This is a genomic window from Nocardia lijiangensis NBRC 108240 (assembly GCF_001613045.1).
Taxonomy (GTDB): Bacteria; Actinomycetota; Actinomycetes; order Mycobacteriales; family Mycobacteriaceae; genus Nocardia; species Nocardia lijiangensis.
Window position 1 is genome coordinate 1 of record NZ_BDBP01000025.1, and the last position, 55422, is coordinate 55422.

The following is a 55422-nucleotide window of genomic DNA, read 5'->3' on the forward strand; positions in this document are numbered from 1 at the left end:
AACTGTGCGCAACATTGCCGGACCACCCCCGTCCCGCGCGGCCGCTCGCGAAATATCGCGGAAGGTCCCCACCAAGTTCGCCGCTTCCTTTCCGCCGTGCTCGGCTTGTGACTCGAGCCATAGCCCGGCCGGTGTCCGAATCTAGGGGGATGCCGCGAACCTTGTCACTGCACATCGGCGAGAAGATCGACTATGCCGATTAGTTTCGAGAGACTAAACGCGTGGCGCTCGGGCCGTTTCGCCCCAGCTCACCGGCCGGTGCGGAGGGCCGGTTCGGACCGCACTGCGCCGTGCTTTGTCGCGTGAGCCGATCTGCGCCTTCGGGGGAACTTGCAGCAACATGAGCGTGCGGTCAGAATGCCGCAATGCCCGCAGTGCTGCCTCAGCTCTCGATCGACGCCCCGATCATCACCCGGCTCCTGCCGCGCCTCACCGATCTTTTCACCGAACTGCTCGACGCCGGAATCGCGGCGATCCCCGGCGCAGAGGCGCTGCCCGCCGGGCATTTCAACGACGAGGTCGTCCCGGCGATCGTCGCCGGGACCGGGGCCTTCCTCGCGGCGCTCGACGCGGGGCGGGCCTGCACTCCCGAAGAGGTCGCCGAGTTCGTCGTACCGGTCGTGCAGCGCCACGCCGAGGATCGAATTCCGTTGCGGGCCTTGATCCTTGCCCTGTTCGGTTCTGTGCGTCACCTCTGGGCGGAGGCCGGGTCGCTCGCCGGACCCGACGACCTGCGGGACCTCTTGGCCTTCTCCGACCTGCTGCTGGAATTGCTGGCCAACATGACCGTGTCCATGTCCGAGACGCACAGCGACGTGGAGCAATCCATCTACGGCAGCGAACGAGAGGCGCGCAGGTTGCTGTGCGCCGCCCTGCTTCGCGGCGTCGAGACCGCCGAACTGGCCGCGCGCGCCGACATCGCACTGGCCGATCGCTACGACGTGCTCGCCATCCACGTCGTCCCGCTCGAGCAGGCGGATCCGAGGGTCGACACCGTGGTGGCCCGACGCCGAATCCGCTTGGTGCAGCAGGTACTCGACACACTCGCCGCGACCACGGCGCTCAACACCTTCGACGGCACGACCGGTATCGCGCTGCTGCCGACGGCCGCCGACCCGTCGATCGATTCCCCGTACACGGAACTGGGTGCGGCGCTCGCGGCGCGGCTCGGCAGCGCGGTCGTCGTCATCGACGCCGGATCGGTGCCGCGCGGCGAACTGGTGGCAGCGGCGAGCGAGGCGGCCGAACTCGGCGACCTCGCCAGGGCACTCGGTCTGCCGACCGGCACCTACGTGCTGGACGACCTGATGCTGGAGTACCAGCTGACCCGGCCGGGGCGGTCCCGGGAACGATTGGCGCAGCGCATCATTCCGCTCGAGCCGTACCCGCATCTGCTGGAGGCGCTGGACGCGCACATGCGGCACGGGGCCGATCGCAAGGCGGCGGCGGCCGAAGTGCACCTGCACCCCAACAGCTTCAGCTACCGCCTGCGCCGCGTCGCCGAACTGACCGGCTTCGACCCCTCCGATCCCACCGAATCCCGCCTGCTCGCGGCGGCATTGATGGTCTACCGCCTCTACCCGCCGACACCCCCCGCGGCAGCCGACCCGATCTGACCGTGATTCGTTCCGCGTGACTAACGCGGCAGGTCGTATTCTCGCATCGATGCAGTGACACCGACTCAGACGGTTGCCGATACTTGTGACGAGATCACAACGTGGTCATCGGCGTTGGCACGGGCTCGAAGTGCTCGTGCGGGCCGGGGACCCCGAGCACGAGAAGGGCTGCCACCATGAATTCGGTCGACGTGGACCGTTCCGCCTCACGCCCCCAACCGAATCCGCTGCGCACGGACTTCGCGGGCGGCAGTTTCCGATCCCGCGTTCTCGACGCGGCCATCAGGTACTCCGTGCGGCCGTTCATCACCCTCTGGTCGCGCTACCCGGACCTGCCGTGGCCGTACGGCGTGGTCGACCATCTCGGGCGGGTACTGCGCAACGCGCCCGGCCTGACCCGGCGGCGTATTGCGTTGCCGCACTGCGGAGCCGAGCTCACCACACCGCGCACCGTCGACGCATCCCGGTTCGTGCTCTACCTGCACGGCGGCGCGTTCCTCGTCGGGAACCGGACCCTGCACCACCAGATGGTCGGCCGCTTCGCCGACACGCTCGCGGCGCGGATCCTCGCGGTCGGTTACCGCAAGATGCCCAAAACCGGTATCGCCGAGGCGGTGTCGGATTGCGTCGACGGGTATCGGTACGCGCTGGAGAGGGGTGTCGCGCCGGAGCACATCACCCTGATGGGCGATTCCGCTGGCGGGTACCTCGTCTTCGCGACAGCGTTGGAGATCCGGCGGCAGGGTCTGCCGATGCCCGCCGCGATCGTCGCCATGTCGCCGCTCACCGACTGGGATTTCACCGCGAAGCTCGCCGCGCCGACCGGCGGTGTCTGCGCGGTCTTCCCGGTCCGCGCCGTGCCGATCTTCGGCCTTCTCGCCGAGCGCACCGGCGGAACAACGCCTTTGATGTCGCCTGCGCACGCCGACCTGACCGGCTTGCCGCCCACCCTGATTCAGGCCAGCTCTACCGAATTCGTCTACCCCGACGCCGAACTCATGGTGGAACGCCTGGCCGCCCACGGCGTGCCCTGTGAACTCCAGATCTGGCCAGGGCAGGTGCACGTCTTCCAGGCCGCGGCCTCGATCGTGCCGGAAGCCGCCGAGGCCGTCCGCGAGATCGGCGGCTTCCTCGACCGCACGCTCTGGCAGCAGGCCGAGCGCCGCACCGCCTGATCGCGAACACCTCGACCAGTCAACGTTTTACGACACCCAGGAGCCCCACCGGGATGACCGATTCGAAAACCGAGCTGCTCGCCGAACTGGCCGAGCCGCGCGAGATCCTCGACCAGCTCACCGACGAGGAGGCGACGACACTGTTGATCCTCCTGCGCCGCGCCGAACAACAGCAGCGGGGCAGCCTCGACGCGGCCATCGACGACGCGCTCGAGGTGCTGCCGAGACTCGTGCGCATCCCGGCCCGCAAGATCCTGTTCGGAAAGTAGGCGACACGATGACCGATCTGCTGACCCGCGGCCAGCTGGAGATGCTGGCCCAGACGCTGAACGCCGACCCCGCCGATCTCGCCGGACTGACCAGGCTCGGCGCACAGAACCTGCGGGAACTACGGGAACGCATCTCCGATCGTCTATTCGACGCGCACGCCGCCACCTTCGCCAGGGTGAGCAAACTCGCGCCGCTGGTGCCCAACGCGCTCGCCGCCAAGGTGGTGTTGGAGGCGGTGCCCGCCGAGGTCGGCGGTCGCGCCGGGGGAGCGATCGGGCTCGATCATCCCGACCGAGCGGCGGGGCTGCTCGCCAAGCTCACACCGGAGTACATGGCCGACGCTGCGCCCTTCCTCGACCCGAGGGCCATCCCGGTGCTCGCCCCGAGGGTGCCCGCGGAGGTGCTGGTGCCCGCCTCGAACGAGCTGCTGCGCCGGCGCGACTACGTCACCTCCGCGCGCTTCGTCGAGCACGCCACCGACGAGCTGGTCCGCGGTTTCGAGCGCGGCATCGCCGACGACGAAGGGCTGCTGCGCACCGCGGCGCTGACGCCGTCCGCCGACCGGCTGAACGACGTCGTCCGGGTGCTGCCACCTGAGCGCCGCGTCGCCATCATCCTGGCCGCATCGGCGAGCTCGGACGAGACGTTGATCGCCGGGATCTCGGTGCTGTCTCGGCTGGAGCCCGAGCTGCGCCGCGAACTCGGCGACCGGTTCCTCGACGATCTCGACGCGACGGGGCTCGATCGGCTGCTCGCCGTCGCCACCCGCGGTGAGGCGGTGGTGGAGCTGCTCACCGTGCTGTCCGCGGTGGACCAGCGCCACCTGCGCTCGATTGCCGACCGGTTGCGCCAAGGCGACGCCGGTGTGGTCGGCGCGCTGTCTGAACAGGCGACCACGCCGGAGGCTCGGCGCACACTGCACGCAGTCGGCGAGTCGCTCGAGCCTGGGGAACGGAGCGATCTCCTCGATCTCGTCGACCGGACGAAGTGACCTCGATCTCGTCGACCGGACGAGATGAGGAGGGAGACCGCGCGTCTTTCGGTGCTGCGGCGCGGTCTTTTCACCTCGACTTGCAGGCGAATACGGATTCGTCAGGGCGGCAGTGCGATTCGCCGCGGCCGATCCGGGCGGATTCGCTTATGGGTCGGCGCGGCGCCGCCGGATGCGGGCCGCGGGCCGGAGCCCTTCGCGTATCGATGCGGCCACGTCAGCCGTGGAGCCCCTCCGCGTGCCGGGGTGACCTGGCAAACTTGGTGGAGTGATTTCGGCACCCCAGCGCAGCACGGCGGCCTCGGCGCACGAATCCGGCCTCGCGCGCGGGGCCGGCGCCGGTGTGCTGCGCTGGACACGGCGAATCCTGATCGCCGCGGTGCTGATGGGCCTGGTGTTGGTCGGCGGCACCGCTTTTCGGGTCTGGCAGGTCGCGCGGATCGACGACTACACCAAGGCCGACGCGATCGTGGTGCTGGGCGCCGCACAGTATTCCGGGACGCCGTCCTCGGTATTCGAGGCTCGCCTCGACCAGGCCTACCAGCTGTTTCGGGCCGGCGTCGCGCCGCGAGTGATCACCGTCGGCGGTAAGCAGGAGGGCGATCTCTACACCGAGGCGGCCTCCGGGAAGAACTATCTCCAGCGGCGCGGCGTACCGGCCGACCGCATCCTCGCCGTCGAGACCGGCTCGGACACGCTGCGCAGCGTCGAGGCCGTCGCCCTCGCCATGAAGGCGCGCGACATGTCCTCCGCGGTGCTGGTCAGCGACCCGTGGCATTCCCTGCGCACCCGCACCATGGCCCGCGATGCCGGGCTGCACGCGTGGACCGCGCCCACCCGCACCGGCCCCGCCGTCTACACCCGCGAATCCCAGGCACACGGCATCGCCAGGGAAACGTTCGCGCTGCTGTGGTATCAGCTGACGCACTTCTCCGCCGACTTCCCCTACACCGCGGGGCAGTGACGCCGATGCACAGCTACACCGACCACGACCGGGAACGGATGGTCGCCGAGAGCGCCAAGACCGCGGGCCTCGCCCCGCCCCGCAGCGAGTTCGAGAACGGCCACCGCACCGAATTCGCTCGCGATCGTGCCCGCGTGCTGCACTCCGCGGCGCTGCGCAGGCTCGCGGACAAGACCCAGGTGATGGGTCCGCGCGACGGCGACACCCCGCGCACCCGGCTCACCCACTCGCTGGAGGTCGCCCAGATCGGCCGCAGCATCGCCGACGGTCTGCGCTGCGATCCCGACCTGGTCGATCTGGCCGGGCTCGCGCACGACATCGGCCACCCGCCCTACGGCCACAACGGTGAGACAGCGCTCGACCAGTTCGCCGACGCGCACGGCGGATTCGAGGGCAACGCGCAGAACCTCCGCATCCTCACCCGCCTCGAACCCAAGGTGCTCGCCCCCGACGGTGCGAGCGCCGGGCTCAACCTGACCCGCGCCGCCCTCGACGCGGCGATCAAATACCCGTGGGGCAGAACGGGATCCGGCACCAAGTTCGGCGCCTACGACATCGACGTCGATCGGCTGGCGTGGATACGCAAGGGCGCGCCGGACCGCAGGCGCAGCCTGGAATGCCAGGTCATGGACTGGTCCGACGACGTCGCCTACTCGGTGCACGACGTCGAGGACGGCATCATCGCGGGCCGCATCGACCTGCGCGCCCTCGCCGACCCGTCCGAACAGCAGGAACTCGCCAGGATGGGCCACGCCCAGCACCGCACCCTCTCCACCGACGAACTGATCGAGGCCGCCCAGCGGCTGTCGGAGCTTCCGGTGGTCGCCGCGGTCTTCCGCTACGACGGCACCCTCACCGCCTCGGTCGCCCTGAAACGCCTCACCAGCGAGCTCGTCGGCCGCTTCGCCACCGCCGCCATCATGGCCACCCGCACCATCGCGGGCCCCGAACCGCTGTCCCGCTACGCCGCCGACCTCGAGATCCCGCCGGTCGCCGCCGCCGAAGTGGCCATGCTCAAAACCGTCGCCCTCCGCTACGTCATGTCCGACCCCGACCACCGCCGCAGGCAGGCCGCCCAGCGCGAACGCATCCTCGCCGTAGCCGCCCGCCTGCACGCCGAAGCCCCCCGCCACCTCGACCCCCAACTCCTCCCGTGGTGGAACGCCGCCACCACCCCCACCGCCCAGATCCGCGTCGTCGTCGACCAGATCGCCTCCTACACCGAAAGCCGCCTCGAACGCCTAGCCGACTACTTCGGCTGTTGACGTAATCATTACGTCATTACGTCATCGCGTCGCTGGCCCACCGGGGCCTGGTTCGGCCGCGCCGAAGTTCCCGGTCGGCCTACGCAGCGCGCCGACGCGAGAACCGATGCCGCTGCCTCGGTACCGCCCGGACTGGCTAGACTCGTCGCGTGGCCGGACGACTCCCTGATCGCGATATCGCGGCAATACGCGAACGCGTCCGGATCGAAGACGTGGTGGGGGAGTACGTCGCGCTGAAGCGGGCCGGGGCGGACTCCATGAAGGGGCTATGCCCGTTCCACGACGAGAAGTCGCCGTCGTTCCATGTGCGGCCCAACCACGGCCTTTTCCACTGCTTCGGCTGCGGCGAGGGCGGGGACGTCTACAAGTTCCTGCAGAAGATCGAGCACATCGGCTTCGTCGAGGCCGTCGAGCAGATGGCCGACCGGATCGGCTACCAGATCAACTACGAGGGCGGCGGCACCTCGGTGCAGCGCGACCGCGGCACCCGCGCCCGACTGGTCGCGGCCAACGCGGCCGCGCACGAGTTCTACATGGCCCGGCTGCGCGAGCCGGAGGCCGAGGCGGCGCGCAAATACCTCACCGACCGCAACTTCGACGGCAACGCGGCCCTCCAGTTCGGCTGCGGCTACGCCCCGGACGGCTGGGACGTGCTCACCAAGTATCTGCTCCGCAAGGGCTTCGACTTCAAGGAGCTGGAGGCGGCGGGCCTGTCCAAACAGGGCAAGCGCGGCCCCATCGACCGCTTCCACCGCCGCCTGCTGTGGCCGATCCGCAACCTCGGCGGCGAGGTCATCGGCTTCGGCGCCCGCAAGATCTTCGACGACGACACCATGCCCGGCAAGTACGTCAACACGCCGGAAACCTTGCTGTACAAGAAATCTCAGGTGCTGTTCGGCCTCGACCATGCCAAGCGCGAGATTGCCAAGGGCCGCCAAGCCGTCGTCGTCGAGGGCTACACCGACGTCATGGCCATGCACCTCGCGGGCGTGAAGACCGCTGTCGCCTCCTGCGGCACCGCCTTCGGCGACGAGCACATGGCGATCCTGCGCCGCCTGCTGATGGACGACAACTTCTGGCGCGGCGAGATCATCTACACCTTCGACGGCGACGCGGCGGGGCAGGCGGCGGCGCTGAAGGCCTTCGCGGGCGACCAGAAGCTGGCGGGCCAGACCTACATCGCCGTCGCGCCCGACGGCCAGGATCCGTGCGATCTGCGCCAGCGCTCCGGCGACGGCGCGGTCCGCGACCTGATCGCGCGGCGAACCCCCCTGTACGAGTTCGTGATTCGCGGCCTGCTCGCCGAACACAACCTGGACACGGTCGAGGGTCAGGTGGAGTCGCTGCGCCGCGCCATCCCCGTGGTCGCGCAGATCAAGGACAACGCCACCCGCAAGGCCTACGCCACCCGCCTCGCGGGCTGGGTCGGCTGGGACGACATCCAGACCGTGGTGCGCCGCGTCGGCGAGGAAGCCAAACGCAACCGCCTCGGCGGTCCACGCCGCGCCGAGACGCCCGCGCCGACCACCAAGGTCACCGAGCACCCCGCCGCCCGGCCCAATCCGAACGACCCGGTGCTGCTGCCGCAACGCCAAGTCCTCTGCGCCGCTTTGCAATACCCGGCGATCGCGGGCACCGTGTTCGACGCGCTGGAGACCGAAGCGTTCACCCACCCCGCCTACGTCGCGGTCCGCACCATGATCGCCGAAGCGGGCGGCGCGTCCGCCGGAATGGGCGGCGCGGAATGGGTCAACGCCGTCACCGACGCCACCGACGACCTCACCCTGCGCGCTCTGGTCTCCGAACTCGCCAACGCGCCGCTGCCGGTGAAATCCGTCAACGACATCCCGCGTTTCATCACCGGTGTGCTCGCCCGGGCCCAGGAGGCATGGGTCGGCCGTCAGATCGCGACACTGAAATCCAAGCTGCAACGGCTGTCCGCCAGCGAACAGACCGAGGCCTACATGGCGCTGTTCGGCGACCTCGTCGCGCTGGAGCAGTATCGGAAGAGCCTGGAGGCTCAGGCAATGGGGAACTCCGACGATTTCGCCGCTGGGTGATCTCAGGGCAGCTGTCGCTCAGACGCTTCCGAGTCGGTTGCCGCACAGTCGGCCGGCTGATCGAGGCTCGAGGCACTGACTCGAAACGACAGCCGCCGACCCGATCGGAGTCGTGGTACGTCTGTTCGTTCGATGCGCGCGGCCCTCAGCGGCGCAACTGATCGTGCGGCACGAGCACGGTGGTGCGCTCGTCCAACGGCACCATCGGCTCCAGCTGCGGACGTGTGCTCAACTTGTCCGACAGCCTCTGCCGCCCCACCTGCACCAGCTTTCGGGTCACCGGACTCGAGGTGACCGCGCGCGTGGCCGCGCTGATCTGTTCGTAGCGAGCCCGCCCGGCCTTAGTGCCGAGCACATAACCGGCCGCGACGCCGATGATCAACCGCAGCATTCCTCGAGCTCCTCCCAATCGCCTGTGCGCGGCTACCATCCTGCCCGACGCCCGGTCCACCTGTCGATCCGGTATCTCATTACCCATGAGACACCCGACGCCTCACCCGCCCCACACGCACCCCGGCGTTACCCCAGGTAGAAGCGCGATTTGGGAACCCGCCCGGCTATACGCTAAAGTTTCACCTCGGCCCGCCCAGTATGGGAGAGCCACCCAGGATAGTCCCCTATAGCTCAATTGGCAGAGCAGCCGACTGTTAATCGGCAGGTTTCTGGTTCGAGTCCAGATGGGGGAGCAGTGACCAGGGCGAACTTACCAGTTCGACCCTGGTTTTTCTGGTTTTCGGGGTCGAGCGACACGCCCCCACTCGGCAAGGTGGCCTAAGTCCGCTGTGAAGTCGGGTAGTCAGACAACTTCGTCAGAACAAGCGGTCACCATCGCAAGAACCGGACCGTCGAACGGCCATCGAGTCGGCCGCCAGGATCTCTCGTCGCTAGAACAACATGAGTGGAGGGCCGGCTGGCTCGAGGTCGACCGCAAGTCGATGTGATGCCGCCTACGCTCGAATTCGCGGCAACGTATGGATCTTCCGGCGGCGGAGCGCATTACCGTAACCGCTAGGCTCGGGGCTGGACGGGCAAGATCCCGCGGCCCGATCCGACGAGCGCCACACTCGACGCGGGATGCGAAGGGGGACATCGCCATGAAAGCCATCATCGTGTGCACCTCGGTGTCGCATGGCAACACCAAGAGGGTCGCCGACGTCATCGGTGAGGTTCTGGAGGCCCGCGTCGTTGGCCCCGATGAGGTCGATGCGGCCGAGCTCGCCAACTATGACCTGGTGGGATTCGGTTCGGGGATCTTTCTGGGGTCGTTCCACGCACAGTTGCGCGAATTCGTTCGCGCGCTTCCAGGGGAGCGGCGCGGCAAGGCGTTCGTGTTCGCCACCAGCGGATTTCCCGAGGTGCGGTTCCAGCGTTTCTCTCGCCCCCTCGTGCGGCTGCTCGAGCAGAAGGGGTTCGAGGTGGTCGATACCTTCTCGTGTCGTGCGTTCGACACCTATCTTCCGTTCAAGCTCGTCGGCGGTATCAGGAAGGAGCGGCCGGACGCCACGGATCTGGAGGCGGCGCGCAGGTTCGCCGAAGGGCTGCGAGCTCGGGTCGACGCCACGTCCTGACGGCTGCGGACTCCGTACTCATCGCGCTGAAGCTGTCGGAAGGCTGGGGCGCGGGTCTGCCGAACCAGCCGGCTGGCAGGTCCGCGCGGCAACGCTGGAACCTGTGAGTGGTCGTCGCACATCCGCAACTGCTCAACTCGTACCCCGAAACCGGTGCGGGACCGAGGATCCGTCACAGGATCAGCGAGCCGTTCGACGGCATGACCCGTCGACCATACGGACCGGAGCGAGGTGAGGACTGGACCGCGGGTACGGCCCACACACCCTCAGGATCGGTTCAAGGTCAGATCCAACCGCGCGATGTGGAACCCGGTATCGGTGACGACGACAGCGGTGTCGGTGAAACGGTTCCCGCCCAGGACGTTTCGAACGAAGTCGCGTACCGCCTCTGATTGCGCGTCCAGACTGGCCAGCAGTTCCGGTGACAGTTCGATGGTCCCGTCGAAATGCCTTGGCTGGCTGGTGATGCCCGGCCGTTGCGGTGTCTGGCGCAATCCGTCGACGGTGTGCAGTATCAGGTCCACTCCACTGCCGTCGTTGAGCTCGATCCGGAGCGGAGTGGGGGTGGCAGCCACATCGAACTCGCGCACCTGCGCGCTCCAGCCCCGCGGCGAGACGCCCTGGTAGTCGTACGGTGAGGGGGCCGCCAGCGTGTCCAGTGAACGGTTCGTCGGCGGATTGTCCAGCGGGGTCCCCACGAGGGGCTGGTCGGTCGGGACGAACGTCCACGCCTCGTCGGTGAGTTGCTTTGTCCAGAAGCCGTTTCGGCCACCGTCGCGGCCCTCGACCCGCAGTTCTCGCGCCGACGAGCCGGGCCCGGTCTTGTGAATCGAGATGCGGTCGGTGATCTCGCCCGGCACTTTCGGCTGTTGCGCCCACTCCGGTGCGGGCAATTGGATGGCGGCGTAGCGGCTGTCCACCCGTTCGGCCAGCATGTCCGGTGCCTCGGGCAGTCCGCGCTGATCGTCGTAGGCGTAGCGGAAGAACACCTTGTCGGCGCCGGAGATGTCGAAATCGTAGAGGCGCGTGTAGAAGTCGCCGAAACGGTTGACGATGAGGGAGGTCGATGCGGCCGTGGACAGCGCGACCGCCTGGAAGCGGCCGCCGTACGGGGTGGACATCTCGTAGCTGTGATCCACCGGCAGCCACGGGTCGATGTACTGGATGCGCTGACCGCCATGGGTGAGCGCGAAGACATGCGATACCTTGGCCCCGCCGACCGGGTGGTCATTGCCCGCCGTGTCCCGCCAGACGTGGTCTTCGGTGGGGGAGAGCACTGACCAGGACCAGGCGAGTGTGCCTGGGGGAAGGTTGTTTCCGGGTCCGGTCCACAACGGGGTGCCGTAGCGGCTGCTCCAGTTCCAGTCGCGGGGTGCGCTCAGCGCATGGTCCATGGTGAAGAACCGGCCGTCGCGGTCGATGGCCATCACCTCGTCGTCGTCGGCGGAGACACCGACGACGCGGCCCGCCAAACAGCCCGGAAGTTCGACGGTGCGCCAACCGCCGTGGGCGGCCGACTCTTTCACGTAGACGTGGCCGTCGCGGGTGGCGAATGCCCAGCGCCGGTTGAACGACTCGGCGGTGGTGCGGAAGTAGACCTGTGTGGGCAGATCGGCGGCGGCCGGGGCCAACGTCTCCAGCCCGGCGGTGGATTCGTCGACCGTCACCTCCGGGGTGCCGACGGTGCCGACCGGTGCACAGCCCGGGTCGGCGACGGTCACGGAATGCGTTGTCATGCCGGTGAATACCAGCCCGGTCGCGACGATGACGGCAGTTCGACCGATGGTGTGCCGGAACATCACAGCCACTCCGCCGGTCCGAACATGACGGTGTCGAGACCGACGCCCAGCGTCTCAGCTCGCACGGTCGGCAGATCGAACCGATCCGCATCGCGAAGACTTCCGAGCGCCGCTCGGCCGTTCTCGGTCACCGACGCACCTCCCTGCTCATGCTCGCCGAACCGGGCGAGTATGTTACAAATCGACACTGAACGTCAACGTGTAAGCGAGGAGTTCCTGCTGAGTGGAACCGTCCGCAGAGATCGGGGACGAGTACGACGGCCGACCCCAACTTGCCAGGGTTCGTGGACAAGCCGAGTCGAGTTGCCGTGGGCGACTTGCACATACGTAGCTGGCATATCCGGGCCGTCGGCCAGGCGAAACTGATATCGGTACCTACCTGCCGGGCCGCCATCATGCCGTGCCACCGTGGCGCGCACGACCCTGACAAGCACCGCCGAGGCGCTCCTTGCAGCTCGGGGGATGGCATGCGGGCAAGAGCCGAGGAAACAGCGGCTCCGGCAGTTGTCGGACGGCGATGCCGGGGTCGGCGCTTTCCATGCCAGCGGACTCTCGAAGTCGATCAGCGTGACAGGGCGACCGACTGCATCATCGCCAGCAGGAGGGCGCCGCAGGCCTCGAGCTGTTGATCGGCGGCGCGGGGGTCGTCGCTTACTGTCTCGATGGTCATCTTCAGGCCGTCGAAGGCGCCGACGAGGACGGTGGCGAGCAGTTCCGGGTCGACTCCGTCTGATACCTCACCGATGTGCTGGGCGTCGCGAATGAGGTCGGCGACGCGGTCGATCCATCGGCGGGTCAGTTCCGTGGCGAGGATTCGGGTCGCGGGCACCTCGGCGAGGTTCTGGGCAAGACGCGAGATGACCCAGGCGTCGGGGTCGTCACGGTGGAGATCCAGCATGGCGGGCAGCAGCGCTTCCATCCGTTGGAGCCCGGGGGGTGCCGTGGCCAGTCGTGCTTGTACCCGATCGAGCCATTGCGCGTGCTTCTCGGTGAGCACGGCAACGGCGAGGGCTTCCTTGCTCTCGAAATGAAAGTAGACCGAGCCCTTGGTCATTCCGCTCGCTTCGACGACGTCGGCCATGCGTGCCCGGTCGTAACCGACCTGCGCGAACACAGCGGCGGCGGCATCGAGGATCCGCTCGCGGGATGCCGCTCCGTGTTCGGTGGGGCCGGACGGGCGGCCGACGCGTCGCCGGGCCGGCGTGCTGCGGTGGGGGCTTGCCATGGCCTCAGCATAGCGGTATTAATTAGACCGGCATGCAGGTTTAATTAAGGAGGTAGTGGTGGCCGGATATTTCGACCGACAGCGAGTATTGGTGACCGGGGCGTCATCGGGTATCGGGCGCGCGTTCGCCGCGCGTGTCGCCGCAGACGGTGGTGACCTCGTTCTGGTCGCCCGCAGGGAGGCGGTATTGCGAGCACAGGCCGACGAACTGCACGCGCGATTCGGTTCGAGCGTGGAGGTCATCCCCGCGGACCTCAGCGCCCCGAGCGCCGCGGCGGGCGTCGCCGAACTGCTCGCCGAGCGTGCGATCATCGTCGATGCGCTCGTCAACAATGCGGGACTCGGAATCCACGGCGACCTCGCCGATGCCGACCTCGGGGCGGTCTCGAGTCAGATCGCGGTGAACATCACCGCTTTGACCGAGCTCACCGCAATCCTGTTGCCCGGCATGATCGCTCGCGGACGCGGAGCCGTTGTCAATGTGGCCAGCACCGCCGCGTTTCAGCCGGTTCCGCACATGGCGGTGTACGCGGCGACCAAGGCGTACGTGCTGTCCTTCACCCGCGCGCTCTGGTCCGAGACCCGCGGCACCGGGGTCCAGGTACTTGCCGTGAGCCCGGGTGCCACCGACACCGCATTCTTCGAGATCGCCGGCGAGGACGCCTCGGTCGGCAGTCGGCGTGCTCCCGAACAGGTCGTCGAAGCGGCCTTGTGCGCGCTCGGGTCGAACCGCCCGGACATCGTCGACGGCACGGCGAACGCGGTGCTGGCGCGCATCGCCGGCCGAATTCCCGCCAAGTGGGCAATCGCGCTCGCCGAGCGTTCCGTCCGGCCGGAATCGCCTGTATCCCAAACCAATTGATCGAATCGGAAAGAGTTCGACATGTTCGTCCAGCAGTTCGCCAGAGCGGCCGCGGCCGCAGTGAACAAGCACAGCGTCGATGAGGTCGTTGGTCTGTGGCGAGAGCCCGCCGCCTACGACTCACCCCTGACCGGTCCGCAGCAAGGGCTTGCGGCGCTGGCTGCCCGAGAGTCCGCGCTGTTCGACGGTTTCAGCGACCTCACCGCCACTATCCAGCCTCTCGGGCAAGTAGATTCCACTGGTGTCGCGCTGGTTCGCTTCGACGGTACCCACGACGGGCACTACGCGGGAATAGCGCCGAGCGGAAACACGATTGCCATCGAGATGGTCGCCGTCGTCACCTTCGACGACGAGGGCTACGTCATCGGCGAGCGCGTCTTCCTCGACACCGCGGCAGTCCTGTCTCAACTCACCGGATGCGTCGGCACCGGCACGACATAACCTCGCCAACTTCATCCGCGCTACCCGACGGAGCAGGACTCGCCTCGATACGACGTGGAAGACCCTATGACTGTCCGTTCGCTCCGGTCTGGCCGGAGCGAACGGCGGATGCCGAATGGTCCGGGAAGATCACATCGGGTACACCGGGTGCTTGCGCGGGTTGAATTCCGGCTTGACCGGCGGCTTGTCGCGCAACAGGCGCAGCGCGCTCCGGATCTCCAGGCGGGTGCGCGCCGGTTCGATAACCGCGTCGATGTAGCCGCGTTCGGCGGCGATCCACGGGGTCGCGATCGTCTCGTTGTACTGGTTGACCATGAACTCGCGCGCCGCTGCCCGATGCTCCTCCGGAACCGCCGCCAACTGCCGCCTGCCGATGAGGTCGACCGCGCTGTCGGCGCCGATCACCGCGATCCGGGCCGTCGGCCAGGCGAAACTGATATCGGCACCCACCTGCCGGGCCGCCATCATGCCGTAGGCGCCGCCGTAGGACTTGCGCACGACCAGGTTGATGATCGGGACCGTCGCCTCGATGATTGCCCGCGGGACCCGGCCGCCGCGGATGATCACACCGTTGGCTTCCTGCTCGAGCCCCGGCAGCACGCCCGGGGTGTCGGCGACGAACACCAGCGGGATATTGAACGCGTCGCAGAGCCGGATGAAGTAGGTCGACTTGTCCGAGCAGGCGGCGTCGATGGAACCGCCCAGCACCAACGGCTGGTTGGCGATCACACCGACCGGATATCCGTCGACTCTGGCGAACCCGGTGATCAGATTCGGGGCGAACGCGGCGCGGATCTCGTGAAATTCACCGTCGTCGAAGATCCGCAGCAGGATCTCGTGCATGTCGTAACCGGAGCGATCGGAATCCGGGATGATCTTGTCGAGCTCCCGATCGGAAGCGGTGATCTCCGGCTCCAGGCCGGGGTTCACGATCGGCGGTTGCTCGAGGCAGCTCGTCGGCATGTAGCTCAGGTAGTTGCGGGCCCAGTCGTAGGCTTCCTGTTCGGTCTCGGCCACGTGATGCAGGGTGCCGCGTTCGGCCTGGACCTTGGCGCCACCGAGGTCCTCGGCGCTGATGTCCTCACCGTTGACGGCTTTGATCACCTCCGGCCCGGTGACGAACATGTAGGAATCCTTGGTACCGATGAGCACGTCGGTGTTGATCGGCCCGTACACCGAACCCGCGGCGCACTTGCCGAGAATGATCGACACCTGCGGCACATACCCGGACAGCTTCTCCAACACCCGGGAAATATCACCGAACGAAGCGATCGAGCCCACCGCGTCCTGGATACGCGCACCGCCGGAATCGTTGATCGTCACCACCGGGCACGCGTTGTCGAACGCGAGTTGCAGCGCCCGCATGAACTTGCGGGCGGAGGTGATACCGACCGACCCGCCGTACACGGTCTGATCGTGGGCGATCACGACCACCGGACGGCCCCCGATCAGCCCGCGACCGGTGACCAACCCGTCACCGTAGAGAGCATCCGATTGGCCGGGCTGACGAGCCAACGCACCGGTCTCGATGAACGTCCCGCGGTCGAGCAGCATGTCCACCCGCTGGCGAACGCTCGGAATGCCCTTCTTCTCCCGCTTGGCGACACCGGCCTCACCTGCCGGTTCTTCAGCGATCGTCAGGATCTTGGCCAGTTCATCGATCTTCGCCTGGGTACCTGCCACGCTCGCTGCCACCTTCCAAACCAACTGTTGTGCCGTCGCGACGTTAAGCGGTATCGACGCGGAATGCGTCATTGAACCGGATACTCGGGACAAATCACAGTCGGGGCCGGACGCACATCACGTTCCATCCAACAAGTTCCAACAGGTCAACCCGCCGTCAGCGACGCCGACGCCACCTGGCTTCTTCCGCGTGCCGGACCCGGAGGGTTTCGGGAAGTTGGTCGAGCAGGCGGGTGCCGCGCGGATTGCGGAGGCGAAAGGTGAAGCGGTACAGGTGCTTCCGGACTCGTTCGTCGAGAAGCACCTCGCCGCACAACGCGTGTCGAGCCCCGCGTCGACCATGCTGTCGGGAGGCGGCAAGCCGGTTGGACAGGAGCACCTTCTCGACCGCCAACCGGCTCATCGAAGCTTGCGCGCCGCTAGTTGATCGACGCCCCCGCGAGGTAGTCGTCGCCGCCGATGTAGACCGTGTGCCCGGATTCGTATGAGCCCGTGGTGGCGTCGGCGATGGCAGTGGCGAATTCTTCGATGGTGGGGAGGGGGCCGTGGTCGCGGCGGGTGGTGACGGCGTCGGGGTTCCGGCGTTCGAGGAGTCGGACGATGATGGTGCCGTCGATCATGTCGCCGGAGACGACGGTGAGGGTGATGCCGCGGGTGGCGAGTTCGGGGACGAGGGCGCGGAGGGCGTCCTCGCCCGCGCGTTTGCTGGCGGCGATGGGTTCGTAGTCGGCGGGGACGGGTTTGCGGCCGTGGAAGTGGGCCTGGTGACTGGTGACGAAGACGATTCGCGCCCCGGATGGCATGAGGGGCAACGCGAGTCGGGTCAGGCGTAGCTGTGCATCGCGGTTGATCGACATGGCGTAGTCGGGGGCGGCGTCGCGTTCGAGGCCGCCGGATGCGTTGAGTACCAAGACATCCAGGCGGCCGAAGCGGTCGGTGATGTCGGCGATCAGTGCGCTGGCTGCGGCTTCGTCGGAGACATCCGCGCCCGCGATCGATGCGCTGCCGCCCGCGGCCGTGATCTCGTCGGCGATTGTCTGGGCGCGGCGGTGCTTCTCGCGGTAGTTGACGATCACGTGGTCGCCGCGGGCCGCGAGGATGCGGGCCGTGTCGGCGCCGATACCGCGGGAGGCGCCGGTGATGAGGGCGATTCGCCGGTCGGTCGAGATGTCCTGTTCGTGCACCACGTTCCTTTCCCTCGGCGGACCGCCGCCCGCGCCACTGCTTCTAAAACAGAATCACTATCGTGGTTCGAAATGAGAAGCGCAAGCGGTGCGAAGCCGTCGCGGGGCGAGGCCGACTCCGCGAACGAACCGATGCTGGCCGCCATGGAACTGCTCGGCCAGCGGTGGATGCTGCGCATCGTGTGGGAGTTGGAGCCCGGCACGCTGGGCTTTCTCGAACTGCGGCGCCGGATGGGGCAGTGCTCGTCGAGCATGCTGTCGGTGCGATTGCAGCACCTTCAGGCGGCGGGGCTGATCGTCAAGAAGCCCGATAAGTCGTACGAATTGACCACGGCCGGAAGGGAACTCGGCGAGGCGCTGCGTCCGGTGTGGGAGTGGTCGCAGCGATGGGCGGCGGTGTTCCCGGAGGCGGACGACTGACCGGGCGGATCTTGCCCCTCGCGGCCGTTCTCCCAGGTGGGCGTGGGCGTCACGGTGTCGCTGCAGTAGGCTGACGGCTCCACTTCAGCACGGGAAAGAGACCATGTCGCAGTTCGAGAATGTCAGCGTCACGAAGAAGGCCAATGTCTACTTCGACGGGAAGTGCGTCAGCCACAGCATCGAGCTGGCCGACGGTACCGCCAAGTCGGTGGGCGTCATCCTGCCCGCGACCCTGACCTTCACCACGGGTGCGCCGGAGATCATGGAGCTCATCGAGGGGGAGTGCAAGGTCACTCTCGCGGGTGCGACCGAAGCCGTCACCTACAAGGGTGGCGAGTCGTTCAACGTGCCCGGCGACAGCTCGTTCCAGATCGAGGTTCTCGACACGGTGCACTACGTCTGCCACTTCGGCTGAGTTCCGGACCTCGCTCGGAGGACGGAGCGTCCGATCGGTTTCGCCGGGAGTTGTCGTCCCGGGCCGCAGTCGTCTAGTGGCCGCAGTCGACCTGTCACCGTCCCGTCGGTCAGGTCGGCGGCACAGTAGCCCGCCATTTCTCTCCCTCGCTTCTGGTGCCGCGGAGAGTTTCCGCAAGAGGTTTGCGTGTGCCCGCGGTGGGTACTGTCTCGATCGGGTGATCGCGAACCGAGGGGGAGCACATGGTCATGGCGAATACTTTGCGGAAGTTGTCGGCCGGGCAGTTTCGGCTGATGACGAACGCGTATCCGGTCTTTGTGATGGGTGGCGTTCGCATCGAGCACGTCGCCGACGATTGGTCCAGCATCACCGTGCGACACAAGGTGAGCGGCTGGAACAAGAACCACGCAGGGGTGGCGTTCGGCGGCATCCTGTCCATGATGACCGACCCGTTCTTCGGTCTGATGGCACTGTGGCAGCTGGGTGACGGACACCGAGTCTGGAACACCACGGCCACAACGGAATTCGTCCGCCCCGGTCGCGGACTGGTGCGGGTGACGATGGCAATGCCGCCCGAGGAGATGGCGGCCATCCGCCGAAATCTGGAGGCGGACGGCGTCTCCCGCACCAACCACTCCGCCGATCTCGTCGGCCCCGATGGCGAGCTGGTCGCCCGGACGAGCCAGGAACTCTACGTGCGCAAACGCTCTCGATGACGCCTGGGGCGCGCATGGCCGAGGCTTTCGGCGTGCGGCCGCCCACCGGGATACCACCACCGCAACCTGTCCGACCCGGCCGCTACAGTGACTGCTACAGAATCAACACCGGGGGTCAAATATGGGTTACGACATCAGCTTTCACCCTGTCGACATGCGCTTGGTCGAGGAGCGGATCACGCCGTTCCTGGCCGGCCACGGCGGCGACGACGATCTGGACGATCTGATCGCCGACGCGGTACGGCAGGCGAAGGTCCGCTTCCGCGCGAATGCATGGGGACTGGGCGTCCGGAAGGCCTACGAAGGCAGCGCTTTCGACACGTTCCTCTACATCTGGGGCCGCCCCTTCTTCGTCACGGCCGACGACCCGGCGACCGTCGCGGAAACCGTTGTCCGCTACTGCAATTCCACCGTCGACGAGGTTGATGACCTGGCACGCAGCCAGATCGCGCTCCTCGATCCGGCCTTGGTGAAACATGTCGAACCCGATATGAACGGCACCCTGCCCGCCGACGAGCACCTCGCCACCGGCTTCCGCTGGAAGCTCGACCTGCTCCGCGGGGCGGCGTCGGCCGTCCGCGCGGGCCGCCCGACCATCCGTAACGGCGATGGCGACGAGATCCCCGCCGGTGACGCGCTGACCGGCAACGCCCAGTTCTGCCTGGTCGAATTCCTTGCCGCCCTGCTCCCCGGCTGGATCGAGCGCGGCAAGGTCTGGCCCACCGAATTGGCCGAACACGCCACAACCGACGGCTACGCACCGCTTTCCGACAACGCGCCGCTGTTCGGGTCCCTCCCCACCGAATTCCCTTCGCTGGACTGGGAATCCCACTGGACCATCCCCGCCAACTACGCGATCGGCGGTTACGCCGCGCCTTCGGACATCCGGCCCTTGCGAGACTGGCTGTCCCGCAATGCCGAACCGCTCACCGCGGTGGGCGACCAATGGGACGACCGCCCCTACGTCCGCAAGGCCCTCCGCAAGATCGACGAAGCCCTGGCCCTCGCCGAACTGACCGGCTCGGCCTTCGTCGAAGCCGCCGAAATCTACATCCCTATGCAGGGCACTATGAACTGACCCTGGCGAATCCCAGAAAGCCGAGCAACGGGCACACTCAGCGCAACGCCGCCGCGGCCGCCTCGGCGATCGCGCCCGCGATCGCGCTCAGCGCGGGCGAATGCAACTTCCACTGCTGCCAGTACAGTGGCACGTCGATGAACGAATCCCCGTCTATTGGAACCAAACTCGTCGGCGGGTCACCGGCGGTCTGCAGGTCCGGCAGCATGCCCCAGCCGAGGCCGAGGCGCACCGCCGTGCCGTAGGCGGTGGACGACGGAACGTAGTGGCGGGGCGGGTCGATCGGTTGACGGGTGCGGCGGCGGAGGTGGCGATCCTGGAGGTCGTCCTTTCGGTCGAACATGACGACGGGCGCGACGGAGTAGGCCTTGGCGGTGGGCCCGTCGGCGAACCAGGTGCGGGCGAACGCGGGGCTGGCCATCGGGCGGTACCGCATGGCGCCGAGCTTGTCGACCTTGCAGCCCTGCACCGGCTTCGCGGTGGCGGTGATGGCCGCCATGACGGTGCCGTCGTGCAGCAGCGCGGTGGTGTGTTCCTCGTCCTCGCGATGGATTTCGAAGCACACGCCGGGCGGTGCGTCGCGGAGGGCGGGCATGACCCAGGTCTCCAGGGAATCGGCGTTTACGGCGATGGGGAGGCGAATCGGGCGGTCGACCGGGTGGTCGGCGTCGCCGAGTTCGCGGGCGGTGTCGCCGGTGAGCAGGTCGATCTGGCGGGCGAGACGCAGCACGGCGAGCCCGGATTCGGTGGCGCGCACAGGTTTGGTGCGTTGCAGCAGAATGCGACCCGCCGCGTCTTCGAGCGCCTTGATGCGCTGGCTGACCGCGGAGGGTGTGACCCGGAGCCTGCGCGCGGCGGCTTCGAAGGTTCCTTCCGTGACGGCCGCGTTGAGCGCCTTGAGCTGATCGAGCTGCAGATCCATGTTAAGAAAGTCTAATGATGCTTCAGAATCTTTAGCTTGTCTGGTTAGATGACCCGGCTTAACGTCGATGGACGTGACGTTTTCCTCCGCGGGCTTCGCCGCACTCTCCGGTCTGGGTTTCGGGCTGTCGCTGATCGTCGCGATCGGCGCGCAGAATGCCTTCGTGCTGCGCCAAGGCGTGCGCGGGCAGCACGTCGCCGCGGTGGTCGCGGTGTGCGTGCTGTCGGACATGGTGCTGATCGCCGCGGGCATCGCCGGTTTCGGGGCGCTGGTGGAATCGCTGCCCTCGGTGGTGACGGTGGTGCGCTACGCAGGTGCGGCGTTCCTCGTCGGCTACGGCGTGCTCGCGGCGCGGCGCGCGCTGTCCGGCGGCACACTCACCGCCGACGGCGCGGGCACGTCGGTGGCGCTCGGTGCGACCGTCCTCACCGGTCTGGCGCTGACCTGGCTGAACCCGCACGTCTACCTGGACACGGTCCTGCTGCTCGGCTCCTTCGCCAACACCTATGCGCCGCCGGAACGCTGGTTCCTCGGCGCGGGCGCGATGCTGGCCAGCATCCTCTGGTTCGTTGCGCTCGGGTTCGGCGCCCGCCTCCTGGGTCCGCTGTTCGCCCGCCCGACGGCCTGGCGGGTACTGGATTCGGCGATCGCGCTGGTGATGTTCGCCCTTGCGGCGGGACTGGTTCTCTCGAGCTGAGGTGCGCGGCCGCAGACCAGTCCCGCTGAGAGCCTGTTCAGGCTCTCCGTTAGAACGTCTTGTGCGGTACCCCCACGGTCAACCCGCCGTCGATGACGAACTCGGCCCCCGTCGAATACGACGATTCATCGCTCGCCAGATACGTCACCAGATTCGAGACCTCCGCGGGATCGGCCGCACGTCCCAGCGGAATCTGCAGGAAATCCGGCGGAATGCCCTCGGTCATCGGCGTGCTGATCAAGCCGGGGTGTACCGAGTTCACCCGGATTCCGTACTGCGCCAGCTCCAGCGCGGTGGATTTCGTGAGCCCGCGGACCGCGAACTTGGTCGCGGTATAGCCGTGCAGGCCGGGGCTGCCGCGCATGCCCTCCACGGAGGAGATGTTGACGATGGAACCCCCGCCCGCCTCGATCATCGCGGGGGTCGCCGCCTGCATGCCGAGGAAAGTGCCGGTGAGGTTGATGTCGATGATGCGCTGCCACTCTTCGAGCGCGAAGTCCACCAGCAGGTTCCCGTTGACGATGCCCGCATTGTTCACCAGGACGTTCAGCGCGCCGAACCGTCGCACGGCTTCGCCGGCGGCAGCCTGCCAGTCCTGCTTGTCGCGCACGTCGAGGTGCACGTAGACGGCGTGGTCACCGAGTTCCTCGGCCAGCGCCTTGCCCTCGTCGTCGAGGATGTCGCCGAGCACGACGCGCGCGTCCTCGGCCACGAACTTTCTCGCGTGCGCGGCGCCCATGCCGCGGGCTCCACCGCTGATCAAGGCCACCTTGCCGGTCAGCCGCCCCATTGCGGTACCTCCGTCCGTCGCGGAAACAGCGTCGGCGGTAGCCGACGTGAACACGTTACATAACGTCCGCGGAGTTCAGCGGCTACGCGAAGCGAAGATTCGACGGCACAGCGCAGACCGGCTCACCGTCCTGTGGCATCATCGAATAGAACGTGTTCCAGTGTAGGTTCGTCGGGAGGAGTCCGAGGATGGCGAATCCCGACCGGGTCGGACGCTGGGTCCGCCGCGCGGGCGTTCCCGACATCGCCGAGGTGCCGGGCGGTCGCATGGTCGAGCTGGCGGGCCGTGGCCGCACCTACGTGGTCGACATGCCGGGGCCGGAGGGCGCGTCGACCCTGATCCTGCTGCACGGCACCGCCAGCACCGCGTACCTCACCTGGTTTCCCGCGCTGGCGGCGCTCGCCGAGCGCTATCGGGTGATCCTTTTCGACCAGCGCTGGCACGGGCGCGGCATCCGGTCCTCGCGCTTCTCGGTGGACGACTGCGCCGACGACGTCGTAGCGATCGCCGATGCCATGAACGTCGAACGCCCGCTGTGCGCGGGCTATTCACTCGGCGGCGTGGTCACGTTGACGGCGGCCCATCGTCATCCGGACCGGATCGGCGGGCTGGTGCTGTGCGCGACACCGTATCGATTCAGGGAGAAGTGGCGCGAGCGGGCGTTCCATCAGGTATTCGGCGCTTTCGCCGACGCCATCGGTCCGTATTCGCTGCGGCGCATCGACGAGTTCGCGAGCAGGCTGTCCGAATTGCCGGAGCATAAATGGCCGCCGGGCGGTTTCGAGCGCTGGGCGCTCGGCGAGTTCCGCAGCACCAGCGGGTGGGCGCTGGCTCAGGTGATCGCGGAGGTCGGGCGCTTCGACGCGTCGGCCTGGCTCGACGCGATCACGGCGCCGACGGCGGTGGTCATCACGACCCGCGACCGGGCGATTCCGGTGTATCGGCAGTTGGAGATGGCGACGATGATTCCCGGCGCGACCATTCACTTGGCCGGGACGGGGCATGCGGGATGTGTTTTCGGCGCGGAGCGTTTCGTTCCGGCGCTGCTGGAGGGCTGCGCGGCGGTCGCCGCACGGCACTGACCCGGCGCAAGCCGCGGCGGGTGACCCTGTTCGGCGTCGGTGGCGAACAGGGCGGCGTGGATCACTCCACTTCGCGTGCCGCGGTGCGCAATTCGTCGATGATGCCTGGCACCGCGTCGGCCATCGTGGCGACATCGGGCACGAGTTCCTTGCAGGCGATGAACCCGATATCGAGATCGCCGTTGTTGGACAGCACCGTGACGGTGAGCCCGGCACCGTGGAAGACCGGCCCGAACGGATACATCGCGTCCACCTTGATGCCGAGGAAGTACAGCGGCATCGGCGGTCCGGGCACGTTCGAGACCACGAGGTTGTGCACCACCGGATGGTGCTCGGCCAGCTTCAGCGACGAATAGACCCGAGCGGCGAGCTGAAAGGTGTTGGGCGGGGCGTACTTCGACCAGTCCTGGAGGAAGTCGGCGCCGATCAGATCGTGTTCCTCCTTGGCGTTCCGATTCGCCGCGGCCACCGACCGCAGCCGCTCGACCGGGTCGGCGATATCGGTGCCGAGCTCGGAGAACAGTGAGGAGACCTTGTTGATTCCTTCGGTGTGCCGCGACTGTTCGTGCACCGAGACCGGCACCGAGGCGATGAGCGAACGGTCGGGCAGCTCACCGTGCTTGTCCAGGTAGGCGCGCAGCACGCCGCCGACCACGGTCAGCACCACGTCGTTGACCTTCACGTCGAAGGCGGTCTTGATCTCTTTGATGTCGGCCAGATCCGCTTCGGCGAAGGCCACCGCGCGGTGCGGCGTGATCGCCTTGTTGAACGGGGTGCGCGGGGCGGTGAGCGGAAGCGCCATGCCCGCCTGGTTGTTTCGCCGCCGCTGCGCGAAACCGGCCAGCATGCCGACGGTCTTGGGCACCATGCCGACGATGCCCGCCTTGTCGGGCAGCCGAACGACAGCCTCCGCCAGCAGTTTCCAGTCGTTCGGCGTGGACTCGGGCTGCCATTCCTCGGTCGGCTCCGGTCGCGTGAGGCCGGGCTCCATGTCGCACAGGTGCATCATCATGTTCGTGCCGGTGATGCCGTCCACGGCGGCGTGGTGGTACTTACAGATCACCGCGACCTTGTCGCCGTCGATGCCTTCGACCACGTTCATCTGCCACAGCGGCCGGTCACGATCCATCGGCCTGCTGGCGATGTCGCCGACCAGTTCGGCCAGCTCGCGCCGGCCGCCCGGGGTCGGGATGCCGATGCGGCGGATGTGGTAGTCGAGATCGAAGTCGGGGTCCTCCACCCAGACCGGGTGGTCCAGGTTGAACGGCACTTCGTGTAGTCGCCTGCGCATCTGCGGAATCAGGGGCACCCGGCGTCCGAGTTCGGCTTTGAAGGAGTCGAAGGAGTACCTCGCGCCTTCCGCCGTCGGATCCAGGATGAGCAGCGCGCACACGTGTAGATGCTGGGTCCCGGTCTCGAGATAGAGGAAACTGGCGTCCAATCCGGTCAATCGTTCCATAGCAGAAGCCTACTAGAACGTGTTCTAAATTTGGGGGAGATCGGCGGGAGGTGAGTCACAGTAGTGATCTCTATTATCAACTTGGAGAACGAAATTCATCGGATGACTGATTGTGGCCGCGCGGTCGCTGTGGCCCGATTTCGTTCGTCTCCCCCCCGCAACGAACATGTGTGTTACTGCTAGTTCCATATACGTGTATGATCATTGCTACACCCGCGCAGGAACCGGCGCACCGCCGTGCCGATTCGCTGCCGAGGTGCACGTATGAGGATCGAGGGAGTACCGATGAAGCTACTTCGCGGGGCTCACCGGCGGCCGGATACCGATCCGGGCGAGGTGGCGCTCCACGCACGCAACGTCCAGTTCGACTGGGCCGACACTCCGCTGCACTGGATGCCGGAGGAGCCGATCGCGTCGCACCTGATCAATTCGCTCAACCTGCTGCTCCCCGAGGGCGAGCGCATGTTCTGCGCGGCCTACGCCGAGGCATTGCCCTACGTCAAGGACGAGAAGCTCCGCGAGGCGATGCTCGGCTTCATCGGCCAGGAATCGATGCACGCCGAGACCCACGACAAGGTGCTGCACGAGGTGCTCGCGGCGAACAGCATCGACCCGGCGCCCTATGTGCGCCAAGCCGAGTATCTGTTCCGCAAGACGCTCGGGCCCAAGGACGTCGAGGGCATCGCGCAGCGTCAGATCATGGTCGAGCGGCTGGCCTTCATCGCCTGCCTCGAGCATTTCTTCGCCTTCCTCGGCGACTGGGTGCTCAACGCCGACCTGGAGAAGTTCGACGCGGACCCGAGGGTCGCCGACCTGTTCCGGTGGCACGGCGCGGAGGAAGTGGAGCACCGGCACGTCGCCCACGATGTCGCGGTGTACTTCGGCGCGGGATACGTCCGCAGGTCGGCGCTGATGGTGCTGGTGTTCCCGATCTTCATCTCGCTGGTCGTCCGCGGCACCAAGTTCATGGTCCAGCAGGATCCGGCGCTGCCCGATCTGGGATACCCGCGGCTGATCAAGCGCGTTTTCGGCGCCATGTGGCGCGGCTCCCTGCCCGGCGTACCCTCGCTGCTGTGGAGCGCGCTGTCCACCTTCAAGCCCGGCTACAACCCGGAGACGGTCGGTTCCACCGCGCAGGCGGTCGCGTACCTGGCCGCGTCCCCCGCGGCGCGCGCGGTCGCCTCGTGAGCCCTCGAGTCGTTCCCGAGCAGCTGCCCGCCGATCTGTTCGGCAAACGCGATCGGGACCGGGCGGTACGGGTGTTCGACGCGCTCGCCACAGCCCGGATACGCTGGGCCGCACTGGTCAACCGGCGGGATCTGCGCCCGAAGGTCGATGACCGCAGACTCGCGCTCGTTGTCACCGAGCGCCGGGTCGAGGCGCACGACCAGGACGTGGTGAGCCTGCGGCTCGAGGCGCCGGACGGGCACGCACTGCCCGCATGGCGGCCGGGCGCACACCTGGATTTGGAACTGCCCTCCGGCAGGCTGCGGCAGTACTCGCTGTGCGGCGATCCGGCGGACACCCGTGCCTACCGTGTCGCGGTGCGCCGCATCCCCGACGGGGGTGGCGGTTCGGTGGAGGTGCACGACGCCCTGCCCGTCGGCACACCGATCGTGGTGCGCGGTCCGCGCAACGCCTTCCCGTTTGCGGTGCCCGGCTACGGTTCGCCCGCGGTGCACCTGCACTTCATCGCGGGCGGCATCGGGATCACGCCGATCCTGCCCATGGCACGGCTGGCGATGCGGCTCGGCCTCGACTGGTCCATGGTGTACGTCGGCCGCAGTCGCGAGACCATCCCGTTCCTCGACGAGATCGAGACGTTCGGTGACCGCGTCACCGTGCGCACCGACGACGAACACGGACTGCCGGACGCGGCCGCGCTGCTGCCCGGCGTCACCACGGGCACCGCGGTCTACTGCTGCGGCCCGGTGCCGATGACCGACACCGTCGCCGACGCGGTGCGCCGGATGCGCGGTGTGGAACTGCATTCCGAGCGTTTCTCGCCACCGCCCATCGTGAACGGGCAGCCGTTCGAGATCCAGCTCGCCTCCACCGGCGAGGTGCTGCAGGTGCCCGCCGACGAGTCGGCGCTGGCGGCACTGCTGAAATCCCGTCCGGATCAACCCTATTCATGTCGGCAGGGCTTCTGCCGGACCTGCAAGGTGCGCGTACTGGTCGGCGAGCCGGACCATCGCGACACCGTGCTCACCGAGGACGAACGCGCCGACGGCGAGATGCTGGCCTGCGTATCGCGCTGCGACGGCGGGCGTCTCGTGCTCGACCTGTAGTGAAGGCCCTCCGACCACAAGGAGACATCGATGACGACGGATATCGACTCGGCGGCGACCGAGCGGATAGTGCGCAAAGGTGAATTCGAGCTCGCTGTCTACGAATACGGCGATCCCGCGGCCCCGACCGTGGTTCTCGTGCACGGCTGGCCGGACACCCACCACCTCTGGGACGCCGTGGTGCCGCTGCTGGCGCAGCGATTCCACGTCGTCACCTACGACACTCGCGGGCACGGCCGGTCCACCCGCACCCGGCGGACCGCCGACTTCCGGCTCGACGCGCTCGCGGCCGACTTCTTCGCCGTCGCCGACGCGGTGAGCCCGGACGCGCCGGTGCACGTGCTCGCCCACGACTGGGGTTCGGTCCAGGTGTGGGAGGCGGTGTGCGAACCGCGCGCCGCCGCTCGGATCGCCTCGTTCACCTCGGTGTCCGGCCCGAATCTCGACCACATCGGAAAGTGGGTGCGCGCCAGGCTGTCCCGGCCCACCCCACGCAATGTGTGGCAGCCGTTCACCCAGTTGCTGTCCTCGGCCTACACGTTCTTCTTCATGGCGCCGGGACTGCCGCGGGCCGCCTTCGGTGCGCTCGGCACCGAAGAGCGGTGGCAGCGTGTGGTGTCCCTGATGAACGACACGCCGACCTCGACCGTCACCCTCGCCCCGTCCTTCCGGCGCGACATCGTGGACGGTCTGCTCATCTACCGCGCGAACATCGTGCAGCGGCTGCTCGACCCGCGCGAACGGCGCACCGAGGTGCCGGTTCAGCTGATCGTGGCGGGCCGCGACGTGGCGGTGCGCCCCGCGGGCTACGACGACGAGCGCAAGTGGGTCTCGCGACTGTGGCGGCGCGACGTGCCCGCCGGGCACTGGATGCCGTTCTCGCACCCCGAACTGCTGGCCACCGCCACCACGGAGCTGATCGACACCCTCGACGGCGGTGCGCCGCCCCGTGGCCTGCGCCGCGCCGAAACCGGCAGGACCCGAAAGGAATTCGACGACCAGCTGGTGGTGATCACCGGCGGCGGCAGCGGCATCGGCCGCGAGACCGCGCTGGCGTTCGCCCGCCTCGGCGCCGAAATCGTGCTCTCGGACATCAATCTGGACGCCGCCAAGCACACCGCGGAGCTGATCACCGCGGAAGGCGGTGCGGCGCATGCCTATCGGCTCGACGTCTCCGACGAGGCCGAGGTGACGGCGCACGCGGCCGAGGTGCTCGAGGCGCACGGCGTGCCGGACATCTTGATCAACAACGCGGGCATCGGCCAGGCGGGCGGGTTCTTCGACACGCCTTCGGCGGAATTCGATCGCGTGCTGCGGATCAACCTCGGCGGCGTGGTGAACGGCTGTCGCGCCTTCGGCGCCGCCATGGCCGAACGCGGCCTCGGCGGGCACATCGTCAATCTGTCCAGCATGGCGGCCTACAGCCCGCAGCAGGGATTCAGCGCGTACTCCACCAGCAAGTCGGCGGTGTTCATGTTCTCCGACTGCCTGCGCGCCGAGCTGGCCGGGCGCGGCGTCTCGGTGCACACCGTCTGCCCGGGCATCGTGCACACCAATATCGTTGCGACCACCACCTTTTCGGGCGTCAGCGCCGAGGAGGAGAAGCGCAAGCAGGCCAAGTACGACGACCTGTACCGCAGGCGCCACTACACGCCGGACAAGGTCGCCGATCAGATCGTGCGGGCCGTCCGGCGCAACCGCAGCATCGTGCCGGTCACCCCGGAGGCGCGGTTGCAGTACCAGTTCAACCGCTTCGCACCCGCGGTGGTGCGGTTCTTCGCGGCACGGGTGAAGCTCACCTAAGGCACGTCCGGCGCCCGGTGCAGTTCGGCCTCGATCGCCGCGACGCGCCGGGCGTCGATGCCCCACGGCTCGGCGACACCGACCTTGCTGTCGAGATCCCACAGCACGCAGGTCTCGCCGGGTCGCGCGACCATCGACCACGCCACCACCGTGCGCCCCAGCTGCTCGGCCATCGAGCCGTGCGCGGCGTGCTTACGCGGCGCGACCCCGTCCGGGTAGTGGTGCAGGAAGCGGCCGTAGGCGGCCGTGCAGAACGCGGCGTAGCGCTCCGTGCACAGAATCAGCCCGTGCCATGCCTCGTCCACCGCGTGCGAGGGCATGCCGATGACCTGACCGTCGCGCATCGCCGCGCCGCAGCAGCGCAACCACTGGCGCAGCCCGGTCTCCACCAGCTCGCGCGGCTGCCAGGGGCAAGTCTTGAAGACGGCCTCGGGAAGTTCCAGTGCGGCCACCGCCTGCTCGACGTCGCGCAGGTCGACCTGGCGGCGGAGGCGCTGTCGGGAACGGAAAAACTGCACGATTCACTGTACGGCGGCGTGCCGTTACCATTCCGGCATGACGGCTGCGCTCATCGTCCTGATTCTCCTCGTGACCCTGCTGATCGTGGGCGGCGTCGTGGCGTTCGTGGTGGGTCTGGTCAAGGCGGTCAGCCCGCCGCCGCGGCAGCCGGGGTGGGGGCCGAACCAGAACCGTGGGCCCTGGTTCGCGGGCGGCGCAGGGATGGGACATCACGGCCACAGCCACGGCAGCGGGTGCGGCGGCGGTGCCTTGGACTCCGGAAGTAGCTGTTCGGGCGGTAGCGGCGGCGACAGCGGGTGCGGCGGGGGTGGCAGCAGTAGTTGCGGTGGAGGGAGCGGCAGTAGTTGCGGCGGCGGGAGCAGCAGTAGCTGTGGCGGCGGCAGTAGCTGTGGCGGCGGGGGCTCCTGAACCGCGCGTCATGCTCTGTTGCGCGGGGGAGTGATCTCGCTCCCGGCGCTTGACCTCTACTGAACTTCAGGTTTCATGCTGGGCTCCGTCAGACCAGGTGTCGTCAGGAGGTCAGTGATGCGAGCTGTGCAGGCAACGGAATTCGGTGGACCAGAGGTGCTCGCGGTGCGGGAAGTACCCGATCCGACGCCCGGTCCGGGGCAGGTGGTCGTCCAGGTCGCCGCGGCCGACGTGATGTTCCTCGACACCCGGCTGCGCGGGGGCTGGGGCAGCGAATACTTCAACATGGAAACCCCTTACGTGCCGGGCGGAGCGATCTCCGGCGTGGTCGTCGAGGTCGGCGCGGACGTCGACCCGACGTGGATCGGCAAGCACGTCGCCACCAGCACCGCCGCGAGCGGGATCGGCGGCGGGCAGCCCACCGGTGGCTACGCCGAGAAGGCGCTCGCCAAGGCCGAGACCCTCATCGAAGTACCGGACGGACTTTCGCTGAACCAGGCCGTCGCGCTCAGCCATGACGGCAAGACCGCACTCGCGGTGTTCGACCGTGCCTCGATCCAGCCGGGGGAGCGGGTACTCATCACCGCGGCGGGCGGTGGTCTCGGCACGCTGCTCATCCAATTGGCGCGTGCCGAAGGGGCATACGTCGTCGCGGCGGCCCGCGGACACGCCAAGCTCGAGCTGGCCGAGCGGCTCGGCGCAAACGCCGTCGTCGACTACTCCGAACCGGACTGGCCGGCAAAGGCGTGCGCCGCGACCGGCGGAGACGGGGTCGACATCGTGCTCGACGGCGCGGGCGGCGACCTCGGCGCGGCCGCCGCGGAAGCCATCACCGACCACGGCCGGTTCCTCGGATATGGCGCCGCGGCAGGCGATTTCGCCACACTCGACCGCGACGCGCTGGCCGCGCGCGACATCGCCGTCCTCGGTCTGTTCGACCTCACCGGCGCCGACATCGACTGGAACGCGCTCTCACGCCGCATCCAAGCGGCCGTTGTCGCCGGTGAGATCGAGGTCGTGATCGGCCAGACCTTCACCCTAGAAGACGCCGACAGCGCCCATGCCGCAATCGAATCCAGGAAATCTCTTGGACGAACGCTGCTCACTTTGTGACTTGTCACGGCTTTCTGTGCAGCGCGTTTGAGGCAAGGCTAAGGTGCCTGCCGTGCAGACTCTGATCGTTATCGGTGTTGTCGCCGTCGTCCTCTTCCTCGTTTTCGCCGTCGTCCAATTCGCAAGTCGCCCACCGAGAATGGAGAGCCGGTGGGATGACAGCGTGCCGGTGAACAAGGGGCAGTGGGGGGACGACGGCGACTGACGGTTCACTTCGTCTGCGTCAAAACCACTACTGCGATGGGTCGTTTGGTCATCTTTTGATAGGCGCTGTAGCGACCCTTGTTAACTTTGTCGACGATCGCCCACCGTCGTGCGTAGTCCGCATCATCCGGATATGTCGCTTGCGCAACCACTTTCATCCGGCGACGCCCGACCTGAATCTCACACTCGGGCGTCGCCTTCACATTCGCCAGCCACCCCGGAGGCCGCGGCGAGCCGCCGTTCGAGGCGGTCACCAAGTACACCTCGCCATCGCGCCCGTAGGTCAGCGCCGAGGTGCGCTCCTGCCTCGTCTTCCGCCCGACCGTCCGCAACAACAGGGTCGGATTCCCGAACAGCAGCTTGTGGCCGACCAGCCCACCGCTGTTCTCGTACACCCACTGATGAACCCGCAGCACATTCGCGAACACACTGGCCATATCTGACCCTCCAGTAAGTTTCGGTTTTGGGCCCACACTAACGGACCTCGACGGACGAACGCCGTACGAAACTCCGCGTGTGGCCGTCCGCCCGGGGAGTCAACTGGTGCCCTCACCGCCGCGCCCGGTAGCATCCTTGACAGTCGCGGTTCCACCGCGCATGCGGGGCGGTAGCTCAGTCGGTTAGAGCCGTGGACTCATAATCCATTGGTCGCGGGTTCGAGCCCCGCCCGCCCCACAAACCACTTTCTACCAGGGGAAACGCTGCTTTCGTTAGCTTGGCTGGCTCAAACTGGCGCTCCAACAGCAATGGATTCCAGCCGCGGAGCCGGCCGATCGGGGAGCCTGTGGAGGACCTCGCCACCGAGCTGCGCCATCCACGAATCAACGCAAGCGGACGATCGTCGGATAACGAAGCCGCATCCCGCGCTGGGCGCCGTCGGCGATGGTTTCGCCGTCGATGCGTCCCTGTTCGGCGGCCAAACCAGCGTCGGCTGTACGAGTCGATGCCGCTACCGAAGCAGGTCGCCCTTGGCGCGGATTTCGCCAGCCGACCGCGTCCACTTGGCGGCCATTCATTCATGACGGTCTCGAGAGCCAATGCGGCGACGTTCATTCAGACCTACCGCAACAGCGACACCGACTACCAGGTCGAGGTGCACTCCGGAGCTGCTGACGCCGAATACTTCTCCACCACCACGGTGCACGACGTAAACGTGGTCGGGCAGCTGATCTGGGACTGGCTGGAGAACGACTGGCAGCGACTCGATGCGATCGTGTGGGAACAGCAATCCCTGTGATGAGCTGCGGCACTGTGGCGGGTCACCAGAGGTAGAAGCCGGGCCCCATACATCGAGGCGGCGGTGTGCTGACCGGCGGCTTGCAGCAGATATCCACCCGACTTTCGGCGAAACTTCTGTCGCCGCAATACCATCGGATGCGAAATCGCGATGGTGCGCGTGGCATGTCGTAAGGCCGATATACAGTCGCCCGCGTACGGCCGCGATTCGCACGGAGGGGTTTGGGATGGATTGGGAGTTGCAGCGAGATGCTCTGATCGCGGTGGCGAAGGCCATCGCGCCTGATCAGGCAGAGATCGCAGAAGCCGTGCGTGCAGCAGCGGACAAGCACCCGGGCGACTCGCGCCACCTCGTGGATGCTCGAATCGTTCTGCTGGAACGGCTGGAGGATGCGCAGCTGGTGGCATGGTTCGACTGGAAGTCGGACAGCGAGCAGGTTCGAAAGCATCTGGAATGGCTCTGTATCTATCCCGGCGACATGAGTTGGACGTGGTATGAGTCCTACCTGCGCGAAGTGCCGGACCTCGATTCAGCCGAAATCTACGAGCGTTTCCTGGATTTGGTTGGTGAGCGCAGCTATGAGGTGGGGGCGGCATTGGTGGGTATCGATACCGAGTCGGACAGCTATGCGGTGACGTTCGTTCCGGTCGCGCAAGTCCCGGAGCTCCTGGAGTCAGCGCGACGCGACGTTTTCCTGATCCGACTGGGGAGTATCTCCGGGATCGAACACGACGTGGCTGTTCTGTAGGAATCTGTCACGGACGCGGTGATCGAACGCGCCATCGTGCCGCCGCCGGCCGCGCGGTTCCCAATGGCCAGGGCCGTACCCGGAGTTCGACCGTAGGTGGCCGTGTCGCGGGGTCCGGAGAGGACCCCGCGACCAGCTACCAGCTGTGTTGCGCCGACCACGCATCCCTCAGGCGGCGTCGAGGGCCGCGGTGATCTTGCGGGCCATCGCAGCCACGGCAGGGCTGGGTTCGCCCTTGGCGAGCCCGGCGGCGGCTTCGACAGCGACCAGGACGGTGCCGCGGAAGTTGTCGGCCTCGCCCGGATGCTGCTCACCGAGCAGGCTCATGGCCGCGGTCAGGGCAGGCAGCACCTGATCGGCGAGTTCGGCGACGGACTTGCCTTGCAGGTGGATGTCTTTGGACTTGGCGGCGAGCACGTGCCCGACCAGCCCGGTCGCCGAGGTCAGGGCGATGCAGCCGTGCGTGATGCCCTTGTGCGGTGCACCGGCGGCGGCCATCAGCGACACCGCACCGTAGGCGGCGGTGCGCAGGGTGGCCTTGTCCTGGTCGGTCAGGGTGATGGTGATGGACATGTCGTGTACTCCTCGAAATCGGTTGTGGCACCGACTGGAACCGTGTCGGTGCCGGTCGTTTTGTTCGATGTACACACTCTCGCCGGGCTGACTGACACCGGCCTGACACACACCTGACATCTCCACTGACACCGCGATCGGCCATCAACGCGCCAGCTGACTCGCATTTTCGAGATGGCTGCGCTGGGCGCCAGCGAACGAGGCCAGCTTGCGACAGCGATCACGCGACCCGCTGTGGCTCAGGACATCCTGCAACGTCGCTGGGCGCGCGGTCGCACGCGAGAAACATTGGGCTCGGAGCATCCGAAATTAGCCGGTTTGCACGCTGCCCCGGGGCTGCGGGGAATTCCGGGCGGTGAAATCCCGCTGGTTGACGGATTTCAACGGCACAATGTGCGCCATGCATACATTTGCCAGATTGTTGCAGGCGACCGTCGCCGGTGCGCTGGTCGTGGCAGTCAGCCATGGCCTCACGGCCGCCCCCGCCACGAGCATCCCCCATATCCAGCTGCCCTGGCTGACTACTGAGCCAGCCGGAGTGCAGGCGACGGGGGCGGTGCTGGCAGAGGGAATCACCGGCACGGCGCTGTGGTCGCGACAGGCGAACACCCCGATCCCGATAGCCAGCATCGCAAAGGTGATGACGGCACTGGTCGTGGTCGACGCCGGCGACCTCGACCGGACCATTACCGTGCCGCAAGAAGCCATCGCCTACTGCGTCAGGCACGACGGAAGCACCGCAGGCCTGGTCCCCGGCGAGGTGCTCACCGCGCGACAGCTCCTCTACGCGCTGATGCTGCCGTCGGGCTGCGACGCCGCCTATACCCTTGCCGAGGCATACGGGCCAGGCCAAGACGGCTTCATCGCCAGAATGAACGACACTGCGCACCGAATGCACATGGCGGGAACACATTTCGCCGACCCCAGCGGACTGCCCGTCCCCGACGACCACTCCACCTACTCCACACCGGCGGACCTGGTGACCCTCGGCCTGCGCGCGATGAGCCTACCGGTGTTCCGCGCGATCGCCAGCTCGGAGAGCTATCACCTGCCCGCAGGACCGGGCAACCGCGATCACTTCTGGCGGACCACGAACCTGCTGCTGCGCGACTATCCCGGCACTATCGGCATCAAAACCGGATGGACCGACGCCGCGGGAAACTGCCTGCTGTTCGAGACGGTCCGGGCGGGAATACCGCTGATCGGTGTGGTCCTGCACAGCTCACCCGACAGCGCCGTCGCCGCAAAGAACGACGCCGAGCGCATGCTGAACTGGGCCTATGACCCGATCCTGACCCTGCTGCCGATCGGCTAGCGCCAAATCCGGCTGACTGCCCGCGGATCCTGGTGCGCACCAGGATCCGCGGGCGAGCTGATCGCGAGCGTGTGGGCACTGTTGTGTCAATGGATGAGGTCAAAGACCAAATTGCCTGCCCTACGGTGTTTGGCGTCTGGAATAAACAGCGGAAGCGAACGCAGCCGCGTCGCTCCGGGCGGGATCGACGGCGATCTCGTATTCAGTGCTGTCGAACGCGTCCAGCTGTACCACGGTGGTGTCGTTCTCATCGGTCGCGACGATCCGGCCCTCGATCATCTGATCGACACCGTAGGCGAACTGTTGGATTCCGTTCCAGTCGAATGCCACTGCCCCGGCGGCCACCCTCTCCTGGAACTGGGCCCAGGTGATGCCAGTGGGTGATCGTCCGAACACCCCGTCGAAGTCCTCGACCGTCCACCGCCAGTTGTTCGGCGGGAACAACTGGAGGACATCGCGCAGGGACACCAGCGTTCGCCGGGGGGTCCACATGGGAATCGTTTCGGTGATCATTCGGGCGTCCTCAACGGTCCAACCGGACTGCGTCGCGATCCGATGCCGGTAAGGCTATGACCCTACGGGCAAGCCGTCACTCGATTTACCGACGCCCCGCCCTCGCAGCGTGCGGGCTACGACCTCGCCGAGTGGCGCGTCGGGCCGCTTCCTCCATCCAGTCGCCAACCACTTCGATCTTCTCGCCCGCAGTTCGAACTCGACTTGCTCAGCAGTTTCAAGGTCGACGTGCCCACCGGTGGCAGTGATGATTTCACGGTCGCAGCGGCGATCGACACGGTTGAGTATTCGCTTGGTACGCGGAATGTTCTTACGGGAGCTCTTGTCGTTCTCGCCGTAGTCGTTGCGGCGGTCTCGCACATAGCTGAGCGCCTTCTTCTCTTGTGGACTCCTCTGCCGGACCACCGATCTACCACTCCTCCCGTCCCAGCACCGGAGGTCAGAGTACGTACCCTGTCCGCTTGGATGCATGCGGATTTCTGCCTGGCGCGACCCGGGCAGTCGGTTGAAAATTCTCACCGACGAGCAACGTGCATACCGGCATCCAGCTCGAACCTGTCGATCAGATCGATCGGTGACACCTCATCGACGTGTGGCACGACCGGTCACGTCGCATCGGCAGGTCCGTGCCCCCGCCTGACCCCTTTATCGTGCAGCGGTGACCGGTTCTTCAGAGCGTCCACTGCTATTCCTCGATGTCGATGGACCACTCATTCCGTTCGGAGCGACGCCGCAGCAGTATCCGGACGGATATCCCAGACATCAGCTGCATCTCGAACCATGGCAGGTCGAGTCGAACCCGCTGCTGGTGAGACTCAATCCCGAGCACGGGCCTCAATTGACGGCGTTGCCATGCGATCTGGTGTGGGCCACGACATGGATGGCCGACGCGAACGAGGTGATCTCGCCGCTGATCGGCTTGCCGGAGCTTCCAGTGGTGGTCTGGCAGGAGTCCAGTGACCAGGATATGGACGAAGGTCAGTGGCTGCACTGGAAGACCCGCGACTTGGTCGGTTGGGCAGCCGGGCGCTCGTTCGTATGGGTCGACGACGAGATCACCGACTCCGATCGCGCCTGGGTGTCGGCGCATCATCGAGGACGAGCTTTGCTCCATCGCGTCGACCCCCGACGTGGCCTCACCGACGCGGACTTCGTCGCCCTCGCCGAATGGCTGAGCGCGGCCTACGGCTCTGGCTAACTGCCGAGTTGGGCGGCCGCGATACCGACATCGGACTGTCCGCGCTGCTCGGACTCGTCCTACCGCTGCTGTTCGGAACGTTGGTATGCGCGCCAAGCCTTTTGGGTCTCGGTCAATTTCGCGCGCGGGGTGCGGTTCCGGAAGTAGTTCACCACCATCAGCACCGGCAGGATGAACGCGTGGAAGAAGATCAGGTACGAGCTGCCGTCGAAAAGGAAAGCGAGGTAGACGGCGTAGCCGAGGTAGAGCGGACCGAAGATGCCGTTCATGGTGCGTGAAGCACTGCTCTGCCCGTTCTCCATCAGTGCCATCGCGATCATGGCGATACCACTGATAGCGAGCAGACCGACATACCAATTGAACATGGGACCCCCCCGATGCAGTTCGGACGGACCCGTTGGTCCGGCCGCGTCGGAACGATAGCACCGACTACACAACGCGACCACCGACTTATCGGGGCTGTGGACCGCTGACGGGAAGGCCTGACAGGGCGGCCGCCGGAATTCGGAAACGTGCGCGAGCGTCGGTCCGAGTGGCAATGATGTACACCTGAGTCCTCGCCGCGACGATCGGCGTACGGCATCTGCACCGGGGAGACAGAGTGGTAGTAGCAGCCGATGAGGTTGTATTGAGCGACAATTGGTGGCGCGCCATCATCGCCGTGGTGGCTGTGATCGTCGGATTCGTGCTGAAGGAAGTCGCCGATCAGCTGCGTGATCGCAAGAAGGTCAAGCGCCTGACCTACAGCATGAACGTCGGTTCGACGTTGACCGATGTCCCGCAGAAGTTGGCGCAGAAGGTATCCGTGCGGTTCGGTGGCCTGCCGGTGGAAGGTCAGGTCTACGAGGTCACGTGCCGTGTCGAGAACACCGGCCACTTGGTCGTGAAAGAGGAGTATCTGAGGTTCAGCTTTCCCGAACGCTGCCAGATTCTGGAGGCGTACGTACTCGGAGACCCGCCGCTGGAGTACGGGATCAAGGAGGCCCCGCTCGAAGGTCAGGCAGATGTCGACCAGCGGTGGGTGGTAGCGCATTTGGAGCGTCGCCAGTCGGTGAGCTTCGGTTTCCTCGTTGCGGGCCCGACGGCTACAGCGCCGCAGCTTTTCGGCCACAACGACGAGGGCGATGTCGAGCTGAACCCGAAGGGGCGGACCGCGGAGCGCGAGGACGCGTCCCATGTTCGCCCCTTGCTGACGTATGTCCTGCTGAGCTTCTTGGTGCCGGTGTTGCCGTCCTACGAGCTGGGTGAAGCTATCAGTGGTCTGGTGCGATTGGTTCTCCTGCTTCTGACCATTCCGCACCTGTATCCGGTCGGACGCGTGCTGGCAGCCTTCCTCACCCGGGCTGACGAGCTGTCCAGCACTACTGCCGACATCATGATCAGCCACACGAGTGCCGGCGGCGACATCACCATCGCGAGCCGATCGGGCGATCTTTCCGTCGGCACATCTGCGTCGCGGCCGGAGGAGTAAGAGGCGGCGTGCGAATGCACAAGGAACGGTGGGAGATCCGCGCTCGGAAGACTTGGCGAGCCGCTCTGTGATTCTCGCCGTGGGTGTGGCGAGGCTCAACGGCGGGCCTGAACCACGCTCCACAACCTCCGCGGCAAAGCGCCTTCTTCGAAGTCGTCGACCTGCCGCAGCTCCCATCCCTCGGCGAGACGGTCGACGAGGCTGCGCGGAAAGAAGTGCACCGCGAACCCGTCTTGTTCGAAGATGTCGTCACCGTGGTCGACGCCCGCGCCGTAGTGCGCGTCGCCAGTGTGGCGCACCGTGTAGAAGAAGATGCCACCCGGCCGCAGCACGCGGTGAATCTCGCGAACGAGGGCGACGATCTGTTCGCTCGACAGCGCCATGCACAGCAGCATGTGGGCGTACACAGCGTCGAACGACTCGTCGGGTAGTGGCAGCGGGTCGCGGACGTCGACGATCCCGGCTGTCAGCCCCTCGAGGGCTTCGCTGTCGGCGCGCTCGCGCAACTGGCGGAGGCCGGCGTTGCTGAAATCGGTGGCGTGGACGGTGAATCCGGCCCGGGCGAAATGCAGTGCGTCCCGGCCGTGGCCCGCGCCCAGTTCGAGGATCGTGCGAGCGCCGGCTGCTGCGAAGATCTCTGCAGCGTGTATCGCGGGCGCCGAGGGCGCCTCGCCGTACATGCTCGGATTGGCGTCGTAGGTCGACTGCCAGTGCCGACGTTGAATGTCGCCCAGGTCGGCGGGGTTGCCGACGCCCGCCGCGTCCTCGCTCGCCATGTTCACCATTATCGTCGGATCGCAGGGGCGCGAGGTTCCCCCGGGCGGCCGGTGGACCGAACGACGCCTCTGCGATCCCGCGGCTCAGGCGGCGCCTAGCGGCGGCCGGTGCAAGACGAGCTTGGTGGTGTGCGCCCGATACGCCTCGGGTGCGTCCTCCCAGTCGGCGAGCAGCGTGGTGACCTCCTCGGCGGCGAAGCCCGTGCGAGCGACGAAGCCGAGCAGGTCCGGCAGGACCGGACGTACGTTCGAGACGCCGATTTTCAGCGTCGCGTCGTTGGCGTACATGTGCATCAGCGGCACCTTGGTCCCGGGCGGCAGGTAGTAGCCGACCGGCGCGCAGATTCCACCCGGTTGCAGTGCGCGCAGCGCGACGTCGACACCGGCGGCGGTGGAGGTGCCTTCCACGGCCACGTCGTAGCGGCGCGCGGGCAGATCCGTGCGGCGGAGCTTGCCTTTGCGGACCGGATGCGCTCGGGCGCCGAGCTTTTCGGCGATCGCGAGCCGCTCCGGGCGATGATCGACGTAGTCGACGACCTCGGCGCCGTGCGCGACGGCCAGCCCGGCGGCGTAGAGCCCGATGCTCTGGGCGGCGCCGCCGAGGATGAGCACCGACCCGCCCGGGCGTTCGGTCAGTGCCGGGACGATGCAGCGCCACGCGTCGGCGAGGTTGTCGCTGGCGGCGGCCACCCGCAGCGGATCGAGACCTTCCGGCAGGCGCACCAGCATGTGGTCGGCGTAGGGGATACGCAATCGGTCGGCGACCATGCCGCCCCACGGGCCGCTCGCGGGTCCGAAACCGAACGCGGCGAGCGTGCCGGCGCGGGTGGTGGCGCACTTGGCGGTGAGGCCGCGCCGGCATTCGAGGCAGTCTCCGCACGACACCGCCCACGGCACGACGACGAAGTCGCCGGGCGCGAGGCCGGTGACGTCCGCGCCGACCTCGAGCACCTCGGCGATGCATTCGTGACCGATGCCGAACGGCCCTTGGAACGGGACCGGTCCGCAGATGGTCGCGACCACCGGGTCGATCATGCCGACGCGCATACCGATCTGCATGACGCGTGAGACGTGGCGGTGGATCGGCAGGGTGTCCCCGTCGCAGCGGCCCGCGACGAACGGGCGAACGATCGCATCCCGCGGTCCTTGCAGCACCGGATCGGGCCGGTCCCGCCACTCGAGGTGGTGCGCGCGGATGAGCTGGAGTTCCCGCATCAGCCGCGCTGCCCCTGCGCCAAGGCCTTCAGTTCGGCAAAGCGGACGATATTGCCCGCTGCGCCCCAGGTGCCCTCGGGCTGTTCGTGGATGAGCACCCACACCCGCAACGCGGCGGTGGCGTCGAGGCCGGCGGCGGCCAGTACCTCCGCGGTGACCTGCTCGATGAGGCCCTGCTTGCGGCGATCGGACAGTGCGCCTTCGGGCACGGTGACATCCACCCGGAAGCGCGGCAGGTCGTCCTCCGCGTTGACGAACGCGCCCTCGGGCGTCTCGTCGATCAGACACCAGGCCTGCGCGCGGAAGAACGCCGTATCGGGCGCGCTTTCCCAGTGCAGCAGGGTGGCGGCGAGGGTCTTCTGCAGCCCGGTGCGGGCGTCGGCGGACAGGACGCCGCTGGGCAGGGTGAGCTGGATCATCGGCATGGGAACACCTCCGTTATAACGACTGTTATAAGTCATGGACGGTACGCTATAACGGTCGTTATGGGCAAGGGAGGTGTGTGATGGCGCAGTCGGAGGCGCGGGATCGGATGGTGGCGGGTGCGGCCGACATGCTTCGGCGGCGTGGGCTGAACGCGACCAGCGTGCGGGAACTCGCCAAACACTCAGGCGCCCCGCTGGGCTCCACCTACCACTACTTTCCCGGCGGCAAAGCGCAGCTGGCCGCCGAGGCGGTCCGCTTCGCCGACGCCCTCACCACGCGCCGGCTGGCCAGGGAACTGCAGGCCGGGCCGGTCGCCGGGCTACGGGCATTCGTGGACATGTGGCGAAAGACCGTGCTGGACAGTGACTTCCGGGCCGGATGTCCGGTCCTGGCGGTCTCGGTGGAAGACCAGCCCGACGAGGACGACGAACCGCGCCGTGCGGCGGCGGCGGCCTTCGAGGGGTGGACCGGGTTGCTGGCCGATTCCCTCCGCGCGCACGGCGCGACAGCGACCGTCGCCGAGCAGACCGCCACCTTGATCGTCGCCGCCCTCGAGGGCACCGTCGCGATGTGCCGGGCCCAGCGCAGCATCGAGGCGCTCGATCGGACCGCCGACGCTTTGGAAGCCGTCGTCCGCGCCACCGTGGATTCCGCCGCGAACTGAGTCGAGGCGGGCCCCGGCCTCACCGGCACGACATCCGCGGGCCCGTCGGCCAGGCGCAGCAGATCCTCACCGTCCGCCCGCAACCGGACGCGTAGGTGTGATCGATCCGGTCCGTACCGGCGGCCGGATGCCGGTGCGCCGCCGCGGAACCCACCCGGCGTTGCCGGATCGCGGAGAGGTCAGTGGTGCCGGTCGATGGCCTCGGTGACCTCCCATTCGTCGGTGATGGCGAAGGCGTTCTGGGCGCGGTCTCGGGCCTCGGCGAGCAGGGCGTGGGAGTGCCTGCTGCGTTTGGTCAGCTCGTAGCGGCGAGCACCGAGGCTCGTGGTGGTCTGCAGCTCGTAGTCGAGATCGTCGATCAGGTGGTGTAGCTCCTCGATTCGCGCGAGCGTCGGCTGCTCGTCCAAGTTCTCGAGCTCGTCGATGGCGTCGCCGAATCGGTCTTCCAGACTGCGCATGGCGTATCCTCCCCTGTATCACTGTGTGCCCCTTGCTATCTCAGATTAAAGCCGATTCCGGTATTCGGCTGAAGATCGGAACCTGCCCGCGGACCGCCGCAGGTCGTCACCTGCGGGTAGTGCCAATTCCGGCGTGCGAGGCACGCGTTGGTTAGCATCTGACCGAAACGTGCGCGTTCGGTGTGCGGGCGGAATCTCAGCGGCGGTACGGGGGCCCATGAAACAGATCTTGTTCTCGGCGATGATCGCGCTGGTGGTCTCGATCATGGTGACGCCGTTCCTGATCCAGGCGTTCGCCACCAGGAACTTCGGTCAGGAGATCCGGGTCGACGGGCCTGCCAGCCATCAGGCCAAGCGCGGCACCCCGACGATGGGTGGCATCGCCATCCTCGCCGGTCTGTGGGCGGGGTACCTGGGCTCGCATCTGTTCGTCGGCCGCGACGGCGTGGACAGTCCGTCGGCCTCCGCGCTGCTCGTCCTCGGGCTGGCGACGGCGCTGGGTGTCGTCGGGTTCCTGGACGACTCCATCAAGCTGCGCAAACAGCGCAATCTCGGCTTGACCGCCGCGGGCAAGTACGTCGGCCAGCTCAGCGCCGCCGTGCTCTTCGGCGTGCTGGCGCTGCGCTTCCCCGACAGCACCGGGCTGACGCCTGCCAGCAGGCACCTGTCCTATGTCCGGGATTTCACCGCGGTGTCGTTGGGGCTGATCGTCTTTCTGCTCGTCGTCTGCTTTCTCGTGGTGGCCTGGTCCAACGCCGTGAACATCACCGACGGCCTCGACGGGCTCGCGGCCGGATCGATGAGCTTCGCGCTCGGCGCCTACGTGATCATCACGTTCTGGCAGTACACCAACGCGTGCGCGACCGCGCCCGCCCCCGGCTGCTACGAGGTGCGCGACCCGCTCGATCTGGCGATGGTGTGCGCCGCGGGCGTCGGCGCGTGCATCGGGTTCCTCTGGTGGAACGCCGCACCGGCGAAGATCTTCATGGGCGACACCGGTTCGCTGGCGCTGGGCGGCCTGCTGGCCGGGCTCTCGATCACGACCCGCACCGAGGTGCTGATGGCGGTGGTCGGCGCGCTGTTCTGCGCCGAGATCCTCTCGGTGCTGCTCCAGATCGTCGTCTTCCGCACGACGGGCCGCCGCTTCTTCAAGATGGCGCCGTTCCACCACCATTTCGAACTCAGCAACTGGGCCGAAACCACGGTGATCATCCGCTTCTGGTTGCTGGCCGGAATTGCCGCGGCCATCGGCCTCATGCTCTTCTACGGCGAATACCTGGCCGTCGTCGGATGAGGCGGTGCGTCGCCTGCGCCCCAATCGCAGGCGGAGTCCTCACAGGCCGTTCATACGCTTCGCAGGGGTTGCAACCTGTGCGAAGCGTATGAACGCTATGCGAGGTTGCCGCCGGGGGGCGATGTCGTTGTCTCGCAGCGGGATCGGGGGCGCGCTGCTAGAGTCGCGGCCGAGCCTGAGGGAGGTGAGGCTTGGTGATCGTGGGGCGCGCCGAGCTGCTGGAACTGATCGACACCCTGGTGCGGGTTCCGAGGGGGAATGCCGAGGCGACCGGGAATCCCGTGCTGGTGCTGGAAGGGTACGGTGGCGCGGGGCGCACCACTGTGCTCGAGCAGGTCTTGGACCGGTGGCAGCGCCGGACGCCGACCGTGTTGGTCCGGCCGTTGGAACGTCCTTACGACCAATACAATCCGGCCCGTCCGGTACTCGCCGCGGCCATGCTCGGCTTGAGCATGGATCTGCCCGGTTTCCCGATCGCGTTTCCGCGGATCGTGGTGGCGCAGCTCGCGATCAGCGAGAACTTCACCGACATCCCCGCGACCGAGCATCGGGAGCGATTGCGCACGGTCTTGAATCGGTACCGGGACCGCGCGGCGCTGGTCGCGTTCATCGGTGATCTGGTCGGGCTGGTCGGCGCGCAGGCCGCCAATATCAAACTGCCCGGCGCCGGCATCATCGCGCCGACGCTGAGCCAGCACCTGTCCAATCTCGTGGTCGGCAGGCTCACCCGCGGCAGGCTGATCACCAAGATCACCTGGGGTTCGGCGGTCTCGTGGTACGGACACCAGGACCTCGGGCTGCGGGCCGATGCCGAGACCGTGCTCATCGAACTCGCCATCAAGGCGGCCAGCGAGGATCCGGAGATCCGCCGCGGCGTGGACGACCTGCTGATCAGCGCCTTCCTCGCCGACCTGCGCGGCAGCGCGGCGCGGGTGGTGGGCCGACCGTCGAATGTCGTTGTGCTGCTGGACGACGGCGATGCCCCGGCGGCGGTCGCGTTCACCAGCGCGCTGTTGCGTTCGCGCAAGGCGATGGCCGCGGCAGGATCCGCGCTGACGGATCCGCTGACGCTGGTCACCACCAGTTCCGGCGTGCTGGCGGAAGAACTCGACGGGCAGGTCTCCGCCGCCGCGGTGTGGACGCCGCGGCAACGCGCCGACCCGTCGTCGCGCGAAGCGTGGGCGCGGTTGCGCGTGAGCGACCTGTCGGAATTCGAGGTCAAGACCCTGGCCAAAGAGGTCACCTCGATCGAGGCGGATCGGATCGGGGCCCAGGTGTACCGGCTGACCGCCGGGCACCCCGCCGCGACCGGCTATGTGCTGGAACGGCTCAGGCAGCCGCGCCAGCGGGTCGACAACCTGGACGACCTGCTGCGCGGCAACCACGCGGGCCCCGGGACCACAGTCCAACGCCATCTGCTCGGGCTCTTCGCCAAGGACCTGCATCCGCGCAAGCAACTCGACGAAAGCGTGCTCGATGCGCTCGTCACGGTGTCCGCGGCGCGCACCAAAGGCGACGCGAACCGGTTGCACGGCCTGTTGCCGTCCGGGATCGGGGACCGTTCGCCGCTGTTCCGGTCCCCGATGCTGTGGAGCAAGGCGACCGACGACGGGGTGCTGCCCCCCTTCGCGCGTCGCATGGGGCTGCGCGAGCTGGCCGAGCGAACGGACGACGCACCTCCCGGCTGGGATCGCGTGTTCGGCCTGCTGCTCGACACCGTGCCTTCCGGCGATCACATGAGCAGGCTGCACTACACCCGCCTGCTGCACGGCGGCGCCGCGGTCACGAACGAACTCGCCGAGCTGCTGTCGACCTGGGACGCGAGCGAATGGTTATTGCTGTTCGACGCGATCGTGGCGGTCTCCGATCCGCGCAGGCCGGATGCGGGCCTCATCGACGGCAGCGATCACGCCGCCACTCCCCGCGAGCACATCGCGGTGCTGCTCGCGGTGGTGCCCGCGCTCGAGTCGGACCTGCGGGTCACCACGGTGCAGCGCAGGGAGATCCTGTGCGCGCGGGCGGCGCACAGCTTCGACCGGCTCGCCGACCACGCCACCGACCGTAGCCCGATCCTCGTGCGCGCCAACGAGTATCACGATTGTGCGCGCCGATCCCGTTGACCAGACCTCGATGAGGAGCCCGCTGTGGAGTCGCGTTACTGGGCAGGCATAGTTCCGAAGCGACACCGGCCGATGCCGCGGCCGTGGACGGACTGGGTGCGGCTGGGTGTGGTGGTGATCCTGCTGGTCGGTGCGTCGATCGGGATCGCCGCCCGTGAGCCGCTGCGGCGGCTGGCCACCTGCAACGACGGGTGGCCGAGCACGGCGGCGTGGTCCGCGGGCGACGAGTGCGTCGGATTGTCCGAAGGCCCTTACGCTTTCGGGCTTCCCGCCTTCGAACACGTGATGCGCGTGATCGACGAGCAGAACCGCGCCGCGGCGGGCGGATGTCCGGGCACGCCGGTGACCGTCGGCGTGCTGCTGACCATGACCGACCGGTTGGCGGGCAGCCGTGCGGTGCACGAACTGGAGGGCATGGCCGTCGGTCAGCGCCGGGCGAACGACACCGGATGCGTGCACCCGATGCGGCTCGTCGTCGGCAATCTCGGCGACTACGGACGCGACGGCGCCGCGACGGCGGTCGCGCGGAAACTGGCCGAGCGCGGCGATGTGGTCGCCGTCGCGGGCGTCGGGCTGAGCGACCAGACCACCGCGGAAGTCGCCGATCTGCTTGCCGCCGCGAAGATTCCGATGGTGTCGGACCTGGTCACCGCCGAGGGCTTCGACCAGGCGGGCTCCGCGGGCGACGATCCCGATTTCACCCGGTGCGACGAGGACATCACCTACCCGCAGGGTGTCGGCAAGGACTACTTCTACCGTGTCGCCTTCCGGGTCGCGGTGCAGGTCCGCGCGCTCGGTGTGGTGGCGCCGGCCAGGCCGGATTTCATCATGGTCCCCACTGGCGGGTCGGACCCGTACACCTGCACGACGCTGCCCTTCCTGCACCGGCAGTACGGCAACGACCTGCTGGAGGTGAAATTCGACGCCGAGGAGCCGACCACCGTGGCTCAGACCGCCCGGCGAGTCTGCGCGACCGCGAAAGACGTGACCATCGCCTATCTGGCGCGCGGTCGCGACCTCGGCCGCTTGCTCTACAGCATGGACGAGGCCTACACCAACGGGCAGTGCGCGGCCACCTCCATCACCGTGCTGAGCACTTCCGACGGAAATCGGCTGCGCACTGTGGAATCCGACCCCACGCTGGAAGACCTGCGCAGCAAGGCGCTGAGTTCGCCGAGCTTCACCGGAGGACGTGTGCGGCTGCTGTTCACCCGCGTCGCGGGCGCCGACGGACCCGACCAGGGCAACCCGCAGTGGGCCGCCTTCGAAGAGGCCTACGCCGCAGCCGGATTCGATCTCGCGCACATCGGCGACGGCTGGGCGGTCAACGCCTACGACGCGCTGAGTACCGTCGTCGCCGCGGTGCGGGCGCTCCCGGCCGCGTCGACGGTCCAGCGGAGTCAGGTCAACATCACCATCGGTGGTTTCACCTCGCCCGAACTCGCCGTGGCGGGCGCTGGCGGACCGATCGTCTTCGACAACAGCGGCAACCGGGCCGGTCCCGGCCCGGCGGTCGTCCGGCTGTGCCCGGCGGGCAGTTCGGGTGGGCGGCCGTACGTGCCGACCGTCGAGGCGAAGCCCGGCGAGCCGACGCCGGAGTGCATCCGCGGGGCCTGATTCCGCAAGGGGCACTGCGGATTCGACGGTCCGGACGCGCTGTCGCCGGTGCGTGGTACGTTACGGCGCGAACGGCGAAAGGTCGTTCGTACGGGGTGAGGGGGAGTGGCGAGTCCGCCGCGTGTTTCCGAGTTTCGGGGTAGCTGGTCGTCGTGCGTGTCGGGGCGTGCGGCGGTCGGCCGTCCGCGGATGGGTGGCGAGCCTTCCGCCGATCGGGCGCATCGAGTTACACCGGCCGACCGCGCCTCGGCCGCGCACGAGGAAGCGTGAACATGAACTACCGCAACAAGCTGACGCAGCTCCTGCTGGCGACGGCGTTGGCGACGGGTCCGATCGCGGCGTTCCCCGCTGCCGCGCAGGCGCAGGGGCTGGCCTATCCCGGCATGACCATCACGACGGGCAACAGCATCTGCTCGGTCGGCGCGACCGGGCATATGGGTGGCGCGCAGTACGCGGTGACCGCCGCGCACTGCTTCCAAGAAGGACGGCGCGTCTACGACGAGAACGGCAGCTTGATCGGCTGGTACGAGCAGAGCCACGGTGACGACGCCACCATCGGCGGGATCGGTTTCGCGCTCATCCGGCTGGCCGCCGGGGTGGGCGTCTCGGCTTCGCTGGGCAACTTCGGGATCGAGTCCACCTACACAGATGCCCAAGTGGGACAGGAGGTCTGCCACATCGGGTGGGCGACCAACTGGACCTGTGGCCGCGTCACCGAGGTCGGTGACACCTTCTTCCTCGCGGATTTCGCTGTGGACAAGGGGGACTCGGGCGGCATCGTCTATTTCCCGACACCGGAGGGACGAGCGGCCTTCCTCGGCATCGTGATCGGCACCCTGGAATCCGGCGGCGTGCTGGTCGAGTCGGCCAACTATCTGCGCGAGATGATCGACGCCCATGCCGAGGGTCCCGACCACTTCCGTTGGTACGTCGAGTGATTCGAGGACGGGAGAGCTGACCGTGCCTACCGCCGCACCGATCGGCCGCTGCGCCCTTCTCGGTCGGCGGTAGTCGCCGGTACCGCCTACTCTCGACATCGGCGGGTCGGACCGTCGGAAGGGGAGTAATCATGGGGCATGTCGAGCACTCGGCGACCGGCGGCGCGCCGGTGGACTTCGCGTTCCAGTACGTGGCCGACTACCGCAATGTGCCGAAGTGGCTGTTCGGGATTCGGCATTACACACCGGTAGGGCCGCAGACCTCCGGTGTCGGCGCGGTATTCGACACGGCCGTGCAGCTGGGCCCGACCACCCTGCATCTGCGTGTCGAAATCGTCGAATGGGAAGACGGCTCGAAGATTTCGCTGCACGCGATCAAAGGCATCGAAGGCACGGTGCACTGGAGGTTCGAGGCCGTCGATCAGGAGACCACCGAGATCGGCGTGGTGGTCGACTACCGGGTACCCGGCGGACTGGCCGGACGGGCGCTGGACAAGATCCTTCAGACGTTCGTCGGCCCGGCCATCCGGCACACCGAGAAGAGCCTGCGCGAACAGGTGCTCGCCGCGTACCGGGAGTCTCTCGACAGCACGCCGGAGCGCTGAGAAACCCGGGCGCTGAGAACGACTCGAGCTCAGGGAACGATCCGAGGGGTGAGAACGGCCCGGGCGCAGGGACGATCGGACGGCTGAGAACGACCCCGGGTGCGGGGAACGACCCGGGCGCTGAGAACGGCCAGGACGCTGGGAACGCCTCGGGTGCAGGGACAATCCGAGGGGTCGAGATCGGCCTGGGCGCTGAGAACGACCCGGGCGTCGGAACGCCTGTCGTACGCTGGGCCGGTCGCGACGGCAGGAGTTATCGGTGGGCACATCCTTGGTCAAGGGTCAGAACGGGCCCGTGGCGGCGGCGCGGGTCACGGTGTCGGTACGCACCGAGGCGGCGGTCGACTTGTCGGCGCTGCTGGTCACCGAATCGGGCACGGTGCGCTCCGACGCGGACTTCGTGTTCTTCAACCAGCCCGTCGCGCCCGGTGTGGAGCTGACCTCGGGTGCGCCCGCGGCACTGGCGATATCCCCTGCCGCGCTGCCCGGCGAGATCGCGCAGGTGCGCGCGGTGCTCACGCTGGATGATCCCGCCGACACCTTCGGGCGCTTCACGCCGCCCGTCGCCACCGTCGCGGATGACGCGGGAAACGTGCTGTACGAGTACATGATCGAGGGGCTCGGCACCGAATCGGTAGTGATCGCCCTCGAGCTCTACCGGCGCGGTGCGCAGTGGAAGGTGCGTGCGGTCGGGCAAGGGTACGCGGGCGGGTTCGCCGCGCTCGTCACCGATCACGGAGTCGTCGTCGACGACGAACCCGAGCCGTCGCCCAGCGCCGACCCCGCAACGACCCGGCCACGGCCCGCGCCCACAACAACGCCTCCGTTGGCTTCCGCCGGCTCGACCGCCCGACCGGCTGCTTCACGGCCCGCGCCAACGCCTCCGATGGCTTCAGCCGACTCGACGGCCACGCCGAGCTCCCACGCCATACCGACGGCCAGACCGACCGGAGCGGTGCCATCGGCGACTGTCCTGGCGTCCGAGGCCGTCTCGATGTCCGCGGCCGCGGAGCAATCCGGACCGAACCGCTCGCAGGCACCGGACGTGCGCACCGTTCCGGGCGAGGCGAAGCTCTCCTTCGAGAAGCGCGCCGTGCTGGATCTGCGCAAGCGCGAGGTCGCCAAGGTGCTGATCGACCGGGAGGCGCTGGGCGTCCGGGCGCGGGTGGTGCTGGTCATCGACAAGACCGGCAGCATGGTCAAGCAGTACCGGAAGAAGGTCGTGCACCGCGTGGTGGAGCGGATGATCCCGATCGCCACCCAGCTCGACGACGACGGAACGCTCGAGGCCTACCTGTACGCGCTGTCGTACACCAAGCTGCCCGATATCGAAGTGGCCGAGGGTGATCGCTGGTCGGAGACCTTCCTGCACCTCAACGGCACGCACGCGGGCATCGACTACAGCGGGCTCGGCGGTCGCAACGACGAGTTGCCGATCATGCGCGCCGTCATCGAGACGCTGCGGCCCGGCGGCCCGCCGACGCTGGTGCTGTTCTTCACCGACGGCGGGTTCGCCAAGAAACCGGAGATCGCCGCTCTGATGCGGGAAGCGTCTCGGCTGCCCGCGTTCTGGCAGTTCGTCGGGCTCGGCCAGGCCAACTACGGACTGCTGCGCACCATCGACGAGATGGACGGCAGGCTGGTCGACAACGCCGGATTCTTCGCACTCGACGACATCGACGCCGTCGACGACGCGCAGCTGTACACCAGGCTGCTCGGCGAGTTCCCGCAGTGGCTACGCGCCGCGCGGGCCGCGGGTGTGACCAACTGACCCGATGAAAACGCTCAGCCGATGACGGCGTTCATGATGGTGCCCGCGCTGGTGGCGACCACGCCGCCGATCATGGCGCCCGCCACCATCTTCGGCGACTCCAGACCGCCACCCGTCCACTTCTCCCAGGCGAAGCGGCCGCCCGCGTAGATGATGGCGCAGACACCCGACAGGAGAACGAACCAGGTCAGGTAGCGGACGAGCCGCAGGATCTCATCGGACACCGGCGGCGCCTCGGGCGTCGGATTGCCGAGCTGCGCCAGGGTGTCGTATGCGATGGCCAGGATCATCGTTGTGCTGCTCATTCCGGGTTCGGGACAAGGAGAATCACTGAGAGGATGGTATCCGGTTCTTCGGTGCGGCGCAGACACCATGTGGCCGTGGCGCAGACACTCTTGTCGCCGGCGCAGACGACCTTGTCTCTGCGCCCCGGACACCGTTGTGGCACAGCGGCTTGCGAGCAACGGGGTCCGCCCGGATCATGGGTGGGACGTGGTTGTCGACCCCCGGCTCCCACGAAACCAGTGAATCCCGAGGTAGCCAGCAATGAGCATGATCTTGATGTCGGTCGGGGACACGTATTCCACCCTGGCGCAGATGGGAAACCCGACTCCCGAGGCGCCGCCGTTGTCGGACGAGATAATGCAGTTCGTCCAGTACGGAACCTGGTTCGCGCTGCTGTCCGGCACGGCGAGCATCATCTACGCGGGCGGCCGGTTCGCCTGGGAGAAATGGTCCGGCGGGGCGCTGCAGTCGCCGAAGATGGTGGCGGGCGCCATGCTCGGCGGTGTCGTGGCGACCAGCGCGGGCACCATCATGAACACCGTCATCGGCAGCTGACCCTCGGGCCGGCGGCCGTTCAGCCCTCCCAAGTCCAGCGCGGCACCTCACGGATCGGGTGCAGTTCCTCATCGGTGCTCGCGTGCGAGTTCTGCTGTGCCACTTCCGCACCGAACTCCACGTGCGAGCGGACCGCGTCCCGGAACGCCTCCGACTCCAGCAGGCCCGCCTCCTCGAACGACGCCATGTACAGCTCGGCGAAGCGCTCGCGCTGTTCGTCGGTGATCTTCAGGTGCCGGTGCACCGAGATGAGGTAGTCGAACCCCAGTTCGCGGCTGAAGCGGTCCGGGCCGCCGAACGATTCCGCGGTGAACCAGGTCAGGTGATCGACGTGGTGTGGGCGTCGCTCGGGGAACAGCGACTTCAGTACCGGATCGGCGAGCACCTTGTCGTAGAAGACGGACTCCACGTGGCGCAGCACCTCCTCGCCTCCGGCGTGTTCGTACATGCTCGTCATCGGGACCTCCCGGCTCGGTGTGGCTGCGCTACCCATTAGAGGCCCACGCGCCGGATCATGCGGCCGGTTTCGCGGAGAGCGCACCTCGAAATCCGTGATTTCTCAGGGTGATTCCCGATATTCAGGCGTGCGTCCCGATCGCAGGATCGATACAGCAGGTATCGAGTCGAGGAGCAGAGATGACAGACCGGACGAAGGACGAGGCGCTGATCCGCGAGGTGGTGGCGCACGCCGCGCAGGCGTGGGACGACAACGACGCGACGGCCTACGCGGCCGAGTTCACCGAGGACAGCGACTACGTGGCGTTCGACGGGACGCTGCTGCGCGGACGTGAGGCGAACCGCGCTCTGCACGCCGGGCTGTTCGACGGCGTGCTGTACGGCACCAGGATGGACGGCGCGATCGAATCGATCCGCTTCCTCACCGATGACGTCGCCGTCGTGCACGGCACCGGGTCGGTGGTGTTCGCCTGGCAGCGCGAGGTGCCCAAGGGGAGGCGCTCCCGCAACACGTGGGTGCTGGTGCGCACCGCGGACGGCTGGCAGGTCGCCGCGTTCCACAACACGCGGGTGCGTCCGGTGCCGGGCGAGGGGCCGGTGGTGCGGTTGTTCGGTAACTACGTGCGCTGGCGGACGGAACGGGCGCGCGCGAACCAGTAGCGGGCGACGGCCGGGGCGAACATCGGTCCGGCCGTCAGCTGATTCGGGTTCTGTGCGTACGCCATCGGTCGCGTGAGCCTCGGCGATCGCTGCCTTCGGACGCCCGGTGCCGACGCCGCAACCCTCAGATCCGCGCGCCCTTCGCGCGATTGCAGGCGCGGCAGAGAATCTGCAAGTTGCTCGCGCTCGTCGCGCCGCCGCGACTGAGCGGGATGACGTGGTCGAACTCGAGGTAGTGGCCGCTGCCGCACTCGACGCACTTGCCGCCGTCGCGCTGCCACACTTCGGCTTTCACCTCCTGCGGGATGCTGCGTGAGTCGCGCTGCCCCGGCGTGAGCACCAGGCGTTTCGCGACCCGCAGCGCGCCTTCCAACGCGGCCGCGACGTACTCGGGGTCGGCGACCTCGAAGCTCGCGCCGCCGCGGGCCGAGGTCGCCGCGATCATCACGACGCCGGCCTCGATGTGCACCGAGACGACCCGCGACCACGGCATCTCCACCCCCGCGCCGCTGCCGACGAAGCGGAGTTTCTTGTTGCTCGCGATCAGCCTGCCCTCGGTGATCTTCGGTCCGCGGGCCAGCTGCCGCACGTGCGTGGCGACCAGGTCGAGATGCACCTTCTCTTCCGAATCCAGGTGCAGGCCCGGCGTGCGGACCACCGGCAGATCGCCCTCGCGCAATCGGCACAGTGTGCGCCCGCGGTGCATCCGCCTGCGCAGATCCTCGATGAGCGGTCCGGTCAGCGCCAATTCGCCGATGGCGCGTTCGAAGGTGTCGTATTCGTTCTGCTGGATCGCACCGTCCGCGAACGCGAAGGTGACCAGCCGCTCGACGTAGCTGAGCCCGACTTCGCGCAGCGCGGTGCGGCCGATGTTCTCGTCGATGCGCTGGTAGCGCAGCGACGCCCACAGCGCTTCCCACGGCTCGCCCTGCGGGCCCGAAGCGATCAGCACCCGCCAGGCCCTGGTGTGCCAGTGGGTGAGGAACTCCTCGATCTCGGCCTCGCAGAACTGGCACGGTGCCGCGCCGCCGAACAGCTTGCGCCGCAGCGGGTTTCCGCAGCGCACGCAGGCGCGTGGACCGGGCGGGGTGCGGTGGTAGGTCGCCGAGGTCCATTCGGTTCCGTCCCACCAGCGCAGCCGCGACGCGTCCTCCGGGTCCGAATGCCAGTCGGCGCGTTCGGGATTCGGCGGCGGCGGTGGCGGTGCCGGTTGGCTGATGCGCCGCGTCAGGTCGACGTGCTGGGGGGTGCGCGGCGGGCCGCCGGTGGAAGGCTCGGAGGGCGTGGAGTCGACCGGGCTGGCCGCGGGAGCGGCTCCGGCGGATTCACCGCGCGGCGGCGCCTGCCGCGAAGCAGCCGGGAAGTCGGCGTAACGGGGCCCACGGTGCGCGGAGGGTCCTGTGGCGTCCGTCCGCTCGGCCGCTCCGAGCGGCGAGCTTTCCGGGACCGACCGCGTCGGGTACGGGGCTCCCGAGGGCAGATGCCGGTCCTGCGGCGATGACGGCTGCGCGGCGGGCTGCGCTCGCGCGCTCCCGGCATCCCGCGCACCGTCGGGGTGCGGCCGGGCGAACGGATCCGCGGGGCGTGGCGTGCGGGCCCGGCGCGACGAATCGTCGACTGCGACGCCGAACTCGGTGACCAGCCCGGCCAGGCCGCTGCTCCAGCCCTGACCGACGGCGCGGAACCGCCAGCGCCCCTCGCGGCGGTAGAACTCGCCGAACATCATGGCGGCCACCGCGTCGGCGTCCTCGATGTCGAAGCGGGCGATCGGGCCGTCGGCGGCGAAGACCGTCACCGTCAAACTCGCTATGTCGCCGAATGTTCCGTGATCGAGCGAGCCGCTGACCACGATCCGTTCCACGTCGGTCTCGGTGCGCGGCAGCGAGACGCTCAGCCGCGCGGTCCCCGGTGCGGGCTCCTGGTCCAGGGTCACCGCCTGGGATATGTGCCGAGGTGCGTTGTAGAACACCAGATCCCGGTCCGTGCGCACCGCGCCCGTCCCGTCCAGCAATAGCGCGTGCGCATCGATGACATGCTCCGACCGCCATGAAACGACCACGGCTAGAAGGGATGTCGGTACCGGCGCGTGCGCGCCCTTGCTGAGTTTCATCGTGCTCGAATATTGCCACGCCCCTCCGACACGCCGAATTCGTCCGGTTCGTGTGCGGGCGCGCCGAGGCGACACAGACCGGGCGGTCGGGGATTTACCCGTGTTCGGGGGCTCGGTCGGGCACAGTATTGCTATGAGTACCCCGAAGGGGTCGGGCCGCAAGAAGCAGACCCCGAAAACAGCGGGACCGCGTCGCGTCCCCGGCCCCGCGGAGATCTTGGCGGCCGCGCAGACGGCGGTCGAGGCGGCCCAGTCGGCCGCGGGTCAGGCGCTGGAGTCGGCGCAGCTGACCGCGGGACATGCCTTCGACGCCGCGGTCCGGCTGCCACCGGCCTCGGCCCAGCTGGTCGCGCAGCTGCCCGATCTGATCGAAAATCTCTCGCTCGCCATCGACCGGCTCAACGCGACCATCGACCGGCTGGACCGGACGCTGGCGCTGGCCGATCCGGCCTTCGCCGCCTACGACCGGCTGCTGCCACGGCTGGAGGCGATGATCTCCCTCGGCGAGGACGTGCTCGGCAGGCTCGCCAGGCTGCCCGGCATTTCGATGCTCGGCAAGGTGACCGGATTCGGCGGCAGGCGGCCCGACGAGGAGGAGCCGCCGCCGGAGCCGCGGAAACGGCGGCGCTGACCGGGATTCAGCGGGCGGCGGCGCGGTAGGTGGCCGCCGCCTTCAACAGCACCTCGCGGTACTCCTCGTCCGGATCGGAGTCCAGGACGATCGCGCCGCCCGCACCGATGCGCCATTCGCCGCCTTGCCGCACGGCGGTGCGGATGACGATGTTCAGATCCGCCGTGCCGCCGAGCCCGAGGAAGCCGATGGTGCCGGAGTAGACGCCGCGGGCCTCGGTCTCCAGTTCGTCGATGATCTCCATGGTGCGCAGCTTCGGCGCGCCGGTCATGGAGCCGCCGGGAAAGCAGGCGCGCAGGCAGTCGACCACGTCGACATCCGGGCGCAGCGTCCCGCGCACCGTCGAAACCAGTTGGTGCAGTGTCGTGTACGTCTCGGTGGCCATCAGCTTCGGCACGTGCACGCTGCCGATCTGGCAGACGCGGCCGAGATCGTTGCGCAACAGGTCCACGATCATCAGGTTCTCGGCCCTGGTCTTGGGGCTGTCGGCGAGTTCGCGGCGCAGGCGCTCGTCCTCGGCGGGGGTCGCGCCACGCGGCGCGGTGCCCTTGATCGGCTTGCTCTCCACGGTGCGGGCCCGGTCGATCTTGAGGAAGCGCTCCGGCGAGGAGCAGGCGATCTCGAGGTCGTCGAAGCGCAGGAAGGCCGCGTACGGCGCCGGGTTGCAGCGGCGCAGGGTGCGGTAGAAGTCGAGGCCCGCGGTATCGGCGGCGACGGTGAGGTTGTCGGTCAGGCAGATCTCGTAGGACTCGCCCGCGTGCAGGCG

58 protein-coding genes and 2 tRNA genes (1 of these 60 only partly in view) are annotated in these 55422 nt (G+C 67.7%); 38 read left to right on the forward strand and 22 right to left on the reverse strand.

Features of this window, described 5'->3' with window-relative positions; translation table 11 throughout:
• Positions 1-365: 365 nt before the first annotated feature.
• From NL1_RS10040 to dnaG, 7 genes are all read left to right on the forward strand, one after another.
• A complete protein-coding gene (locus tag NL1_RS10040; protein WP_067836930.1) occupies positions 366-1616 on the forward strand; it encodes a PucR family transcriptional regulator in 1251 nt (416 codons plus the stop codon).
• Positions 1617-1792: 176 nt separating this feature from the next.
• Positions 1793-2791 carry an alpha/beta hydrolase gene (locus NL1_RS10045; protein ID WP_067836933.1) on the forward strand — a complete coding sequence of 333 codons (999 nt, stop codon included), beginning with the start codon at positions 1793-1795 and terminating at the stop codon, positions 2789-2791.
• Between the two features lie 53 nt (positions 2792-2844).
• Positions 2845-3060 (forward strand): hypothetical protein, encoded by a 216-nt coding sequence (locus NL1_RS10050; RefSeq protein ID WP_067836936.1) that lies wholly within the window; start codon positions 2845-2847, stop codon positions 3058-3060.
• A gap of 8 nt (positions 3061-3068) precedes the next feature.
• The gene (locus tag NL1_RS10055; protein WP_067836939.1) at positions 3069-4052 is read left to right on the forward strand and encodes a hypothetical protein; all 984 of its coding nucleotides are present in this window, start codon (positions 3069-3071) and stop codon (positions 4050-4052) included.
• 385 nt (positions 4053-4437) lie between these two features.
• Complete coding sequence (locus NL1_RS10060; RefSeq protein ID WP_156094785.1) at positions 4438-5016, forward strand: YdcF family protein; 579 nt, start codon at positions 4438-4440, stop codon at positions 5014-5016.
• Between the two features lie 5 nt (positions 5017-5021).
• Entirely contained in the window at positions 5022-6281 is a 1260-nt protein-coding gene (locus NL1_RS10065; protein WP_067837138.1) for a deoxyguanosinetriphosphate triphosphohydrolase, read from the forward strand.
• A 149-nt stretch (positions 6282-6430) separates the two neighbouring features.
• Positions 6431-8341, forward strand: coding sequence for a DNA primase (dnaG, locus tag NL1_RS10070; RefSeq protein WP_067836941.1), 1911 nt, complete (start codon positions 6431-6433; stop codon positions 8339-8341).
• A 145-nt stretch (positions 8342-8486) separates the two neighbouring features.
• Here dnaG and NL1_RS10075 read toward each other — a convergent pair whose 3' ends face one another.
• Positions 8487-8732, reverse strand: a complete 246-nt coding sequence (locus tag NL1_RS10075; RefSeq protein WP_067836943.1) for a hypothetical protein — start codon at positions 8730-8732, stop codon at positions 8487-8489.
• A 222-nt stretch (positions 8733-8954) separates the two neighbouring features.
• Here NL1_RS10075 and NL1_RS10080 point away from each other — a divergent pair.
• Positions 8955-9027 (forward strand) — tRNA-Asn (locus NL1_RS10080).
• A 285-nt stretch (positions 9028-9312) separates the two neighbouring features.
• Positions 9313-9909: a flavodoxin family protein gene (locus NL1_RS10085; protein ID WP_444980016.1), complete on the forward strand. Its 597-nt coding sequence runs from the start codon at positions 9313-9315 to the stop codon at positions 9907-9909.
• A 266-nt stretch (positions 9910-10175) separates the two neighbouring features.
• On the opposite strand, the gene NL1_RS10090 is transcribed toward NL1_RS10085, so the two are convergent.
• From NL1_RS10090 to NL1_RS10095, 3 genes are all read right to left on the reverse strand, one after another.
• A complete protein-coding gene (locus NL1_RS10090) occupies positions 10176-11645 on the reverse strand; it encodes a hypothetical protein (RefSeq protein ID WP_156094779.1) in 1470 nt (489 codons plus the stop codon).
• Between the two features lie 62 nt (positions 11646-11707).
• The gene (locus NL1_RS39905; protein WP_281180807.1) at positions 11708-11839 is read right to left on the reverse strand and encodes a hypothetical protein; all 132 of its coding nucleotides are present in this window, start codon (positions 11837-11839) and stop codon (positions 11708-11710) included.
• Between the two features lie 431 nt (positions 11840-12270).
• Complete coding sequence (locus NL1_RS10095) at positions 12271-12933, reverse strand: TetR family transcriptional regulator (RefSeq protein ID WP_084510449.1); 663 nt, start codon at positions 12931-12933, stop codon at positions 12271-12273.
• Between the two features lie 58 nt (positions 12934-12991).
• Here NL1_RS10095 and NL1_RS10100 point away from each other — a divergent pair, with 58 nt between their 5' ends.
• Both NL1_RS10100 and NL1_RS10105 read left to right on the forward strand, forming a co-directional pair.
• Positions 12992-13795 (forward strand): SDR family NAD(P)-dependent oxidoreductase, encoded by an 804-nt coding sequence (locus NL1_RS10100; protein WP_245673170.1) that lies wholly within the window; start codon positions 12992-12994, stop codon positions 13793-13795.
• 21 nt (positions 13796-13816) lie between these two features.
• Positions 13817-14236 carry an ester cyclase gene (locus NL1_RS10105; RefSeq protein WP_067836958.1) on the forward strand — a complete coding sequence of 140 codons (420 nt, stop codon included), beginning with the start codon at positions 13817-13819 and terminating at the stop codon, positions 14234-14236.
• A 129-nt stretch (positions 14237-14365) separates the two neighbouring features.
• Here NL1_RS10105 and NL1_RS10110 read toward each other — a convergent pair whose 3' ends face one another.
• Both NL1_RS10110 and NL1_RS10120 read right to left on the reverse strand, forming a co-directional pair.
• Entirely contained in the window at positions 14366-15919 is a 1554-nt protein-coding gene (locus NL1_RS10110) for an acyl-CoA carboxylase subunit beta (protein ID WP_067837139.1), read from the reverse strand.
• Between the two features lie 419 nt (positions 15920-16338).
• Complete coding sequence (locus NL1_RS10120; RefSeq protein WP_245673171.1) at positions 16339-17106, reverse strand: SDR family oxidoreductase; 768 nt, start codon at positions 17104-17106, stop codon at positions 16339-16341.
• A 69-nt stretch (positions 17107-17175) separates the two neighbouring features.
• Here NL1_RS10120 and NL1_RS10125 point away from each other — a divergent pair, with 69 nt between their 5' ends.
• From NL1_RS10125 to NL1_RS10140, 4 genes are all read left to right on the forward strand, one after another.
• Complete coding sequence (locus NL1_RS10125; protein WP_067836963.1) at positions 17176-17523, forward strand: winged helix-turn-helix transcriptional regulator; 348 nt, start codon at positions 17176-17178, stop codon at positions 17521-17523.
• Positions 17524-17626: 103 nt separating this feature from the next.
• Positions 17627-17938 (forward strand): pyrimidine/purine nucleoside phosphorylase, encoded by a 312-nt coding sequence (gene ppnP / locus NL1_RS10130; RefSeq protein ID WP_067836966.1) that lies wholly within the window; start codon positions 17627-17629, stop codon positions 17936-17938.
• Between the two features lie 293 nt (positions 17939-18231).
• Positions 18232-18654 carry a PaaI family thioesterase gene (locus tag NL1_RS10135; protein WP_162272704.1) on the forward strand — a complete coding sequence of 141 codons (423 nt, stop codon included), beginning with the start codon at positions 18232-18234 and terminating at the stop codon, positions 18652-18654.
• A gap of 154 nt (positions 18655-18808) precedes the next feature.
• The gene (locus tag NL1_RS10140) at positions 18809-19732 is read left to right on the forward strand and encodes a hypothetical protein (protein WP_067836971.1); all 924 of its coding nucleotides are present in this window, start codon (positions 18809-18811) and stop codon (positions 19730-19732) included.
• 37 nt (positions 19733-19769) lie between these two features.
• Here the strand turns inward: NL1_RS10140 and NL1_RS10145 are convergent, their stop codons facing one another.
• The gene (locus tag NL1_RS10145; protein WP_067836974.1) at positions 19770-20654 is read right to left on the reverse strand and encodes a LysR family transcriptional regulator ArgP; all 885 of its coding nucleotides are present in this window, start codon (positions 20652-20654) and stop codon (positions 19770-19772) included.
• Between the two features lie 67 nt (positions 20655-20721).
• Here NL1_RS10145 and NL1_RS10150 point away from each other — a divergent pair, with 67 nt between their 5' ends.
• Positions 20722-21351 carry a LysE/ArgO family amino acid transporter gene (locus NL1_RS10150; RefSeq protein ID WP_067836976.1) on the forward strand — a complete coding sequence of 210 codons (630 nt, stop codon included), beginning with the start codon at positions 20722-20724 and terminating at the stop codon, positions 21349-21351.
• A gap of 49 nt (positions 21352-21400) precedes the next feature.
• On the opposite strand, the gene NL1_RS10155 is transcribed toward NL1_RS10150, so the two are convergent.
• Positions 21401-22141 (reverse strand): glucose 1-dehydrogenase, encoded by a 741-nt coding sequence (locus NL1_RS10155; RefSeq protein WP_067836978.1) that lies wholly within the window; start codon positions 22139-22141, stop codon positions 21401-21403.
• A gap of 188 nt (positions 22142-22329) precedes the next feature.
• Here NL1_RS10155 and NL1_RS10160 point away from each other — a divergent pair, with 188 nt between their 5' ends.
• The gene (locus tag NL1_RS10160) at positions 22330-23223 is read left to right on the forward strand and encodes an alpha/beta fold hydrolase (RefSeq protein ID WP_067836980.1); all 894 of its coding nucleotides are present in this window, start codon (positions 22330-22332) and stop codon (positions 23221-23223) included.
• Positions 23224-23284: 61 nt separating this feature from the next.
• Here the strand turns inward: NL1_RS10160 and NL1_RS10165 are convergent, their stop codons facing one another.
• Complete coding sequence (locus NL1_RS10165; protein WP_067836983.1) at positions 23285-24682, reverse strand: WS/DGAT/MGAT family O-acyltransferase; 1398 nt, start codon at positions 24680-24682, stop codon at positions 23285-23287.
• A gap of 285 nt (positions 24683-24967) precedes the next feature.
• Between NL1_RS10165 and NL1_RS10170 the strand changes: the two genes are divergently transcribed.
• From NL1_RS10170 to NL1_RS10180, 3 genes are read left to right on the forward strand one after another with little or no spacing between them, the layout of a single operon-like run.
• Positions 24968-25870 carry a metal-dependent hydrolase gene (locus NL1_RS10170; protein ID WP_067836985.1) on the forward strand — a complete coding sequence of 301 codons (903 nt, stop codon included), beginning with the start codon at positions 24968-24970 and terminating at the stop codon, positions 25868-25870.
• Complete coding sequence (locus NL1_RS10175) at positions 25867-26973, forward strand: PDR/VanB family oxidoreductase (RefSeq protein ID WP_067836987.1); 1107 nt, start codon at positions 25867-25869, stop codon at positions 26971-26973. The genes NL1_RS10170 and NL1_RS10175 overlap by 4 nt, the downstream gene beginning before the upstream one ends.
• 30 nt (positions 26974-27003) lie before the next feature.
• Complete coding sequence (locus tag NL1_RS10180; RefSeq protein ID WP_067836990.1) at positions 27004-28776, forward strand: SDR family oxidoreductase; 1773 nt, start codon at positions 27004-27006, stop codon at positions 28774-28776.
• Here NL1_RS10180 and NL1_RS10185 read toward each other — a convergent pair.
• The gene (locus NL1_RS10185) at positions 28773-29249 is read right to left on the reverse strand and encodes a UCP032817 domain-containing protein (protein ID WP_067837145.1); all 477 of its coding nucleotides are present in this window, start codon (positions 29247-29249) and stop codon (positions 28773-28775) included. The two genes, NL1_RS10180 and NL1_RS10185, sit on opposite strands and share 4 nt — an antisense overlap.
• A 571-nt stretch (positions 29250-29820) precedes the next feature.
• Here NL1_RS10185 and NL1_RS10190 point away from each other — a divergent pair.
• Together NL1_RS10190 and NL1_RS37445 are read left to right on the forward strand one after the other, a co-directional pair.
• Positions 29821-30816, forward strand: a complete 996-nt coding sequence (locus tag NL1_RS10190) for a zinc-binding dehydrogenase (RefSeq protein WP_067836993.1) — start codon at positions 29821-29823, stop codon at positions 30814-30816.
• A 52-nt stretch (positions 30817-30868) separates the two neighbouring features.
• Positions 30869-31021: a hypothetical protein gene (locus NL1_RS37445; protein ID WP_156094780.1), complete on the forward strand. Its 153-nt coding sequence runs from the start codon at positions 30869-30871 to the stop codon at positions 31019-31021.
• A gap of 4 nt (positions 31022-31025) precedes the next feature.
• Here the strand turns inward: NL1_RS37445 and NL1_RS10195 are convergent, their stop codons facing one another.
• Positions 31026-31457, reverse strand: coding sequence for a nitroreductase/quinone reductase family protein (locus NL1_RS10195; protein WP_067836995.1), 432 nt, complete (start codon positions 31455-31457; stop codon positions 31026-31028).
• 164 nt (positions 31458-31621) lie between these two features.
• Between NL1_RS10195 and NL1_RS10200 the strand changes: the two genes are divergently transcribed.
• The 3 genes from NL1_RS10200 to NL1_RS10210 all read left to right on the forward strand — a co-directional run bounded on the left by NL1_RS10200 (position 31622) and on the right by NL1_RS10210 (position 33005).
• A tRNA-Ile gene (locus NL1_RS10200) sits at positions 31622-31695 on the forward strand.
• Between the two features lie 343 nt (positions 31696-32038).
• Positions 32039-32257 carry a hypothetical protein gene (locus NL1_RS10205; RefSeq protein WP_067836998.1) on the forward strand — a complete coding sequence of 73 codons (219 nt, stop codon included), beginning with the start codon at positions 32039-32041 and terminating at the stop codon, positions 32255-32257.
• A gap of 226 nt (positions 32258-32483) precedes the next feature.
• A complete protein-coding gene (locus NL1_RS10210) occupies positions 32484-33005 on the forward strand; it encodes a DUF6630 family protein (protein WP_067837001.1) in 522 nt (173 codons plus the stop codon).
• A gap of 168 nt (positions 33006-33173) precedes the next feature.
• On the opposite strand, the gene NL1_RS10215 is transcribed toward NL1_RS10210, so the two are convergent.
• Positions 33174-33578 (reverse strand): hypothetical protein, encoded by a 405-nt coding sequence (locus tag NL1_RS10215; protein ID WP_067837003.1) that lies wholly within the window; start codon positions 33576-33578, stop codon positions 33174-33176.
• 400 nt (positions 33579-33978) lie between these two features.
• On the opposite strand from NL1_RS10215, the gene NL1_RS10220 reads away from it, so the two are divergent.
• On the forward strand, positions 33979-34893 hold the full coding sequence (locus NL1_RS10220) for a D-alanyl-D-alanine carboxypeptidase family protein (protein WP_067837006.1): 915 nt from the start codon (positions 33979-33981) through the stop codon (positions 34891-34893).
• A gap of 120 nt (positions 34894-35013) precedes the next feature.
• On the opposite strand, the gene NL1_RS10225 is transcribed toward NL1_RS10220, so the two are convergent.
• Complete coding sequence (locus NL1_RS10225; protein WP_067837009.1) at positions 35014-35406, reverse strand: hypothetical protein; 393 nt, start codon at positions 35404-35406, stop codon at positions 35014-35016.
• A 658-nt stretch (positions 35407-36064) separates the two neighbouring features.
• On the opposite strand from NL1_RS10225, the gene NL1_RS10230 reads away from it, so the two are divergent.
• Positions 36065-36604 carry an HAD domain-containing protein gene (locus NL1_RS10230; RefSeq protein ID WP_067837012.1) on the forward strand — a complete coding sequence of 180 codons (540 nt, stop codon included), beginning with the start codon at positions 36065-36067 and terminating at the stop codon, positions 36602-36604.
• A 59-nt stretch (positions 36605-36663) separates the two neighbouring features.
• Here the strand turns inward: NL1_RS10230 and NL1_RS10235 are convergent, their stop codons facing one another.
• Positions 36664-36969, reverse strand: a complete 306-nt coding sequence (locus NL1_RS10235) for a hypothetical protein (RefSeq protein ID WP_067837015.1) — start codon at positions 36967-36969, stop codon at positions 36664-36666.
• A gap of 263 nt (positions 36970-37232) precedes the next feature.
• Between NL1_RS10235 and NL1_RS10240 the strand changes: the two genes are divergently transcribed.
• On the forward strand, positions 37233-38075 hold the full coding sequence (locus NL1_RS10240) for a hypothetical protein (RefSeq protein ID WP_067837018.1): 843 nt from the start codon (positions 37233-37235) through the stop codon (positions 38073-38075).
• Between the two features lie 95 nt (positions 38076-38170).
• On the opposite strand, the gene NL1_RS10245 is transcribed toward NL1_RS10240, so the two are convergent.
• From NL1_RS10245 to NL1_RS10255, 3 genes are all read right to left on the reverse strand, one after another.
• Positions 38171-38851: a class I SAM-dependent methyltransferase gene (locus NL1_RS10245; RefSeq protein ID WP_156094781.1), complete on the reverse strand. Its 681-nt coding sequence runs from the start codon at positions 38849-38851 to the stop codon at positions 38171-38173.
• An 84-nt stretch (positions 38852-38935) separates the two neighbouring features.
• Positions 38936-40066 (reverse strand): zinc-dependent alcohol dehydrogenase, encoded by a 1131-nt coding sequence (locus tag NL1_RS10250; protein WP_067837022.1) that lies wholly within the window; start codon positions 40064-40066, stop codon positions 38936-38938.
• Positions 40066-40491, reverse strand: coding sequence for a tautomerase family protein (locus tag NL1_RS10255; protein ID WP_067837025.1), 426 nt, complete (start codon positions 40489-40491; stop codon positions 40066-40068). The genes NL1_RS10250 and NL1_RS10255 overlap by 1 nt, the downstream gene beginning before the upstream one ends.
• An 80-nt stretch (positions 40492-40571) precedes the next feature.
• On the opposite strand from NL1_RS10255, the gene NL1_RS10260 reads away from it, so the two are divergent.
• Positions 40572-41156, forward strand: a complete 585-nt coding sequence (locus tag NL1_RS10260) for a TetR/AcrR family transcriptional regulator (RefSeq protein WP_067837028.1) — start codon at positions 40572-40574, stop codon at positions 41154-41156.
• A 179-nt stretch (positions 41157-41335) separates the two neighbouring features.
• Here the strand turns inward: NL1_RS10260 and NL1_RS10265 are convergent, their stop codons facing one another.
• Positions 41336-41614, reverse strand: coding sequence for a hypothetical protein (locus tag NL1_RS10265; RefSeq protein ID WP_067837031.1), 279 nt, complete (start codon positions 41612-41614; stop codon positions 41336-41338).
• Between the two features lie 217 nt (positions 41615-41831).
• Here NL1_RS10265 and mraY point away from each other — a divergent pair, with 217 nt between their 5' ends.
• The 6 genes from mraY (at position 41832) to NL1_RS39345 (ending at position 49959) form a co-directional block, all read left to right on the forward strand.
• Positions 41832-42908, forward strand: coding sequence for a phospho-N-acetylmuramoyl-pentapeptide-transferase (mraY, locus tag NL1_RS10270; protein ID WP_067837034.1), 1077 nt, complete (start codon positions 41832-41834; stop codon positions 42906-42908).
• Positions 42909-43099: 191 nt separating this feature from the next.
• Complete coding sequence (locus tag NL1_RS10275) at positions 43100-45028, forward strand: hypothetical protein (RefSeq protein ID WP_084510452.1); 1929 nt, start codon at positions 43100-43102, stop codon at positions 45026-45028.
• A gap of 24 nt (positions 45029-45052) precedes the next feature.
• Entirely contained in the window at positions 45053-46645 is a 1593-nt protein-coding gene (locus tag NL1_RS10280; RefSeq protein ID WP_067837037.1) for an ABC transporter substrate-binding protein, read from the forward strand.
• A gap of 272 nt (positions 46646-46917) precedes the next feature.
• Positions 46918-47583, forward strand: a complete 666-nt coding sequence (locus NL1_RS10285) for a trypsin-like serine protease (RefSeq protein WP_067837040.1) — start codon at positions 46918-46920, stop codon at positions 47581-47583.
• 131 nt (positions 47584-47714) lie between these two features.
• The gene (locus tag NL1_RS10290) at positions 47715-48188 is read left to right on the forward strand and encodes an SRPBCC family protein (protein WP_067837043.1); all 474 of its coding nucleotides are present in this window, start codon (positions 47715-47717) and stop codon (positions 48186-48188) included.
• 259 nt (positions 48189-48447) lie between these two features.
• A complete protein-coding gene (locus NL1_RS39345; protein WP_245673173.1) occupies positions 48448-49959 on the forward strand; it encodes a vWA domain-containing protein in 1512 nt (503 codons plus the stop codon).
• Positions 49960-49973: 14 nt separating this feature from the next.
• Here the strand turns inward: NL1_RS39345 and NL1_RS10305 are convergent, their stop codons facing one another.
• Positions 49974-50249 (reverse strand): hypothetical protein, encoded by a 276-nt coding sequence (locus tag NL1_RS10305; RefSeq protein WP_067837045.1) that lies wholly within the window; start codon positions 50247-50249, stop codon positions 49974-49976.
• A gap of 256 nt (positions 50250-50505) precedes the next feature.
• On the opposite strand from NL1_RS10305, the gene NL1_RS10310 reads away from it, so the two are divergent.
• On the forward strand, positions 50506-50799 hold the full coding sequence (locus NL1_RS10310) for a hypothetical protein (RefSeq protein WP_067837049.1): 294 nt from the start codon (positions 50506-50508) through the stop codon (positions 50797-50799).
• Positions 50800-50818: 19 nt separating this feature from the next.
• Here the strand turns inward: NL1_RS10310 and NL1_RS10315 are convergent, their stop codons facing one another.
• Entirely contained in the window at positions 50819-51256 is a 438-nt protein-coding gene (locus NL1_RS10315) for a globin domain-containing protein (RefSeq protein WP_067837052.1), read from the reverse strand.
• 179 nt (positions 51257-51435) lie between these two features.
• On the opposite strand from NL1_RS10315, the gene NL1_RS10320 reads away from it, so the two are divergent.
• Complete coding sequence (locus NL1_RS10320; protein ID WP_067837055.1) at positions 51436-51915, forward strand: SgcJ/EcaC family oxidoreductase; 480 nt, start codon at positions 51436-51438, stop codon at positions 51913-51915.
• Positions 51916-52039: 124 nt separating this feature from the next.
• Here NL1_RS10320 and NL1_RS10325 read toward each other — a convergent pair whose 3' ends face one another.
• Positions 52040-53974: a TerD family protein gene (locus tag NL1_RS10325; protein WP_245673174.1), complete on the reverse strand. Its 1935-nt coding sequence runs from the start codon at positions 53972-53974 to the stop codon at positions 52040-52042.
• 184 nt (positions 53975-54158) lie between these two features.
• Between NL1_RS10325 and NL1_RS10330 the strand changes: the two genes are divergently transcribed.
• Positions 54159-54656, forward strand: a complete 498-nt coding sequence (locus tag NL1_RS10330; RefSeq protein ID WP_067837061.1) for a hypothetical protein — start codon at positions 54159-54161, stop codon at positions 54654-54656.
• Between the two features lie 7 nt (positions 54657-54663).
• On the opposite strand, the gene pabB is transcribed toward NL1_RS10330, so the two are convergent.
• Positions 54664-55422 carry the 3' end of an aminodeoxychorismate synthase component I gene (pabB, locus tag NL1_RS10335; protein ID WP_067837064.1) on the reverse strand. 1569 nt of this gene lie beyond the right edge of the window, so 759 of the gene's 2328 nt are visible here — the last part of the coding sequence; its start codon lies off the right edge, out of view; it ends in the stop codon at positions 54664-54666.

Bases quoted from the DNA above. Each gene is read 5' to 3' on its own strand.
- NL1_RS10040 (WP_067836930.1), top strand. From the start codon at position 366: ATGCCCGCAGTGCTGCCTCAGCTCTCGATCGACGCCCCGATCATCACC.
- NL1_RS10045 (WP_067836933.1), top strand. From the start codon at position 1,793: ATGAATTCGGTCGACGTGGACCGTTCCGCCTCACGCCCCCAACCGAAT.
- NL1_RS10050 (WP_067836936.1), top strand. From the start codon at position 2,845: ATGACCGATTCGAAAACCGAGCTGCTCGCCGAACTGGCCGAGCCGCGC.
- NL1_RS10055 (WP_067836939.1), top strand. From the start codon at position 3,069: ATGACCGATCTGCTGACCCGCGGCCAGCTGGAGATGCTGGCCCAGACG.
- NL1_RS10060 (WP_156094785.1), top strand. From the start codon at position 4,438: ATGGGCCTGGTGTTGGTCGGCGGCACCGCTTTTCGGGTCTGGCAGGTC.
- NL1_RS10065 (WP_067837138.1), top strand. From the start codon at position 5,022: ATGCACAGCTACACCGACCACGACCGGGAACGGATGGTCGCCGAGAGC.
- NL1_RS10075 (WP_067836943.1), bottom strand. From the start codon at position 8,732: ATGCTGCGGTTGATCATCGGCGTCGCGGCCGGTTATGTGCTCGGCACT.
- NL1_RS10085 (WP_444980016.1), top strand. From the start codon at position 9,313: ATGGATCTTCCGGCGGCGGAGCGCATTACCGTAACCGCTAGGCTCGGG.
- NL1_RS10090 (WP_156094779.1), bottom strand. From the start codon at position 11,645: ATGACAACGCATTCCGTGACCGTCGCCGACCCGGGCTGTGCACCGGTC.
- NL1_RS10095 (WP_084510449.1), bottom strand. From the start codon at position 12,933: ATGGCAAGCCCCCACCGCAGCACGCCGGCCCGGCGACGCGTCGGCCGC.
- NL1_RS10105 (WP_067836958.1), top strand. From the start codon at position 13,817: ATGTTCGTCCAGCAGTTCGCCAGAGCGGCCGCGGCCGCAGTGAACAAG.
- NL1_RS10125 (WP_067836963.1), top strand. From the start codon at position 17,176: ATGAGAAGCGCAAGCGGTGCGAAGCCGTCGCGGGGCGAGGCCGACTCC.
- ppnP (WP_067836966.1), top strand. From the start codon at position 17,627: ATGTCGCAGTTCGAGAATGTCAGCGTCACGAAGAAGGCCAATGTCTAC.
- NL1_RS10135 (WP_162272704.1), top strand. From the start codon at position 18,232: ATGACGAACGCGTATCCGGTCTTTGTGATGGGTGGCGTTCGCATCGAG.
- NL1_RS10140 (WP_067836971.1), top strand. From the start codon at position 18,809: ATGCGCTTGGTCGAGGAGCGGATCACGCCGTTCCTGGCCGGCCACGGC.
- NL1_RS10145 (WP_067836974.1), bottom strand. From the start codon at position 20,654: ATGGATCTGCAGCTCGATCAGCTCAAGGCGCTCAACGCGGCCGTCACG.
- NL1_RS10150 (WP_067836976.1), top strand. From the start codon at position 20,722: ATGGACGTGACGTTTTCCTCCGCGGGCTTCGCCGCACTCTCCGGTCTG.
- NL1_RS10155 (WP_067836978.1), bottom strand. From the start codon at position 22,141: ATGGGGCGGCTGACCGGCAAGGTGGCCTTGATCAGCGGTGGAGCCCGC.
- NL1_RS10160 (WP_067836980.1), top strand. From the start codon at position 22,330: ATGGCGAATCCCGACCGGGTCGGACGCTGGGTCCGCCGCGCGGGCGTT.
- NL1_RS10165 (WP_067836983.1), bottom strand. From the start codon at position 24,682: ATGGAACGATTGACCGGATTGGACGCCAGTTTCCTCTATCTCGAGACC.
- NL1_RS10170 (WP_067836985.1), top strand. From the start codon at position 24,968: ATGAAGCTACTTCGCGGGGCTCACCGGCGGCCGGATACCGATCCGGGC.
- NL1_RS10180 (WP_067836990.1), top strand. From the start codon at position 27,004: ATGACGACGGATATCGACTCGGCGGCGACCGAGCGGATAGTGCGCAAA.
- NL1_RS10190 (WP_067836993.1), top strand. From the start codon at position 29,821: ATGCGAGCTGTGCAGGCAACGGAATTCGGTGGACCAGAGGTGCTCGCG.
- NL1_RS10195 (WP_067836995.1), bottom strand. From the start codon at position 31,457: ATGGCCAGTGTGTTCGCGAATGTGCTGCGGGTTCATCAGTGGGTGTAC.
- NL1_RS10205 (WP_067836998.1), top strand. From the start codon at position 32,039: ATGACGGTCTCGAGAGCCAATGCGGCGACGTTCATTCAGACCTACCGC.
- NL1_RS10210 (WP_067837001.1), top strand. From the start codon at position 32,484: ATGGATTGGGAGTTGCAGCGAGATGCTCTGATCGCGGTGGCGAAGGCC.
- NL1_RS10215 (WP_067837003.1), bottom strand. From the start codon at position 33,578: ATGTCCATCACCATCACCCTGACCGACCAGGACAAGGCCACCCTGCGC.
- NL1_RS10220 (WP_067837006.1), top strand. From the start codon at position 33,979: ATGCATACATTTGCCAGATTGTTGCAGGCGACCGTCGCCGGTGCGCTG.
- NL1_RS10225 (WP_067837009.1), bottom strand. From the start codon at position 35,406: ATGATCACCGAAACGATTCCCATGTGGACCCCCCGGCGAACGCTGGTG.
- NL1_RS10235 (WP_067837015.1), bottom strand. From the start codon at position 36,969: ATGTTCAATTGGTATGTCGGTCTGCTCGCTATCAGTGGTATCGCCATG.
- NL1_RS10245 (WP_156094781.1), bottom strand. From the start codon at position 38,851: ATGGCGAGCGAGGACGCGGCGGGCGTCGGCAACCCCGCCGACCTGGGC.
- NL1_RS10250 (WP_067837022.1), bottom strand. From the start codon at position 40,066: ATGCGGGAACTCCAGCTCATCCGCGCGCACCACCTCGAGTGGCGGGAC.
- NL1_RS10255 (WP_067837025.1), bottom strand. From the start codon at position 40,491: ATGCCGATGATCCAGCTCACCCTGCCCAGCGGCGTCCTGTCCGCCGAC.
- NL1_RS10260 (WP_067837028.1), top strand. From the start codon at position 40,572: ATGGCGCAGTCGGAGGCGCGGGATCGGATGGTGGCGGGTGCGGCCGAC.
- NL1_RS10265 (WP_067837031.1), bottom strand. From the start codon at position 41,614: ATGCGCAGTCTGGAAGACCGATTCGGCGACGCCATCGACGAGCTCGAG.
- mraY (WP_067837034.1), top strand. From the start codon at position 41,832: ATGAAACAGATCTTGTTCTCGGCGATGATCGCGCTGGTGGTCTCGATC.
- NL1_RS10285 (WP_067837040.1), top strand. From the start codon at position 46,918: ATGAACTACCGCAACAAGCTGACGCAGCTCCTGCTGGCGACGGCGTTG.
- NL1_RS10290 (WP_067837043.1), top strand. From the start codon at position 47,715: ATGGGGCATGTCGAGCACTCGGCGACCGGCGGCGCGCCGGTGGACTTC.
- NL1_RS10305 (WP_067837045.1), bottom strand. From the start codon at position 50,249: ATGATCCTGGCCATCGCATACGACACCCTGGCGCAGCTCGGCAATCCG.
- NL1_RS10310 (WP_067837049.1), top strand. From the start codon at position 50,506: ATGAGCATGATCTTGATGTCGGTCGGGGACACGTATTCCACCCTGGCG.
- NL1_RS10315 (WP_067837052.1), bottom strand. From the start codon at position 51,256: ATGACGAGCATGTACGAACACGCCGGAGGCGAGGAGGTGCTGCGCCAC.
- NL1_RS10320 (WP_067837055.1), top strand. From the start codon at position 51,436: ATGACAGACCGGACGAAGGACGAGGCGCTGATCCGCGAGGTGGTGGCG.
- NL1_RS10330 (WP_067837061.1), top strand. From the start codon at position 54,159: ATGAGTACCCCGAAGGGGTCGGGCCGCAAGAAGCAGACCCCGAAAACA.